The 51180-nt window shown below is 42.8% G+C and carries 46 protein-coding genes and 3 pseudogenes; 24 read left to right on the top strand and 25 right to left on the bottom strand.

Annotated elements, in window-relative coordinates:
- Nucleotides 1–501 precede the first annotated feature (501 nt).
- Together ACS72_RS00885 and tyrS are read right to left on the bottom strand one after the other, a co-directional pair.
- Entirely contained in the window at nt 502–804 is a 303-nt protein-coding gene (locus ACS72_RS00885; protein WP_048880955.1) for a hypothetical protein, read from the bottom strand.
- A 534-nt stretch (nt 805–1338) separates the two neighbouring features.
- Entirely contained in the window at nt 1339–2571 is a 1233-nt protein-coding gene (tyrS, locus tag ACS72_RS00880) for a tyrosine--tRNA ligase (protein WP_163172613.1), read from the bottom strand.
- A 63-nt stretch (nt 2572–2634) separates the two neighbouring features.
- Between tyrS and ACS72_RS00875 the strand changes: the two genes are divergently transcribed.
- The gene (locus tag ACS72_RS00875) at nt 2635–3762 is read left to right on the top strand and encodes an anhydro-N-acetylmuramic acid kinase (RefSeq protein WP_004813956.1); all 1128 of its coding nucleotides are present in this window, start codon (nt 2635–2637) and stop codon (nt 3760–3762) included.
- A 75-nt stretch (nt 3763–3837) separates the two neighbouring features.
- Here ACS72_RS00875 and ACS72_RS00870 read toward each other — a convergent pair whose 3' ends face one another.
- The 4 genes and pseudogenes from ACS72_RS00870 to ACS72_RS00855 all read right to left on the bottom strand — a co-directional run bounded on the left by ACS72_RS00870 (nt 3838) and on the right by ACS72_RS00855 (nt 8011).
- A complete protein-coding gene (locus ACS72_RS00870) occupies nt 3838–5127 on the bottom strand; it encodes a lytic murein transglycosylase (RefSeq protein WP_048880954.1) in 1290 nt (429 codons plus the stop codon).
- 694 nt (nt 5128–5821) lie between these two features.
- A complete protein-coding gene (locus ACS72_RS00865; protein ID WP_048880953.1) occupies nt 5822–6943 on the bottom strand; it encodes a 5-(carboxyamino)imidazole ribonucleotide synthase in 1122 nt (373 codons plus the stop codon).
- Between the two features lie 16 nt (nt 6944–6959).
- Nucleotides 6960–7472 (bottom strand): 5-(carboxyamino)imidazole ribonucleotide mutase, encoded by a 513-nt coding sequence (purE, locus tag ACS72_RS00860; RefSeq protein WP_004813961.1) that lies wholly within the window; start codon nt 7470–7472, stop codon nt 6960–6962.
- A 197-nt stretch (nt 7473–7669) separates the two neighbouring features.
- Nucleotides 7670–8011: pseudogene (locus ACS72_RS00855) on the bottom strand (DMT family protein).
- Between the two features lie 5 nt (nt 8012–8016).
- Between ACS72_RS00855 and ACS72_RS17880 the strand changes: the two are divergent.
- The 4 genes and pseudogenes from ACS72_RS17880 to ACS72_RS00845 all read left to right on the top strand — a co-directional run bounded on the left by ACS72_RS17880 (nt 8017) and on the right by ACS72_RS00845 (nt 10934).
- The gene (locus ACS72_RS17880) at nt 8017–8190 is read left to right on the top strand and encodes a hypothetical protein (protein ID WP_155858004.1); all 174 of its coding nucleotides are present in this window, start codon (nt 8017–8019) and stop codon (nt 8188–8190) included.
- A 51-nt stretch (nt 8191–8241) separates the two neighbouring features.
- A complete protein-coding gene (gene mpl, locus ACS72_RS00850; protein ID WP_048880952.1) occupies nt 8242–9603 on the top strand; it encodes a UDP-N-acetylmuramate:L-alanyl-gamma-D-glutamyl-meso-diaminopimelate ligase in 1362 nt (453 codons plus the stop codon).
- A gap of 244 nt (nt 9604–9847) precedes the next feature.
- A pseudogene (locus ACS72_RS18575) lies at nt 9848–10223 on the top strand (alcohol dehydrogenase catalytic domain-containing protein); the annotation flags it as partial.
- Nucleotides 10224–10934: a zinc-binding dehydrogenase gene (locus ACS72_RS00845; RefSeq protein ID WP_368677443.1), complete on the top strand. Its 711-nt coding sequence runs from the start codon at nt 10224–10226 to the stop codon at nt 10932–10934.
- Between the two features lie 62 nt (nt 10935–10996).
- Here ACS72_RS00845 and ACS72_RS00840 read toward each other — a convergent pair whose 3' ends face one another.
- A complete protein-coding gene (locus ACS72_RS00840) occupies nt 10997–11467 on the bottom strand; it encodes a BLUF domain-containing protein (protein ID WP_048880951.1) in 471 nt (156 codons plus the stop codon).
- Between the two features lie 190 nt (nt 11468–11657).
- Between ACS72_RS00840 and ACS72_RS17195 the strand changes: the two genes are divergently transcribed.
- Nucleotides 11658–12041, top strand: a complete 384-nt coding sequence (locus ACS72_RS17195; protein WP_005220468.1) for a hypothetical protein — start codon at nt 11658–11660, stop codon at nt 12039–12041.
- On the opposite strand, the gene ACS72_RS00835 is transcribed toward ACS72_RS17195, so the two are convergent.
- Entirely contained in the window at nt 11995–12288 is a 294-nt protein-coding gene (locus ACS72_RS00835; RefSeq protein ID WP_008306938.1) for a GNAT family N-acetyltransferase, read from the bottom strand. The genes ACS72_RS17195 and ACS72_RS00835 overlap by 47 nt on opposite strands.
- Before the next feature lie 106 nt (nt 12289–12394).
- Nucleotides 12395–12676 (bottom strand): GNAT family N-acetyltransferase, encoded by a 282-nt coding sequence (locus ACS72_RS00830; RefSeq protein ID WP_004813975.1) that lies wholly within the window; start codon nt 12674–12676, stop codon nt 12395–12397.
- A 154-nt stretch (nt 12677–12830) separates the two neighbouring features.
- Here ACS72_RS00830 and ACS72_RS00825 point away from each other — a divergent pair, with 154 nt between their 5' ends.
- From ACS72_RS00825 to ACS72_RS00805, 5 genes are all read left to right on the top strand, one after another.
- Nucleotides 12831–14015, top strand: a complete 1185-nt coding sequence (locus tag ACS72_RS00825; RefSeq protein ID WP_048880950.1) for a sugar transporter — start codon at nt 12831–12833, stop codon at nt 14013–14015.
- Nucleotides 14016–14346: 331 nt separating this feature from the next.
- Nucleotides 14347–15312 carry a TerC family protein gene (locus tag ACS72_RS00820; RefSeq protein WP_048880949.1) on the top strand — a complete coding sequence of 322 codons (966 nt, stop codon included), beginning with the start codon at nt 14347–14349 and terminating at the stop codon, nt 15310–15312.
- A 199-nt stretch (nt 15313–15511) separates the two neighbouring features.
- Nucleotides 15512–16846 carry a guanine deaminase gene (gene guaD, locus ACS72_RS00815; protein ID WP_048880948.1) on the top strand — a complete coding sequence of 445 codons (1335 nt, stop codon included), beginning with the start codon at nt 15512–15514 and terminating at the stop codon, nt 16844–16846.
- A 218-nt stretch (nt 16847–17064) separates the two neighbouring features.
- Nucleotides 17065–17592 (top strand): hypoxanthine phosphoribosyltransferase, encoded by a 528-nt coding sequence (gene hpt / locus ACS72_RS00810; RefSeq protein WP_048880947.1) that lies wholly within the window; start codon nt 17065–17067, stop codon nt 17590–17592.
- A gap of 170 nt (nt 17593–17762) precedes the next feature.
- On the top strand, nt 17763–18020 hold the full coding sequence (locus ACS72_RS00805) for a GlsB/YeaQ/YmgE family stress response membrane protein (protein ID WP_004813984.1): 258 nt from the start codon (nt 17763–17765) through the stop codon (nt 18018–18020).
- A gap of 135 nt (nt 18021–18155) precedes the next feature.
- On the opposite strand, the gene ACS72_RS00800 is transcribed toward ACS72_RS00805, so the two are convergent.
- Nucleotides 18156–18857: a DsbC family protein gene (locus ACS72_RS00800; protein ID WP_048880946.1), complete on the bottom strand. Its 702-nt coding sequence runs from the start codon at nt 18855–18857 to the stop codon at nt 18156–18158.
- Between the two features lie 123 nt (nt 18858–18980).
- Nucleotides 18981–19928 carry a CDF family Co(II)/Ni(II) efflux transporter DmeF gene (gene dmeF / locus ACS72_RS00795; protein ID WP_048880945.1) on the bottom strand — a complete coding sequence of 316 codons (948 nt, stop codon included), beginning with the start codon at nt 19926–19928 and terminating at the stop codon, nt 18981–18983.
- Between the two features lie 56 nt (nt 19929–19984).
- Between dmeF and ACS72_RS00790 the strand changes: the two genes are divergently transcribed.
- Together ACS72_RS00790 and ACS72_RS00785 are read left to right on the top strand one after the other, a co-directional pair.
- Nucleotides 19985–20251 (top strand): metal/formaldehyde-sensitive transcriptional repressor, encoded by a 267-nt coding sequence (locus tag ACS72_RS00790; protein WP_004813991.1) that lies wholly within the window; start codon nt 19985–19987, stop codon nt 20249–20251.
- Between the two features lie 176 nt (nt 20252–20427).
- A complete protein-coding gene (locus ACS72_RS00785; protein WP_048880944.1) occupies nt 20428–21573 on the top strand; it encodes an MFS transporter in 1146 nt (381 codons plus the stop codon).
- 43 nt (nt 21574–21616) lie between these two features.
- Here the strand turns inward: ACS72_RS00785 and mnmE are convergent, their stop codons facing one another.
- The 5 genes from mnmE to rpmH all read right to left on the bottom strand — a co-directional run bounded on the left by mnmE (nt 21617) and on the right by rpmH (nt 25724).
- Nucleotides 21617–22975: a tRNA uridine-5-carboxymethylaminomethyl(34) synthesis GTPase MnmE gene (gene mnmE / locus ACS72_RS00780; protein WP_048880956.1), complete on the bottom strand. Its 1359-nt coding sequence runs from the start codon at nt 22973–22975 to the stop codon at nt 21617–21619.
- Between the two features lie 93 nt (nt 22976–23068).
- On the bottom strand, nt 23069–24832 hold the full coding sequence (yidC, locus tag ACS72_RS00775) for a membrane protein insertase YidC (protein WP_048880943.1): 1764 nt from the start codon (nt 24830–24832) through the stop codon (nt 23069–23071).
- A 5-nt stretch (nt 24833–24837) separates the two neighbouring features.
- A complete protein-coding gene (gene yidD, locus ACS72_RS00770; protein WP_004814012.1) occupies nt 24838–25158 on the bottom strand; it encodes a membrane protein insertion efficiency factor YidD in 321 nt (106 codons plus the stop codon).
- A 9-nt stretch (nt 25159–25167) separates the two neighbouring features.
- Entirely contained in the window at nt 25168–25560 is a 393-nt protein-coding gene (gene rnpA / locus ACS72_RS00765) for a ribonuclease P protein component (RefSeq protein ID WP_004814013.1), read from the bottom strand.
- Nucleotides 25561–25589: 29 nt separating this feature from the next.
- The gene (gene rpmH, locus ACS72_RS00760) at nt 25590–25724 is read right to left on the bottom strand and encodes a 50S ribosomal protein L34 (RefSeq protein ID WP_000831329.1); all 135 of its coding nucleotides are present in this window, start codon (nt 25722–25724) and stop codon (nt 25590–25592) included.
- Between the two features lie 661 nt (nt 25725–26385).
- Between rpmH and dnaA the strand changes: the two genes are divergently transcribed.
- The 5 genes from dnaA to ACS72_RS00735 all read left to right on the top strand — a co-directional run bounded on the left by dnaA (nt 26386) and on the right by ACS72_RS00735 (nt 33197).
- The gene (dnaA, locus tag ACS72_RS00755; protein ID WP_004897458.1) at nt 26386–27768 is read left to right on the top strand and encodes a chromosomal replication initiator protein DnaA; all 1383 of its coding nucleotides are present in this window, start codon (nt 26386–26388) and stop codon (nt 27766–27768) included.
- 109 nt (nt 27769–27877) lie between these two features.
- A complete protein-coding gene (gene dnaN / locus ACS72_RS00750; RefSeq protein WP_048880942.1) occupies nt 27878–29026 on the top strand; it encodes a DNA polymerase III subunit beta in 1149 nt (382 codons plus the stop codon).
- Between the two features lie 27 nt (nt 29027–29053).
- Complete coding sequence (gene recF / locus ACS72_RS00745; RefSeq protein ID WP_048880941.1) at nt 29054–30136, top strand: DNA replication/repair protein RecF; 1083 nt, start codon at nt 29054–29056, stop codon at nt 30134–30136.
- 55 nt (nt 30137–30191) lie between these two features.
- Nucleotides 30192–32660, top strand: a complete 2469-nt coding sequence (gyrB, locus tag ACS72_RS00740) for a DNA topoisomerase (ATP-hydrolyzing) subunit B (RefSeq protein ID WP_048880940.1) — start codon at nt 30192–30194, stop codon at nt 32658–32660.
- A 189-nt stretch (nt 32661–32849) separates the two neighbouring features.
- The gene (locus ACS72_RS00735) at nt 32850–33197 is read left to right on the top strand and encodes a hypothetical protein (protein ID WP_048880939.1); all 348 of its coding nucleotides are present in this window, start codon (nt 32850–32852) and stop codon (nt 33195–33197) included.
- Between the two features lie 736 nt (nt 33198–33933).
- On the opposite strand, the gene ACS72_RS00730 is transcribed toward ACS72_RS00735, so the two are convergent.
- Together ACS72_RS00730 and ACS72_RS00725 are read right to left on the bottom strand one after the other, a co-directional pair.
- Nucleotides 33934–35097, bottom strand: coding sequence for a zinc-dependent alcohol dehydrogenase (locus tag ACS72_RS00730; protein ID WP_048880938.1), 1164 nt, complete (start codon nt 35095–35097; stop codon nt 33934–33936).
- Between the two features lie 331 nt (nt 35098–35428).
- Nucleotides 35429–37372: an ATP-binding cassette domain-containing protein gene (locus ACS72_RS00725; RefSeq protein ID WP_048880937.1), complete on the bottom strand. Its 1944-nt coding sequence runs from the start codon at nt 37370–37372 to the stop codon at nt 35429–35431.
- A 229-nt stretch (nt 37373–37601) separates the two neighbouring features.
- On the opposite strand from ACS72_RS00725, the pseudogene ACS72_RS00720 reads away from it, so the two are divergent.
- The 4 genes and pseudogenes from ACS72_RS00720 (at nt 37602) to erpA (ending at nt 41525) form a co-directional block, all read left to right on the top strand.
- Nucleotides 37602–38607, top strand: a pseudogene (locus ACS72_RS00720) (putative solute-binding protein).
- A gap of 254 nt (nt 38608–38861) precedes the next feature.
- Nucleotides 38862–39872 (top strand): putative solute-binding protein, encoded by a 1011-nt coding sequence (locus ACS72_RS00715; protein ID WP_004814025.1) that lies wholly within the window; start codon nt 38862–38864, stop codon nt 39870–39872.
- A 226-nt stretch (nt 39873–40098) separates the two neighbouring features.
- Complete coding sequence (locus ACS72_RS00710; protein WP_171249827.1) at nt 40099–41073, top strand: putative solute-binding protein; 975 nt, start codon at nt 40099–40101, stop codon at nt 41071–41073.
- 116 nt (nt 41074–41189) lie between these two features.
- Nucleotides 41190–41525 carry an iron-sulfur cluster insertion protein ErpA gene (gene erpA, locus ACS72_RS00705; protein WP_004814030.1) on the top strand — a complete coding sequence of 112 codons (336 nt, stop codon included), beginning with the start codon at nt 41190–41192 and terminating at the stop codon, nt 41523–41525.
- 75 nt (nt 41526–41600) lie between these two features.
- On the opposite strand, the gene ACS72_RS00700 is transcribed toward erpA, so the two are convergent.
- The 6 genes from ACS72_RS00700 to ACS72_RS00675 all read right to left on the bottom strand — a co-directional run bounded on the left by ACS72_RS00700 (nt 41601) and on the right by ACS72_RS00675 (nt 48280).
- Nucleotides 41601–41978: a hypothetical protein gene (locus ACS72_RS00700; protein WP_171058635.1), complete on the bottom strand. Its 378-nt coding sequence runs from the start codon at nt 41976–41978 to the stop codon at nt 41601–41603.
- Nucleotides 41979–42082: 104 nt separating this feature from the next.
- On the bottom strand, nt 42083–42997 hold the full coding sequence (locus ACS72_RS00695) for a matrixin family metalloprotease (RefSeq protein ID WP_048880935.1): 915 nt from the start codon (nt 42995–42997) through the stop codon (nt 42083–42085).
- 69 nt (nt 42998–43066) lie between these two features.
- Nucleotides 43067–43897 (bottom strand): OXA-134 family carbapenem-hydrolyzing class D beta-lactamase OXA-360, encoded by an 831-nt coding sequence (locus ACS72_RS00690; RefSeq protein WP_048880934.1) that lies wholly within the window; start codon nt 43895–43897, stop codon nt 43067–43069.
- A gap of 151 nt (nt 43898–44048) precedes the next feature.
- Nucleotides 44049–45989 carry a molecular chaperone DnaK gene (gene dnaK, locus ACS72_RS00685; RefSeq protein ID WP_048880933.1) on the bottom strand — a complete coding sequence of 647 codons (1941 nt, stop codon included), beginning with the start codon at nt 45987–45989 and terminating at the stop codon, nt 44049–44051.
- 155 nt (nt 45990–46144) lie between these two features.
- On the bottom strand, nt 46145–46687 hold the full coding sequence (gene grpE / locus ACS72_RS00680; protein ID WP_004780371.1) for a nucleotide exchange factor GrpE: 543 nt from the start codon (nt 46685–46687) through the stop codon (nt 46145–46147).
- A gap of 1110 nt (nt 46688–47797) precedes the next feature.
- Nucleotides 47798–48280: a hypothetical protein gene (locus ACS72_RS00675; protein ID WP_008305938.1), complete on the bottom strand. Its 483-nt coding sequence runs from the start codon at nt 48278–48280 to the stop codon at nt 47798–47800.
- 206 nt (nt 48281–48486) lie between these two features.
- Between ACS72_RS00675 and ACS72_RS00670 the strand changes: the two genes are divergently transcribed.
- Complete coding sequence (locus tag ACS72_RS00670; RefSeq protein ID WP_048880932.1) at nt 48487–49557, top strand: alpha/beta hydrolase; 1071 nt, start codon at nt 48487–48489, stop codon at nt 49555–49557.
- A gap of 69 nt (nt 49558–49626) precedes the next feature.
- On the opposite strand, the gene ACS72_RS00665 is transcribed toward ACS72_RS00670, so the two are convergent.
- Nucleotides 49627–50298, bottom strand: coding sequence for an acetoacetate decarboxylase family protein (locus ACS72_RS00665; RefSeq protein ID WP_048880931.1), 672 nt, complete (start codon nt 50296–50298; stop codon nt 49627–49629).
- A 104-nt stretch (nt 50299–50402) separates the two neighbouring features.
- Here ACS72_RS00665 and ACS72_RS00660 point away from each other — a divergent pair, with 104 nt between their 5' ends.
- Complete coding sequence (locus ACS72_RS00660; protein ID WP_048880930.1) at nt 50403–50975, top strand: peptidylprolyl isomerase; 573 nt, start codon at nt 50403–50405, stop codon at nt 50973–50975.
- Nucleotides 50976–51180 lie beyond the last annotated feature (205 nt).

Genomic DNA, 51180 nt, shown 5'->3' with positions numbered 1-51180 from the left:
GTCTCGCTTCGTTCATCACCGTGTATCTCGTCGGTATGGGTGCATTCTAGAGGATTTCAGAATCATTGCAACCCCCAATTCACTATATTTTTCACGTATGTATCTTTTTTCTACGAAAATCACTAAAAAATCGCTTTTTTATCTAAAATTTAACCGCTTCTTTGAAATAAAACCTGTATTCAGTGCAATTCATTTTAAAACGGTTATTTTTATTAAGACCTAATAGCTCTCAAAAAAGTACTAAATCTTAATAAGACTGTGAAATTTCAGCTCTGTATTCAGAATTTTTCAAAACTTGCTTATATCAGCTTACATATTTTGCTATTTTCTATCCGACTAATAGATATAGGTCCTATCAGGAAAGTCAGTTTGCTGCTTTCATAGCGACTTCTTTTTCTAATCTCAGGTTTTAAAAAGTAAAAATAGTCAAATCAGCCGTATTCAGCTTTATATAAGTTACGAAACCTGACTTTTAATATCTATATAAAGCCAAAGAGAATATTAAGATAGCGAAGCTACGTATTGGCGATACTTATGTCCCACCCAGTGATGCATGACTTCTTCAATCACTTCTTTCTTACCTTTATAGTCCTCAGCAGCAAATAACAATTTAGCCCGACGAGGTAACCGCTCTTTGACTAAGGAAAAGAGAAGATAGTGTGATGCGAGATCGAGTTGCTGTAATAAAGTATATGCCTGTTTAAAAGATTTCTGTTTCTGCTCAGGCGTATCGTATTCAAATAGAAAACGTAAAATAAAATCAATTTCCTGATCAAAAATATCCTGAGTCCGATAGTGATACATAAACACTGCTTACCCTCTTATTTTAAATTTCTAGATCTTCTTTGAGACCTGATGTGATCAGCATACTGATAACTTTCTGGATGTCAGTATCTATCCGGCGATCTGTAGTGGATTTAAAGCAAATAAAAAAATTGATTTTTAAAAGACAATATAAAAAGGAAAAGTGGAGTTTTTCAAATAAAAAAGGAAGAGATCTCTCCCAAAATCTCTCCCTCGCAATTGAATCTTTACCCGATCCAGTATGTCATTATTATAGTTATTTGCTTCAGTATCTTAAAAAAAGTCTCTTGGGGAAGAGACTATAAGTTGTGGAGTTATTTATTATTACCACTACCCTCTAGATGTGCTTAAAGCGAATTCTCTAGATGAATAAATCTTATACATAATAATAGGGAAACGCAAGGAATTTGGCAAAATTTAACTCTTGTTTTTATAAGGTTTTTTTTGAATTTGCTTATTTGATTTTTGAATATAGAGTCATATAAAAAAAAGCAGGCCGAAGCCTGCTTTTAATTCAATAACTTAGAAAGTGTCTTAATCAACAAAGGTCACTTTTGCAATCGCTTTTTTGCTCGCCTGAACAATCAAAGTCACGTTTTCTTTCACAGAAAAAGACGTATCAACTGGTTGCCAGTCTACTTTTACTGCACCACGACCCAGCGCATCTTTGGCTTGTGCCGAGTTTTTAGTCAGACCCGCTTCACGCAGGATTGAAGTAATAAAGATTTCACCACCGAACTCGCTTAATGAAATGGTTACTTCCGGTGTGCCTTCAGGAAGTTCACCCTCAGTAATGATATTACCCGCGCCTTTATGTGCATGCTCAGCAGCCTCGCTTCCATGGAAACGCTCAACCAGTTCCAGTGCAAGAATGCGTTTCACTTCCTGTGGATTACGACCTTCTTCAATCTCTTTCAACAATACCTGAATTTCTTCTACAGATTTGAAGCTAAGCAGATCAAAGTAACGTTCGATCAGTGAATCCGGCATTGACAGTACTTTCTGGTACATCGCACCCGGCGCATCAAAGACGCCAATATAGTTACCTAAAGATTTAGACATTTTGTTAACGCCATCTAAACCTTCAAGAATTGGTACTGTAATACAGACTTGTGCTTCCTGGTCATAACGCCCTTGAAGGGTACGACCCATTAACAGGTTAAAGGTCTGGTCTGTGCCACCCAGCTCTACGTCTGCTTCTAGTGCTACTGAGTCATAACCTTGTACCAATGGATACAGGAATTCATGAATCGCAATCGGTTGCTGGTTGTTATAACGTTTTGTGAAGTCATCACGCTCAAGCATACGGGCAACAGTTTGCTGTGATGCCAGTTGAATCAGATCAGCAGCAGTTTTTTGTGCAAACCATTCCGAGTTAAACACAACTTTAGTTTTATTCGGATCTAAGATCTTAAATACTTGTTCTTGATAAGTTTTAGCATTTTCTAAAACTTGTTCACGTGATAATGGTGGACGTGTTGCACTCTTGCCGGTTGGATCACCGATCATCGCAGTATAGTCACCAATCAGGAAGAAAACCTCGTGACCCAGGTCTTGGAACACTTTTAGCTTATTGATCAGTACAGTATGACCTAAGTGCAAGTCAGGTGCAGTAGGGTCAAAACCCGCTTTAATTTTTAGTGGACGATTCTGCTTTAATTTCTTTAGAAGATCTTCTTCAGAAATAATTTCGTGGGTGCCTCGTTGGATGAGGGCAAGTTGTTCTTCAGCCGGCAGGAAATTTGACATCACAAAACCCAAATACATCAGTTATTCAATTTGTGCGATATACTAACACTTTTTCAGCATATTGCAGGCTTAAGAATAACCATGACAGCGATCTATATTGGGGTAATGACCGGCACAAGCATGGATGGTGTCGATATTGTTGCTGCTTCTTTTGATCCACTCCAGCTTCATGCCACCCTCACCCTACCTTTTGATCATGATCTTCGTGATGAATTGATGGCGCTTACACTGCCAGGCGATAATGAAATTGACCGCATGGGTAAAGCAGATGTTGCGCTGGCACAGATGATTGGTCATGGTATTAATGCGCTGATTGAAAAAAATAAGCTGGATCGCACACAAATCAAAGCTATTGGCTCACATGGACAGACTATTCGCCACCGTCCTGAACATGGCTTTACCCTGCAGATCGGTGATCCAAACATTATTACTGAAATTACCCAGATTCCGGTGATTTCCGATTTCCGTCGCCGTGACCTGGCGGCTGGTGGCCAGGGTGCACCGCTAGTTCCGGCTTTCCATCAGGATATTTTTCAGCATGACAGCATTCACCGGGTGATTCTAAACCTGGGCGGTATTGCCAATGTCAGTATTCTGCCTGCCGGTCAGCCAGATCAAGTCTACGGCTTTGATACCGGCCCAGCCAATATTCTGATGGATGCCTGGTGTGAGCGTTATACCGGCCAGCCTTTTGATGAAAATGGCAACTGGGCAGCCTATGGTACACCCATCCGTAGCCTGTTAGATCGTTTGCAGGAACATGCATTTTTCTCCAAAGAACCTCCCAAAAGTACTGGCCGTGAAGACTTTAATCTGGAATGGCTGGATGAACAAATTGCCGACTGGCGCAGTGCTTTAGAATATGATGAGCTGGAAGATACCCCGGAAAATGTTCAGGCGACGCTCATGAAGCTCACCACACGTGCCATTAAAAAAGCGATTTATCGCTCTGGTCTGGATACGGGTGAAGTCTATGTTTGTGGAGGTGGTGCTTATAATTCACATCTACTGGAACAGCTGCGCTGGCGTTTGCGTAAACATCACTGGAGTGTGCAAACCACAGCTGATTTAGGCTTAAATCCAACATGGGTCGAAGGCACTGCCTTTGCCTGGCTGGCGATGCGCTTTATGAATCAGCTGAGTGGCAATCTGCCAGCTGTGACTGGGGCTTCAGGCTATCGTGTGCTCGGTACGATTACAGCAGTTTAATCTCATGAACTCTTATAACTATATATAGGTATAAAAAAGGTCTGCATTATTGCAGACCTTTTTTTTCAATCTCTGTTATTGCATCATCAGTTTGGCATTTTCATTCCGAAACGCACGTAAAATCTGCTGACCTGCCCGTCCGGTTGGAGTTAAGCCTAAACGGATCTGCTCTTGGCGGATCGCCTGACGGGTTTTATCCCCAATCAAACCATCCACTGCACCAATGTCATAACCTTTATTGAGCAAAAATTGTTGAATCTCTCGACGTTCTTCACGTGATGTGCCAGCATCATCGGTTGGCCATGTTTGCACCAAGCCACCTTTACCTTGCAAACGATCTGACAGATGTGCAATGGCTAAAGCATAGCTTTCGGCTGCATTATAACTATAGATGGCGTCAAAGTTTTTAAAGACCAGGAACACCGGCCCATTGGCACCGGCAGGCGCCAATAAACCAGCTTGAGAGGATTCCGATAAATTCCCTTGAACTAATGCCGAACCATCGGCACGAACCAGACCTTGATTGATCCAACTACTCAAGGATTTTTTATTACGACGACCTTCACCCGAAACTGACATACCTTGAGGAATTTTGACTTCAAAACCCCATGGCTGCCCGGTTTGCCAGCCGCGTTTTTTCAAGAAGTTGGCTGTTGAAGCCAAGGCATCCGGGATGCTGCTGACGAGATCACGACGCCCATCACCATCAAAATCGACCGCCAGTTCATCATAAGTGGATGGCATAAACTGGGTATGACCAAAAGCTCCTGCCCATGAACCTTTAAGCTGGTTTTCATAGACATCACCACGTTGCAACAGCTTCATGGTAGTAAAGAACTCACCACGGAAATAACTTTGACGACGACCTTCACAACTCAAAGTACCGAGCGCCTGCAATAAAGGATATTTACCAGAAATATCACCATAATTACTTTCCACGCCCCAGACTGCCACCACAGTTTCAGCCGGAATGCCATAAGCAGCACTAACTCGATTTAATACGTCGCGATGCTGCTGTAATTTCTGACGACCCTGCTGTACGCGCTCCTCATCGACCAGACCAGACAGATAGTCCCAAATTGGCGTTGAAAATTCTGGCTGATAGTTGAGTCTTTCAATTACAGAATAATCCGGGGTCAAATTTTGAGTATATCGGTCATAGGTCGCTGCATGGACACCTTTAGTGAGTGCCTGAGGTTTTAATCTAGCCAGACAGCTTTGAAATGAACTGGAACTTGGCGTATAGATGCCAGGACTCGAGGTCAGCTCTGATGTACTTACGCGCTGTCCATTAATGATCAGTTCAGCCTGTGCCTGAGAGGCAGCCAGAACGATTGAGCCAAGAAAAAGTGCAAGTCGTTGCATAATACCCTTGAATACTTATATTTCGAATTATGTTCCTATTCACCTTATCAGCTTGTGGATAAAATTAAAGCGCAAATACGTAAAATTTAAATTCATATTTTCTTCACTTTTAAATTTATTTGTAAGTTTTGAATTTAAAAACTTATCCACAAGATGCTTTAAATTCAAATTTGAACTAATTTTTAAATTTAAATTCAAAGCCATGTTATCAGCCTTTTAAATTCAAAATTGACTGTGTGGATAACCAACATCACATAAGCTTAATAACAAGTAATTGCAGACAATTAGGATTTAAATTCATTTATAAAATACAAGAAGGATTTTTAAATTTAAAACTTTGAATTCATTCTCTGGCTTTTAAATTTATTGTTTTGAATTTAAATTCAAAATAGAAAATCTAAATTCAAATGACCTCTTTTTAAATTTGAATTTATTTTTATGAATTTAAATTCAAAGCACACTTTGCAAGTTTTAAATTCATTTTAAATTTAAATCTGCATAGCCGAACTGATGCAGCAACAGATTAAATTTTCATCAATTATTTATAAATTATTGTCTGTTTTATAAGCAATTGATTTTGAAAATAATCCGATAAATGGCAGGGTATTTTCAAAGAGGCGCAATCATGCCTGAAAGCCGACAAATAAAAAAGCGACCACAGGTGTGATCGCTTTTTTTATCAGCAAGTTAAAGCTTAGATGCTCATATCTTCGCTCAATGCCAATGGATTCGGTAAAATCTTCGCCAATTGACGACATAGCTTAGTCAATTGTGCACTGTCGGTTGGCATTAGGGTGATGTGACCAATCTTACGGCCTTCACGTTCTGACTTATTGTATAAGTGCAAATGCACGCCTTCCAAGGCTAGAACATCTTCAGATTTTGGATGTTGACCGATGATATTCACCAGCACGGTTGGACGGATCACTTCAGTTGAACCTAATGGCAAGCCAGCCACTGCACGCACATGGTTTTCAAACTGAGAACACACTGCACCTTCAATCGACCAGTGCCCTGAGTTATGCACACGTGGTGCCATCTCGTTGGCGTATAGCCCCTTATCTGTCACAAACAGCTCAAGAGTTAATACACCCACATAGTTCAGATGATTCAGCAGGCGAGTGATGTAATCTTGTGCGACTGGCTGCAAGTCTGCACTATTGGGTGCAGGTACAATCGAATGAGACAGAATGCCATTATGATGATGATTTTCAGCCAATGGCCAGGTCTTCACATCACCATCTTGACCACGTACCGCAATAATTGAGACTTCACGTGAGAAAGTGACAAAACTTTCTGCAATCAGTTCACCGGCAGGACCCAGTTCTGCCCAAGCCTGATCAACTTGATCTGCTGAACGTAGAACGAATTGGCCTTTACCGTCATAACCACCACGAGAAGTTTTAAGTACAATCGGCAGACCGAGTTCTGCAACAGCAGTTTTTAAGCTCTCTAGAGAGGTGACTGCTTTATACGGCGCAACCGGAATCTCAAGTTCATCAAACAGGGCTTTTTCAGACAGACGATGCTGTGCAATTGCCAAAGCCTGACGCGGCGGATGCAGGTCTTTGTTTTTCGTTAAAACATCTACATCAGCCAATGGTGTATTTTCAAACTCAAGGCTGAACACATCTGCACTATTGATAAAGTCTTGCAGACCATTTTCAGCCTTGGTCGAAAATACTGGACCTAATGCAGCCGAAGGGCAGTCTATAGTGGCTTCAAAGAAAGTACATTGAATGTTTAAAGGTAATGCCGCTTGTGCCATCATTCGACCGAGCTGACCGCCACCAAAAATACCGATGGTTTTATCCATTGCGTTTGATCCCGTATTAAGCTTGGCCTGGAATATTGTTACTAGCGACTTTATCCGTTTGTGCAGCGCGGAAATCTGCAACATTTTTCGCGATGTCTGGACGGGTCAGACCTAAAATTTGTGCTGCCATAATGGCTGCATTGGTCGCACCTGCAGGCCCAATTGCCAAGGTACCCACGGCAATACCTGCTGGCATTTGTACAATTGAAAGCAATGAATCGACACCATTTAAGATAGAAGATTTTACTGGCACACCCAATACTGGCAGATCGGTTTTTGCGGCACACATACCTGGTAAATGCGCTGCACCACCAGCACCGGCAATAATCACCTGGATGCCACGATCACGTGCTTGTTCTGCATATTCAAACAGACGGTCAGGGGTACGGTGTGCAGAAACGACTTCGGCTTCAAATGGGACACCAAGCTGCTTAAGCATATTGGCAGTGTGTTCGAGAGTTGCCCAGTCTGATTGAGAACCCATGATAATACCTACTAGAGGAGCATCTTGTGCAGCAGCCGCATTCATTGCAATGTTTCCAGAGATTAAAGTAAGAGAAGATAAATCTCGACGAGAGAGCCAAGCTTTAATGGGAGTGCGTATTATAGACTGAAAATTCAGCTTCATAAAATTTAACGGTCAAAGCAAGGCTCGATTTTTCTTATTTTTTTAATGAAATCTCAAAATCTGGAATAAAAATAGGGAAGTACACCACTTGAATGATATTAGGGGCTACGGAACACGAAATAGACACAGCCACACAGGCATAATCCTGCCCAGAGATAATCCAGTTTAAATGGCTGTTTAAACATAAACAGCATAAAGGGCACAAAGACCAGTAGCGTCACTACTTCCTGTGTGATCTTCATCTGACCGACTGCGAGTCCGTGTTGCGCCATCAGCCGTGTTGCAGGAATCATCAGGCTATATTCAAATAAAGCAATGACCCAGCTAAATAAAATGATCTTCCACATTGGGGCATCATGTGGCAAAAATTTCAGATGACCATACTAGGCCAATGTCATAAAGCAGTTTGCACAAACAAGCAGGAGCAAGGGCCAGAACATAGTGGATGCCGGTAGAAAATTTACAGGATATTTTACGGATTATTGCAGCAAAAGATAATCGTGAACCTTGGTTTTTTATCACATCTAGCATCGTTTCTTCACATAAAAAATCACGCCAGAATGCCTATCTTTTCCCGCAAAGCCTTGCTATCGTTGCCGGTAAATCGAATAAATCATGACAACAGCACAGAAAACAAAGTGATGTGTCAGTACAAAATGGAGTGAAGTAGATGCATCTGCATATCTTGGGCATTTGTGGCACCTTTATGGGCTCGCTGGCCTTACTCGCGCGAGACCTCGGACATAAGGTGACAGGTTCAGACCAGAACGTGTATCCACCGATGTCGACCCAACTGGAAAATGCAGGCATTACTTTAATGCAGGGCTATGACCGTAGCCACCTACAACCACATCCTGATCTGGTCATTGTTGGCAATGCCATGAAGCGTGGTATTGATGCTGTGGAATACATGCTGAATGAAAGCCTGCCTTATATTTCAGGTCCACAATTTCTTGCAGATCACGTACTGCAAGGTAAACACGTGTTGGGGGTAGCTGGTACGCACGGTAAAACCACGACGACGACAATGCTGGCGTGGGTATTGGACCAGGCAGGGTTAGAGCCAGGCTTCCTGATTGGCGGTGTACCACTGGGCTTTTCTGAAAGTGCACGTTTAGGTGGCGGCAAATACTTCTGTGTAGAAGCCGATGAATACGATTCTGCTTTCTTCGACAAGCGCTCCAAGTTCGTACATTACCATCCTAAGACTGCGATTCTGAATAATCTGGAATTTGATCATGCCGATATCTTTGATGATCTGGCCGCAATTCAAAAACAGTTCCATCATCTGGTACGCACTATTCCGTCTGAAGGTCGCATCATTGCACCGATTATGGAAACCAATATTGATGAAGTACTAAAGCAGGGCTGCTGGACACCGGTAGTTCGCACTTCACTGGATGCCAATGAAAAAGCTGAACTCTCTGCACAACAGTTGTCTGCTGATGGTTCACATTTTAAAGTGCTTCAGCATGGCGTAGTAAAAGGCGAAGTCAAATGGAATATGACGGGTCAGCACTCTGTTGCCAATGCTCTGGCAACTATTGCTGCGGCTGAGCATGTCGGTGTATCCATTGAAACTGCCTGTGAAGCACTCTCCAATTTTGGCGGTGTAAAACGCCGTATGGAGCTGCTCGGTACGGTACGTGGTATTGAAGTCTATGATGATTTTGCCCATCATCCGACTGCAATTGATACTACCCTCGACGGCGCACGCAAGCGTCTGGGTGAACGTAAGCTTTGGGCGATTATTGAACCGCGTTCCAATACCATGCGTATGGGCAGTCACAAAGAGGGTTTGGCTTATTCAGCACGTCTGGCGGATGAAGTGATCTGGTATCAGCCAGAAGGTCTGGATTGGGATCTGCAACCTGTGATTGAGGCTGCACCAAATAAAGCTGTGGTAGCACGTACTTTGGATGAGATCATTCAAACTGTTGTTACTGAAGCAGGCGAAGGCGATGCTGTGGTGATCATGTCCAATGGCGGTTTTGGTGGCTTGCATCAGAAACTGATTAGCGCCTTACAGTAAATTATCTAAATCAATACTTGTAGCCTTTATTCCATAAAATTTCTCAAGGATCGTAGACACATGTCTACGATCCTTTTTTAATGTTAAAAAATACTTAATTTTTTAAGGAATTAACTATTTTACCAATGATCTAATCCTAAAAGTTCTGCTAGCTTAAAGCCATTACGTGTTTCTCAGCTGACAGTCGTCATAGCTAAATATGACTGCCAATCCTCTACAATAATCACTAAGAAGGATAGTGGCCATGTCAAATACAATGAAAGCAATGGTTTACTATGGCGCCAATGACATCCGTTTTGAAGAACGTCCCATCCCGAAAATCTTGCAGCCCGATGATGCCGTGATCAAACTGACTAAGGTCACGATCTGCGGGACCGACCTCGGCATCTGGAAAGGTAAAAATCCGGAAATTGAACAGGTGGCAAAAGAAAAAACCGGCGACTTTAATGGCCGGATTCTCGGTCATGAAGGCATTGGCATCATTGAAGAAGTCGGTTCAGCAGTCAAAAACTTTTAAAAAGGGTGATCGGGTCATTATTTCCTGCGTCAGCCGCTGCGGTACCTGTGAAAATTGCCAGAAACAGCTGTATGCACACTGTCGTAATGAAGGTGGCTGGATTATGGGTTATATGATTGATGGTACCCATGCCGAATATGTCCGCACACCTTTTGCTGACACCTCTCTTTACCATTTACCTGAAGACTTAAATGAAGACGTCGCCGTCTTCCTGTCCGATATCCTGCCAACCTCACATGAAATTGGTGTGCAATATGGTGATGTCAAATCGGGTGACAATATCGCGATCGTAGGTGCAGGACCAATCGGGATGAGTGCCTTGCTCACTGCTCAATTTTATTCTCCAGCCAATATTATTATGGTAGATATGGATGATAACCGGCTGGAATTTGCCAAAACAGTAGGTGCAACTCATACCGTTAACTCTGGTAAAGAAGATGCCATTCAAAAGATTTTAGAAATTACCGATGGACGCGGTGTCGACTGTGCCATTGAGGCGGTAGGGGTGGAACCGACCTGGAATATTTGCCAACATGTTGTGAAAGAGGGTGGACATATCGCCAACGTCGGCGTACATGGTAAAGCAGTGAATTTTGAACTGAACAAACTGTGGATTAAGAACCTGAACATTACTACCGGTCTGGTCAATGCCAATACCACTGGCATGCTGCTCAAGGCCTGCTGTTCCGGCAAAATATCACTAGAAAAACTGGCCACGCATCACTTTAAATTTAACGAGTTTGAAAAGGCCTATAATGTGTTTAAACACGCGGCTGATGGAAAAGCCCTAAAAGTGATGATTGACATGAACTAATGCAAATCAGACAAAAAAGTCCGCCATGCGGACTTTTTTATTTTTAGTCTGGATTCACCAGATCAGAAATAGGGGACATAACCACGTTGTTTATAACCCTGAGGTGAAACCAGCTGTTGATGATTTTCGTCAACACGATACAAGATCTCGAGCAAGCCATCCAGATCTTGCTGGTTCAGATAATGCGGCTGAAAAGTGCTATGACCTAGCTTGGAAAAGAACGAAGCAATCTCGCTATGCTTATGTACATATTTCATCGACCACTCAGCAAAGCTTGACGCTTCCACGGTTGTATCAGCGAAACGATACACCTGCTGATGCCGACGGTCTTTCGAAATACTTTGAAAAAGCTGCTCTACAATCTCAGGTTCACCTTGCAAACACTGGAAAAACTTTCCTTGTGCATAATACAGTGCTCCATAGATCTGATGCTCATAATTGAACTTTCGTGCAATTGCTAAAATATCACTCAGGTCTTGTAATAGATCTTGTTCTGTTTCGATGCGCGTACTGGCATAACAGAGTTGTAGCATGAATGATTCCTTTAAATTTCAAGTATTGATTTTATAGTCAATATATTGGGTTTAGGTTATTTTTTAATCAAATATCAGCTATTTCTTACACTGTTTTCAGTTTGCATTTTGTAGCTAAATTATTAAAAATTAAAGAGACATCATTGAAAAATAATTACTCGAATGATAATGCTTTTAATGAGGGTGAAACATGCTAAAAGATCTTTTCATCACGTTAAGCTTGTTATGTCTGTGTTTCGCGCTAGTCATCGTGTTGCATAGCTGGGGCTTGCAACGTGAGATTAACATGCTGATCAGCAGCATGCTATTAACTTGGGCACTATTGATTTGTGTGGATCATCGCGCCTTTTTTCAGACCAGCATCTCCCTGATCATCGTTATTTTGATCATGCTGCAACAGTATGAACAGATTGTCTGGATGGGATTAGGACTCTTCAGTGGCACTCTGCTTTATAGATTGCCACAAGCCCATAAACAGGGCTTATCGTCTTTTATCCATTTGAATCTTTTTATTCCAACGGGGTGGTTTAAAAGGCTAAAGTCGCTACGTCATGTAAATTCCGATCACGCTTAAACATGACATGCACATAAGAGCATTGTGGAATAATTTTCAGCTGTTTCTGACGTGCAAATTCGACCAGAATATCCAGCATTTTACGGGCCACACCTTTACCACGCAGTGCATGTGAGACCCAGGTATGGTCAGCGACAATGGTGTCCGGTTCACGCCATTGATAAGTAATTTCTGCTACGCGCTGACCATTGTCTTCCATGTAAAATACACCGCCGCGCTTTGAGTCCTGATGTTTGATGTCGCTCATTTTCTTACCTGTTGTACTAATCCAGGATCAACCTGTTATATCGTCATATCCTCATCCATTAAACATCTTATAGATGTTTAGTCCCATCTTTGAGTTAGATGAAGTCCTACTGAAGTACATCCCGTATGCTTTCATTTTTGTCAAACACCGACTTGGCAAAAGGGCAGAGTGGAATAATTTTCAGAGCATGCATTCTGGCAAAACCGACCGCAGCTTCGACCAGCTGCTGTCCAACACGCTGTCCGCGTAGGCTGTCATCCACCCAGGTATGATCAATAATGAACTTATCATCACCTGCCCGGGAATATGTCATCTCTGCCAGGCGCTGGTCTTTCTGCGCCACATACCATTCACCTTTAGTTCCTTGTTCCTGGTGTTCAATCTGCATAGGTTTACCTCAAGATTTTATCTCAGACTGCCATAGTCCTCAGCTTTACAATGTTGCAATTTTTTTAATTCCGCTGAGTAAAATTACAGTCTGCCTCATGTGAAATTTTCTGGCAAAAGCATAGAATGTGCCGATCCTGTATTGATCCTCCCTCATGTCTGCTTCTGCTCAACCCCTTTCTGTTACACGCCAATGGATCTGTGTGATTGCCTTGGCCTGTGCCGCTTTTATTTTTAATACGACCGAGTTTATTCCAGTAGCACTACTGAGCGATATAGGAAAGAGCTTTGCCATGACTCCAAGAGAAGTCGGGCTGATGCTGACCATTTATGCCTGGGTAGTCGCATTACTGTCTTTACCAATCATGCTGCTCACTAGAAATATTGAACGCCGTTTCCTGCTTACACTGCTATTTATGGTCTTTATTGCCAGTCATGTGCTGTCTTATTTTGCCTGGAGTTTCATTGTCCTGGTTATCAGTCGGATCGGAATTGCAGTTGCTCATGCACTGTTCTGGTCAATCACGGCGTCACTGGCAGTACGTGTAGCACCGAAAGGAAAAGAATTTCAGGCCTTAGGCCTACTATCTACCGGTACTGCGATGGCAATGGTACTCGGAATTCCTTTTGGCCGGATGATTGGCGAAGCGTATGGCTGGCGTAACAGTTTTGGATTAATTGCGGTGATTGCCACGTTAGTCTGCTTTATTCTGGTTAAAACTTTGCCACATTTACCGAGTATTAATTCAGGCTCCTTTAGCAGTTTAAAAGGCTTGATCAAACGGCCCAGCCTGATGCTACTTTTTGCACTGACTGTATTGGTGATCAGCGCCCAGTTCACAGCCTATAGTTATATCGAACCTTTTGCGTTGAATGTGGCACATTTCAGTTCTGCACAGACCACAACATTGCTGCTGATCTACGGCGGAGCAGGCTTCCTAGGTTCCTACTTGTTTGGTAAATTTGCACCACAGTTTCCACGACTGACGATTCCATTTTTCACTTTAGGGCTGGGTATATCGATGCTCTTGCTATTGCCAATGTCAGTGAGCCTTTTTGGCTTAAATAGCCTGAGTCTTATGTGGGGAGTCAGTATTATTGGTTTTAGTCTGGCTTTACAGGCAAAGACTTTAAACCTCGCCTCAGATGCCACCGATGTGGCCATGGCAATCTTTTCAGGTTTATACAATGTCGGGATTGGTGGGGGTGCATTACTCGGTGGGATCGTGACCGCGCAAATTGGCTTGGGCAGTATCGGCTGGATGGGAGGATTATTGGCATTTTTTGGATTTGCGCTTAGTGTGTTTCTGGTACGCCGTCCTGATTTTCTTAAAGCTTAGTGAATGATTTTTGTAAATAAAATTGTATCCCTAATTAAAATCTGTCATGCTTAATTTATATTGAGCTATCGCTCAGACAAAATTTAGTTTGAACAAGGGGAGTAGCCTCCTCCAAACGTTTAAGAATGAAATTTCAGTTTTTGAACGTGTCAGAATATCGTCATTACACTTTGCAAAAAGTCGGTATCTGAGCATCTTTAGGTTACACTTGATATAAAAAAGTGAAACACTAAGATGTAGGCAAGACCTTGATCATGTTGTTATAGATGTTTTTCATCTGGCAGCTGGTCAAGGTTTTTTTATGGCCAGTCGTCCGATGTGGAGAATTCACATGGAAACAATTGGTACGCTCTGGCTGTATCTTGTCTTTTTCGCAATTGTCGCCGTCATGCTGGTGATCGATTTTGTCGGCTTTAAACATCAGCATGGTCAGGAAGTCAAAGTCCGTACCGCTGCCTACTGGAGTATTGCCTGGGTCAGTGTCGCGACTTTATTTGGTGGTGGATTATGGCTGTATCTGGAGCAGACTGCAGGTGCGGCAATTGCCAATACCAAGGTTATGGAATACTTTGCCGGTTATCTGCTGGAAAAATCCCTGGCAATTGATAATGTCTTTGTCTGGCTGATGATCTTTGCCGCCTTTGCCATTCCACCAGCGCAACAACGTAAATTGCTGTTATATGGTGTACTGGGTGCGATTGTGCTCAGAACAATCTTTATTTTTATTGGTGCCTGGTTTGTACAGGAATTCTCCTGGATTCTGTATGTCTTCGGTGCGTTCCTGGTGTATACCGGCTTCAAATTCCTGCGTGGTCAGCATGAAGAAGACAGCAATATTGAAGATATGGCCATTCTGAAATGGCTACGTAAACATATGCGTATCACCCCGCAACTTCAGGGCGATAAATTCTTTGTCCGTCAAAATGGTTTGCTTTGGGCAACGCCGTTATTCTTGGTGCTGATTCTGGTCGAAGCCTCTGATGTCATCTTCGCAGTCGATTCTATTCCGGCTATTTTTGCTGTCACCACCGACCCCTTCATTGTGCTTACTGCGAACCTGATGGCAATTTTAGGCCTGCGTGCAATGTTCTTCCTGCTCTCAGGTGCAGCCTCAAAAATGCATTATCTGCCTTATGGCCTAGGTTTGATTCTGGTCTTTATCGGCTTTAAGATGCTGATGCTGGATGTATTCCATATGCCGATCTGGATTTCACTGAGCTTTATTGTGATTGTCTTGACGGTAACTGCGATCTTGTCGATTCGTCATAGCAAGAAATATAACGAAACTACGCTGTAAGATTAAGCATCAAAAAAGCCTGCATCAGCAGGCTTTTTTATTTGTCTACAAGCTTGGCTGCACACGCACGCTCTGTTGAAATTACGCGTGATTATTTGATCTCATAAAAAATACGTATGGTTAAATATGAATGTTCATATAAACATGCTAATTTTTTCAGCTACAATCAATCGAAAAAATCAAAAAGCGCAGGTTTTAAATGTCTTCTATCATTGCAACGACGGCAATACGCGGTCGCTTCCTGGATATCAAGAATACGGTTGCCCAAGCGCGTGAAATTCACGACCAAGTGCGATATGTAGAAGATGGCTTGCTCATCAGCCAGAATGGTGAGATTCAATGGTTTGGCAGCTGGGAAGAGGGGCAGCAGCATCTGCCTGAAGGAGTGCAGGTAGCTCATTATCCTGAGCAGCTGATCGTGCCAGGTTTTATTGATACCCATATCCATTTCCCGCAAACCGAAATGGTCGGTGCTTATGGTGAACAACTTCTAGAATGGTTAAATACCTATACTTTTCCGACTGAAATCCAGTTCCAGGATCCAGCTTATTCAGAAAAAATTGCCGAATTTTTTGTAGAAGAATTACTTAAAAACGGCACCACGACCGCATTGGTCTTTTGTACCGTCCATCCTGAATCAGTCAATGCTTTATTTAATGCAGCGACGACGCGTAATATGCGTCTGATTGCGGGTAAAGTGCTAATGGACCGTCATGCACCGGAAGCACTGACGGACACCGCAGAAACAGCGTATACCGATTCTAAAAAGTTGATTGAAAAGTGGCATGGCAAGGGCCGTAACCTGTATGCGATCACGCCACGCTTTGCTCCAACTTCAACAGCTGAACAGCTAGAAAAAGCAGGACAACTTAAAGCGGAATATCCGGATGTGTATGTGCATACTCATTTAAGTGAAAACAAGAATGAGATTGCCTGGGTCAAGGAATTGTTCCCGGAACATCAAAGTTATTTAGATGTTTACCATCACTATGGTCTGACCGGTTCTAAATCGGTATTTGCTCATTGTGTACATCTGGAAGAGCAGGAGTGGGATTGCATGCATCAGACCGACTCGGCTATTGCCTTCTGTCCGACCTCAAATCTGTTCCTGGGCAGTGGCTTATTCCCTTTGAAAAAGGCCTGGGACAAAGGTGTTAAAGTGGGACTGGGCACCGATATCGGGGCAGGGACCTCATTTAATCAGCTGCAAACCCTGAATGAAGCCTATAAGGTGCAGCAATTGCAAGGCGATAAACTGTCTGCCTTTGAATCGCTATATCATGCGACACTGGGTGGAGCCAAAGCCTTGAGTCTGGAGGATCAACTCGGTAACTTTAATATCGGTAAAGAAGCCGACTTTGTTGTATTAGATCTGAATGCGACGGCGTTACAACAGCTGCGTCAAAGCAAAGCCAAAAATATTGAAGATGCATTTTTTGCACTGATTATGCTGGGTGATGACCGTAATATTGCAGTGACTTATGTTTCTGGAGAAGCGGTTTATGCCAAAACAACAGCTCAGGAAAAAGCCTGAAAAATCACGCCGTCGCATATGGTTCATGCTATCAGCAATAGCCATTGGCTGCGCTTTTTTACTCCAGCGCGATTCACAATTGCCGAAAAAATGATTACATTAACACAGGGCAAAACAGGTGCATCTGCCTGCTGAATGTATTAAAATTGCTGATATATCAGGTGTTGCAGGTCAACACCTTTTTTATTTTGCTATTTTTACTTTTTAGGTATCTACCCATGACCGTTCAAATGAGCGTAATGATTTCCGCTGAAGAAATTCAAGCTAAAGTCAAAGAGCTTGGTGCTCAAATCGATGCACACTATGCCAATAGTGACAAAGAACTTGTGCTCATCGGTTTGTTACGCGGTTCAGTGATTTTTATGGCCGATTTATGTCGTGTAATTTCAAAACCACATGAATTGGATTTCATGACGGTATCCAGTTATGGCGGTGGCACGGTATCGTCACGTGATGTAAAAATCCTGAAAGATCTAGATGGCGAAATCCGTGGTAAAGATGTACTGGTGGTAGAAGACATCATCGATTCCGGCAACACCCTGAGCAAAGTTCTGGAAATTCTGCACACCCGTAACCCAAACTCGATTCAGCTCTGTACCTTGGTCAGCAAACCTTCACGCCGTGAAATTAATCTGGATGTGCAGTTCCTTGGCTTTGAAGTTGAAGACAAGTTTATTGTCGGTTACGGTCTGGACTATGACCAGAAGTATCGCCATTTGCCTTTTATTGGTGAAATTGGTCTTTAAGAGATCCAACTTTCAAAAGTGGCGACAGCCACTTTTTTTATGTCTGCTTCACATGAACAAAAAGCTAACATTCCGTTTCAGGACTTCGCTAGATTGAAGACTTGACTTATCCGATGATGATTTCTGAACATGACTTAAAAACAAAGACATGATAAGAAAGGAGCATACATATGTGGTCACTTATAGTTGCAATTGTTATTGGTTTTATCGCAGGTTTAATTGCGCGTGCAATCCATCCTGGAGATGACAAGGCAGGCTTTATTATGACAACCCTACTGGGGATTGCCGGTTCATTACTTGCGACCTATGGCGGTCGGATGCTAGGTCTTTATGAGGAAGGTTCAGCAGCAGGCTTTATTGCTTCGGTGATTGGTGCCATTATCATTCTGTTTATCTACAACATGGTCACCAAACGCAGAACTGTCTAAATATTTAATTGAATAATTTCTGTTTTGCATTGAAAAAAGCACCCTGTCGGGTGCTTTTTTATTGCTGGGTTTTTAAAGATTCAATTCAAAGCTTCTGCTCTCGATATACTTCAGATGACCAAGCGAAAGTTAAGATTAAAGACCAAGTTCTATCAGAATCTTTTCAATCTGTTCAGCTGGATAGGCACCCATGACTTTAAAACCATTCGAGAAAATAATTGCTGGGGTACCCTGAATATTTAGGGATTTAGCCAAGGCCAAGTTGCGTTCTACCGGATTGGCGCAGCGTTTGCCAGATTTAGGCTGAATACCTTTACTAATCAGATCATCCCAGGCTTGAGCCGGATTTTTTTCACAATAAATCTGTCGTGAAGGAGCTATAGATTGCGCTTTCAGTGGCAGAACAAAAGTGTAAATAGTTACGTCATTGAGCTTTTTAAGTTCTAGTTCAAGCTGTTTGCAATAGGGGCAATTGGGGTCAGAAAAAATCGCCAGCTGACGCTTGCCAGTGCCTCTTACTGTTTTCAATGCATCCTGTAAAGGCAGCTTTTTCCAGTCGATACTGTTCTGTTTCAGCACCAGATCCCGGGTAAGATTTTGCTTATCGGCAAGGCGAATCATAGACCCACCGATGAGATGCTTGGCATCCTCGTTCAGGTAAACCACTTGTCCATCCATAGAACCACTATAGATCCCTTTCATTTCAGTAGTCTGAAGATTTTCAATCTTCAGGTCTGGGCTATGTTTGGCCAGGTTAGCTTTGACTGTATTGATATCGGCAAAGCTAAGGCTCGTAGCCAATACCGTCATGGCCAGCAGTAGGATAGGTTTCAGCATGAATCTCCTGCTCATGTCAGAGTAAAGTAGTGCTGATTCTATGCGTTTTATGCAGAAAAATCAGATGATTTATGTACTGTCATGTTTTAGTATTTTTAATGTTTCACGTGGAACATAAACTACTTATGAAATAGAAGTAACCGGATTAATCTCTACAGAAATATGCACGATTTCTTCATGAATAGAAATAGCGTCGCGTACCTGATCAGGACTTAGATCTAGCGCAGTCTCCAGCGCCACAAAACAGGCAAACTTGCCTTTCCCAACGCGGGAAACATGCAGGTCAGACAGTTTTACTAAAGGACCAAATTCCGCAATAACTTCCCGGATTTCATCTACCACCGGTGCATCCATATCGGCATCCAGCAGGGTTTTGGCAGTCTGTTTCAATAAACCAATAGACCAGCGTGCGACCAGGACCGAGCCAACAATTCCGAGCACAGCATCCAGAATATCCCAGCCAAAATACTTACCGGCAAGCAGGGCTATGATGGCAAAAACTGAAGTCAGGGCATCTGCTACTACATGCATAAATGCTGCCTGATGATTCAGGTCATGCTGATGGTCAGAATGGCTAGGATGATGCTCATGATCGTAGTGATGCCCATGAGCATGTTCATGTCCACCATTACGCAGCAACCAGGCACAGACCAGATTAATAAATAAACCTAAAATCGCAATAGGAATAGCTTCACTATAGTGAATCTCTACCGGAGCAAACAGGCGTTCAATCGAATGGAAAGCCATAAAGCCCGCAATCACCAATAGCATGATGGCACTACTATAACCTGCCAGAATTTCAATGCGCCAGGTCCCCATATTAAAACGAGGATCATCGGCATAATGACGTGCTGCTTTGTAGGCGGCAAAGGCAAGTCCCAAGGCCAGGACATGGGAACTCATATGCCAGCCATCTGCCAGCAAGGCCATGGATTGAAAGACCCAGCCACCCATAATCTCAAATACCATCATCACGGCAGTCAGGATTGTGGCGAGCAGTATTTTCTTCTGTGCCAGTGGATTGCCTTGATCAAACTGATGGTTGTGCTGTGGAGCGGTATTGTTTTGCATTCGAGTGGTCTTGTTTATATACTCCCCCTTAGTATATTTATTTTTGGAGACTTGGGGTGAGTCATTTGCATGAAGATAAAAAAATATTAAATCGTGTACGGCGTTTAAAAGGTCAGATTCATGCGGTGGAAGCCTCACTGACACAGCAAGAACCCAGCTGTATTGATGTGCTACAACAGGTCGCTGCCATTAAGGGGGCGGTGAATGGTCTGATGAATGAACTGATTGAGGAGCACCTTAGAGAGCATGTAATCAAAGATCCAGAAGCTGTCAATGAACAGGATCTTCAGGAATTTTTAAAATTGCTCAAGCGTTATGGCTGATTTTTTTCTGCTGAATATTTTCGTTTTGTTTACAGCAAGATAATTGACCGCTTTTTCATCTAACCGATACACTGCTTTCCATTCAAATTTTTATTCAACATCATTTTTCTGGAAGCGTGATGTTGAACTTCTATGGCAGCAGCATGACAATAAATACCACATGGCGACCATTCGCCATGGTCAGCCTTACATTGATTATGGGGACTATCGGCACGGCACTGGCCAGTCCGCTTTACCCTATTTATCAACAGGTTTGGCATCTATCTCCAAGCCAGATTACTTATATTTTTGTCGCCTACATGTTTGGCTGTCTAGGCACTCTGTTGTTTCTGGGACGAACCAGTAACAGTATTGGTTTTTTAAGAACCTTACAAATCGGCTTGGTATTTATCAATATAGGCTTAATCATTTCCGTCTTTGCAGACAATGCAGTGATTTTATCAGTGGGGCGTTTCATTATCGGCATTGCCTCAGGTCTCATGACCACTTCTGCCATGATTGGCATGATACAAACCATTCCAGAGAGTCATAAGCAGTTTGCGCCGCAACTGGTATCAATCCTGACTGCGGTTGGCTTTGGTTTGGGTCCTTTGGTCGGCGGAATCATTGCGCAGTTTTCTCAGATGCCACTGATCACTCCATATCTGCCTATTATTTGGGGGGCAGTACTGTGTTTTATTGGCTTGTTCTGGTTAAAAGTGCCAGCATTTGAACGTCAGCCCTTTAGTATTGCACCGAAATTACTGCGTCCTGAGCCTCAATATCATGCTTTGTTTATGATCGTGGGTTTGACCGCATTTTGTGCCTTTGCTGCCTTTAGTTTATTTGCCTCACTGTCGCCCTCTTTTCTGCAGGATATTCTGCCTTGGCATGGGCCTCTAGTCAGTGGTACCGCCATCACCTGCATTTTGCTGATTTCTGCCATGGTGCAGTTCTTTGCTAAAGCGGTTGCTGCAAAGAAATGTCTGAATATTGGTTTGATCATTATGTTTGCGAGTCTGATAAGTCTTGCACTGTGTATGCTCCTCAAAACGAGCATCTTATTTTTTGTCAGTGATATTCTGTTTGGAATTGGACATGGTTTTGCCTTGATGGGCGCATTTGGTGTGATTCATGCGATCACAACCTTACAGAATCGGGCCGCAGTCATGTCGACCTATCTGTTTGTGGGTTATTTAGGCACAATTGTGCCAATTATTGCAGTGGGTTATCTGGCCGATCATTTTGGCTTGGGTTTTGCTGTTATCAGCTTCTGTGCGGTGATTAGTATTTTATGTGTAGTTCTCTGGGTATCACATCAGAAACTGTGTGTAAAAGGCTGATATAAAAAACCCTCTATGGAGGGCTTTTTATATATCTTGAAGATTATTTTCCAATACAGAACGACCCAAAGATCTTGCCCAACAGGTCATCCGCACTAAAGTCACCGGTGATCTCACCTAGAGCATTCTGTGCCAGACGCAAGGATTCTGCCACTAACTCACCTGCGTTATATACTACCAGTTGTTCACGAGCTTCAGCCAGATACACCTGGGTACGCTTGATTGCGTCTAAATGACGAGTACGGGCAATAAAGGTATCTTCTTCAGGCTGGAAGCCTGCATGCGCTGTAATCGCCTCTATGAGCGCTTGTACACCGGTTTCCTGCTTGGCTGAGACAGTGATATGACGGAAACCCTGAAAATCATCGATGATAGCTTCGGCACCGGTCAAATCTGCTTTATTACCAATCAGCATCAGGCGTTTCGGTTCAATATGTTCAGCAAAATATTCCTGTGCCAGTTGTAATGGATCATCACCCTGACTCAGGTCATAGACTAGCAACAGCAGATCTGCCTGTTCAATTTCCTTGATTGCACGACGAATCCCTTCTTTTTCCACGATATCACCCGTTTCACGCAGACCGGCAGTATCAGTCAGGGTAATTGGCAAACCATTTAAGGTAATTTTCTCATGCAAAACGTCACGTGTCGTACCCGCAATATCGGTCACAATGGCGCGTTCAATCCCGGCCAAAGCATTCAATAAGGACGATTTACCGGCATTGGGTTTACCGGCAATGACCACCTGCAAACCTTCACGTAACAACTGACCTTGACGTGCGGATTGCTGGACTTGAGTGACTGCATTGGATACGCCATCCAGCAGATTTAAAATCTTGCCATCTGCCAGAAAGTCGATTTCTTCTTCCGGGAAATCAATTGCCGCTTCTACATGCAGACGCAAATGAATCAGCTGCTCAAGTACGGCATTCACCTTGGTCGAAAATGCGCCTTGCAGAGAACGTACTGCCGAACGTGCAGCCGCTTGCGATGTCGCATCAATCAGGTCAGCAATGGCTTCAGCCTGGACCAGATCCAGCTTGCCATTTTCAAAGGCACGCATGGAGAATTCACCTGCTTTGGCTGCTGTTGCCCCAAGTTCCAACAAACGTGCCAGCAGAGCATTCTGGATGACCGGACCGCCATGGCCTTGCAGTTCAACCACATCTTCGCCCGTGAAAGAATTTGGATTCGGGAAGCAGATCGCTAAACCTTCATCCATGACTTCACCTGCCGCATCATAAAACTGGCGAAAACCGGCAAATCGGGCTTTTGGCAGGTCTTTGCGAGTCAGGGCCTGAGCAATCTCATAAGATTTTGGACCAGACAGACGAATCACCCCAACGCCGCCACGTCCCGGTGGTGTCGCAATCGCAGCAATCGTAGTGGTTGGGTTGAGCATAAAATTCACCTGCAGAAGAACAAAAAGTACAGCCAAAAAAAATCCGCCTAAGATTACCATCTTAAGCGGATTTATTCAGCCCGTCAGTTCAACTTAGTTGACTGGCTTTGCCTCATCACGTTGTGCACGATCTTTGGCAACAGACTTGTTGATCAAGCTTTGCTGCAGGATGGTAATCAGGTTGTTGACAATCCAGTACAGCACCAGACCAGCCGGGAAGAACAGTAAGAATACTGTAAAAATCACTGGCATGATCTTGAACACTTTCGCCTGCATTGGATCAGTCGGTTGTGGGTTCAACGACTGCTGGATATACATGGTTGCACCCATCAGCAATGGCAGGATGAACCAAGGATCCATTGAAGATAAATCCTGAATCCACAGCATCCATGGTGCATGACGCAGTTCCACAGATTCCATCAGTACCCAGTACAATGCCAGGAAGATTGGCATTTGCAGCAAGAGCGGTAAACAGCCGGCAAGTGGATTTACCTGCTCGCGTTTGTACAGTGCCATCATCTCTTGAGAGAAGCGCATACGGTCTTCACCGAACTCTTCTTTCATACGCTGCATTTCTGGCGCAATCACACGCATTTTCGCCATAGAGCGGTAACTCTTCGACGACAATGGCCACAGGATCAGTTTTACCAGAATAGTCAACAGAATGATCGCCCAGCCCCAGTTACCTACCAGGCCATGGAAAAATTCCAGACCAACAAATAGTAGTTTGGCAATCGGCCATAACCAGCCATAATCTACAGTCTGGTTCAGACCTGTTGCCAGATCTTTGAGCTCTGACTGGATTTTTGGACCAGAATAGAAGGTCGCATCAATTTCAGCCACAGTACCGGCAGGTACATTGAAGGTCGGAGAGGTAAAGCCAATGATATTCATGTTATCAGTTGACTTACGTGATTCCAGCTTCGCCGTATAGGCCTCGCCATTGCCCTGTGTCAGTTTCAGGTTACCTGGTACCCATGCACTGACAAAGTAGTGCTGCACCATCGCAACCCAGCCGCCTTTGGCTTCAGTGCTGAGTTTTTCTTCAACAAAGTTGTCAAATTTCAACTTGTTGTAATGCTCATCCGGGGTACCCCAAGCGCCACCCAAGAAAGTACCTAAAGTAAAGATACCTTGATCAGATTTGCCTGGATCCTCAGAATTGTCACGCTTGATCTGGCCAAACATTTGACCTTGCCAAGCCTGTCCACTGCGGTTGATAACCTTGTGGTTCACGACAACTGGATATTCACCTTCAGTAAAATTGAAGGTTTTGATGATTTCTACACCATCTGCCGTCTTGAATACCATTGGCACAGACAGAACTTTTACATTCTCGCCATCTTTATTTTTGACTGCCTTAGCATCTGCCAGGGTATAAGCAGTTTTTTCCAGCTCATAGCTTGGACGGCCATTACGGCTGCTGTCCGGTCCATTTAGACCAATTAAACCTGACTGCGCGACATAAGTACGTTTCGCATCGCTTTCCAGCATGACGAAAGGTTCATCGCTGTCTTTGTTTTTGTCATGATTGAGTAATTCAACACGAACAATATCACCACCTTTAGGATTAATCCAAAGATGATAAAGGTCAGTTTGTACTGAAATAAGCTGCTGACTTACAGGTGCTGTAGCATCCGTGGCTTGCTGCGCTGGAACATTTGCTTGTGGCACATCAGAAGCGGCGGTAGCCGTCTGAGCATTTGGCAAATCTGCTGACACTTCTTGCGACACAACTGCAGTTTCCTGCTGAGGTTGAGCTTCCGCATTTCCATAATCTTTTTGCCACGCCAAAATGAGCAAATATGCGACAACAAACATAGCCCCGAGAATTGCAATCCTGGCCCATTGTTGCATATGTATTACCCCAAGTGGTGAGAGTGATTTTGGTTCAATAAACGATCACGAAAGGGTACAGCAACGTGAAGCGTTTGAGAATCTATTTGCTGAAATGAAATAAAACGAATCGCTTTCGGAGGAACAGGATCGTATCCTGAGCCACCCCACGGATGACAACGGCAAATACGTTTAGTAGCCAGCCACACACCACGCACAGCTCCATGTGTATGGACTGCTTCCAAGGAATATTGAGAACATGTTGGAAGATAACGACAGCGTGGTCCAAGTAAAGGACTAATCGCAATCTGATAGAAACGGATCAACCAATGCAGTAAACGTACCATTGGCCATCTCTACTTTTGTGGGGAGGGAGCTATTTTTATATGCTTTTTGGCAAGACGGTTGAGTTTCTGCCAAGCAAATTGTAGTTGCTGGTGCAATTCTGCATTCGGGACTGTATCAATACCAGCTTTTGGCATCACCACAATATCCAGATCGCTGAGCTGCTGTTGATGCAGGCGAAAACTTTCGCGAGCAAGACGTTTTACTCGATTTCGTTCATGCGCACGGCGCACTTTTTTCTTGGCAACAACTAAACCCAAACGGCTATTTGGCAGTTCGGACGGTTTTGCAAGAAATAAGAAATGGGGTTGATGCACTTTTAAAAGCGCACCATCAAAGACACCTTTATAATCGGCAGCACAGCGTAATCGTAACTCTGTGCCAAAACCATAAAGTGTTGTCATATCACCCAAAGTCGGCGAAGCCTAACTGATTAAACAGTTAAGCTGTGACGACCTTTTGCACGACGGCGAGCTAGAACTTGACGACCAGCTTTAGTAGCCATACGAGCACGGAAACCATGAACGCGTTTACGCTTTAATTCAGATGGTTGGAATGTACGTTTCATGTCGAAACTCCAAAAATGATCTTTCTATGAAGGTCCGCGATTTTAGTGCTCATTGCTTGAGCTGTCAATGCAAAAGCATATTTCTTTTCAAATTAGTCTAGGAATTGGCTTGTCTGATACTTTTCAAATTGTGTAGTCAAAGAGTGAATAAAATAGTTAACCACAATATAAATAATTGTTTTAATATTATATTTTAGTTATTAACATCTATATCAACAGATTTATCCACAATACTATACACAATTCAAATTTAGATTCTCGTTTTGAATTTAAATTTAAACCATGTGTTGGTTATCCACAGAAAGTCTGGATCTTATAAATAAATTCAAATTTATAAATTTAAATTTATTACTATTAGGGAACTGTTTTTCTGTGGAAAATGCATTTTTGATTTTAATAAACATAATCTTATATTGTGGATAAAACTGTTTCTATAATTTTTATACTTTGTGGATAACTTTATGTTATATTTTATCCACAGCTTGCGGATAAACTTATCCACACCAGGTTTTAAATTTAAATTTATGCATGAAAAGCGCTTTTTTGAACGATTTATGCTGAATATTTCATGACAGATGTGGATAACTTGGTTAGAATGGCGACCCGCTTTCAGGTGCGGCAATGGCTTTTGAATAAACAATGGAATGAATAGGGGATTCACATGCTTTGGACAGACTGCTTAAATCGCTTGCGACAAGAGCTCTCTGGAAATGTCTTTACAATGTGGATACGCCCACTGGTTGCAGAGGAACTGGACGATACTCTTCGTCTTTATGCACCGAACCCTTACTGGACGCGCTACATTCAAGAACATCATCTGGAGCTGATCTCGATTCTGGCGGAACAGTTATCTGAAGGCCGGATCCGTAAAGTCGAAATTCTGGTGGATTCCCGTCCTGGTGCGATTTTATCTGCCAGTGAACAGCCAGCGACCACCACGGCTGCTTTAGAAACACAGCCAGTGAGTACGCCTGCGCCTCGCCCACGTAAAGAAAAAGAAGAATCAGTTAAAAATAGCCGCAAGCGTCAGCTAAATCCCTTATTCACTTTTTCTCTATTTGTGGAAGGCCGCTCGAATCAGATGGCCGCAGAAACCTGCCGTAAGGTTTTGACCCAGCTCGGTGCATCTCAACATAACCCGTTATTTTTGTATGGCCCGACCGGTCTGGGTAAAACCCACTTAATGCAGGCAGTAGGGAATGCATTATTGCAAGCCAAGCCGAATGCCCGCGTGATGTATATGACCGCAGAAAGCTTTGTGCAGGACTTTGTCAGCTCGCTGCAGCAGGGCAAGGTTGAAGAATTCAAGAAAAACTGTCGTTCTCTGGATTTATTACTGGTCGATGATATTCATTTATTGGCGGGTAAAGAGGCCAGTCTGGTTGAGTTCTTCTATACTTTTAACGCACTGTTGGACGAATCGAAACAGATCATTCTGACCTCGGATCGTTATCCGAAAGAACTGACGGAGCTGGATCCTCGTCTGGTTTCACGTTTCTCCTGGGGCTTGTCGGTAGGGGTTGAGCCGCCCGATATTGAAACCCGTATTGAAATTTTACTTAAAAAAGCTGAAAGCAATGAAGTTGACCTGCCACGTAACTGCGCACTGTTTATTGCACAACAAGTGGTTGCGAATGTGCGTGAGCTTGAAGGTGCACTAAACAAAGTGGTGGCGATTTCCCGCTTTAAAGGCACACCGATTGATCTGGATGTAGTGCGTGAATCCTTAAAAGATGTTTTGGCGATTCGCGCCCGCACCATCAGTACTGAAAATATTCAGCGTGTGGTCAGTGAATATTTCCGTATTCCACTGAAAGAACTGGTCGGTCCGAAACGTACCCGTATTTATGCACGTCCGCGTCAGCTTGCAATGGGTCTGGCACGTGAATTGACCGGAGACAGTTTCCCGGAAATTGGCATGGCATTTGGTGGTCGTGACCACAGTACCGTGATGCACGCCTGTGAAAAAGTATTGAGTCTGCGTGAGGAAGATCCGATCTTCAACGAGGACTATAAAAACCTGCAGCGCCTGCTGCAAAGCTAAGCCAAAACGCTCAAATTCTGCGCTTGCTATGCGGCTTTTTTTGCCGCATAGTACAGTGCTAAATAATTAACTTTTCCATATTAATCTTCAGTTTTCAGAGGAATGTACCGTGCGTTTAAAAATCGCGAAAGAGAGCTTACTGAATGTTCTATCACATGTCGTAGGAGCGGTTGAACGTCGCCATACCCTAAACATTCTGTCTAACCTGAAAATTCAAGTGACAGCTCAAGTATTAACGGTGACTGGTTCAGATCTTGAGGTAGAACTGGTAGCAAGTATGCCTCTGAATGAAGGTGCATGTTTGCAAGCCGGTGAAACCACGGTTCCTGCACGTAAGCTGATTGATATCTGTAAATCTTTGCCATCAGCTGCGTTGGTAGATCTGCAAATTACTGAAGATCAGCGCTGTATTTTAAAGTCTGGAAACAGCCGTTTTGTGCTCGGTACCTTGCCTGCTGAAGACTATCCATTGCTGTCGACTGAAAACAGTCAGGGCACCCAGGTAACTGTGACCCAGCGTGAACTAAAACGCCTGTTTGAAAAAACTGCGTTTGCGATGGCGGTACAGGATGTACGTTTCTACCTGACCGGTACATTACTGGAAATTGATGCTAACCAATTGCGTGCAGTGACTACGGATGGTCACCGTCTGGCGCTGTGTGAAACAGCTGCGCAATCGACTGCAGCTCAGCCAATTCAGGCGATTGTGCCACGTAAGGCAGTAGGTGAATTACAGCGTTTACTTAGTGTTGAAGATGATCAGTTATCATTGCTGATTGGTCGTGAATTGCTAAATATAACTATCACTGTTGCAAACCGTGATAAGGAGCAGGGGGATACTACAGTACGTTTCACCACCAAATTGATTGATGGTAAATTCCCTGACTATCGCCGTGTGATTCCACGTGGTGGTGACAAGCACGTGATCATCGCACATGACGTATTCAAGCAATCTCTGCAACGTGTTGCGATTTTGAGTAATGAGAAACTTCGTGGTGTATTCCTGAACTTTAATGCGGATTCACTGCAACTGCGTGCCAATAACCCGGAGCAGGATGAAGCGATTGAAGATCTGGCCATTCAGTATGCGGATGCACCAATGGAAATGTCTTTCAATGCGCAATATTTGCTAGAAGTCTTGGGTGTGCTGGACGGTGATGATGTCTCCATGAGCATGACCGAAGCAAACCAGTCGGTGTTGGTTCAGGATCCTGCACATACTGATCAAACTTATGTGGTCATGCCGATGCGCGTTTAAGCGGCAGCATCCAGGCACAAGCTAATCATGCATATTACGCGTTTGCATATAGAGCGTGTACGAAACTTAAAAACGGTTGCACTCCAGGGATTGCAGCCGTTTAACGTTTTTTATGGCCAGAATGGTTCAGGCAAGACCTCTATTCTGGAAGCCATTCACCTGTTGGCCACAGGGCGTTCTTTTCGTACCCATATTCCTAAAAATTACATTCAGCACAGCGCTTCGGATGCGATCGTGTTTGCCCAGTCTGATACCGAAAAAATCGGTATGCAGAAAATGGCCAGTGGTGAGCAGTTGATCAAGGTAAATGGTGATCTGGTGGCGACTCAGGGGCAGCTGGCCAAGCTGCTACCTTTGCAGCTGATTGATCCACAAAGCACCGATATTATCGATCATGGTGCCAAGCCACGCCGACAGTTATTGGACTGGTTAATGTTCCACGTGGAACCAAAATTCTATCATGCCTGGCAATATTATTCGCGTGCCTTGAAACAGCGCAACAGCTTGCTAAAGTCCAGGCGCTACCTCAGTCTTTCAGAGCTAGAGCCGTGGAACCAAATGCTCAGTCAATATGGTGAGATTCTGCATTCACAACGGATCGGTATTGTCGAGCAATGGAAAGTTTTCTTTGAGGAAGACCTGAAACATTTGCTGCCAGATCTCACGATTAGCCTGGATTATAGTCCCGGTTTTCATGCTGAAACTGGCCTGCTCAATGACCTGACCAATCATCATGAGCGGGACGTTGAAAGACGCTATACAGAATACGGCCCACATCGCGCAGATTTGCGTCTGAAGACCCCTCTAGGAGATGCAGATGTGATCCTGTCTCGTGGACAGAAAAAGCTGCTGCTGATGGCGTTAAAACTGTCTCAAATTGCAATGCTACATTCTTGTAATAAGGAAACTGTGGTATTATTAGATGATCTGACAGCAGAATTAGATTTAACCGCCCAACAACGTTTAATTGAGCGATTGAGCCAACTTGGTAGTCAAGTTTTTATTACCACTTTAGACCACGAATCAGTACAAAAGCATTTACATGATTTGTCTATCTCATATCAGTTATTCAATGTTGAAAACGGTATCGTTCAGGTTGTTGTGCAATAGTATTTTAAAGTTTTACCCATCTTTGGATAGACCTATTTTTCACTAGGGAGAAACCATGAGTTCAGAAGATCAAGCTGCTTCTCAACCAGAACAAACCATTGAAAAGGCTTATGATTCCTCTAGCATCAAGGTATTACGTGGTTTAGACGCTGTGCGTAAGCGTCCGGGCATGTACATTGGTGATACAGACGACGGTACAGGCTTACACCACATGGTTTTCGAGGTGGTCGACAACTCGATTGACGAGGCACTGGCAGGTCACTGTGATGAAATTTTAGTGACTATTCATGAAGATGAATCGGTGTCAGTATCAGATAACGGCCGTGGTATTCCAACTGATATTCATCCTGAAGAAGGTGTGTCTGCAGCAGAAGTAATTCTGACTATTCTACATGCCGGCGGTAAGTTTGATGACAACAGCTATAAGGTCTCTGGTGGTCTGCACGGGGTAGGTGTTTCGGTTGTAAATGCCCTGTCAGAAAAACTGGAACTGACCATTCATCGTGCTGGTCATATTCATCAGCAGGAATACCGCCATGGCGATTCACAGTACCCGTTAAAAGTCATTGGTGATACAGACCGAACCGGTACCCGTGTACGTTTCTGGCCAAGTGCTGAAACCTTTAGTCAGACCATTTTCAATGTCGATATTCTGGCGCGCCGTTTACGTGAATTGTCATTCCTAAATGCCGGTGTGCGTATCGTACTGCGTGATGAACGCATTAATGCCGAGCACATCTTTGATTATGAAGGTGGTCTGTCCGAATTTGTAAAATATATCAATGAGGGCAAAACTCACCTGAATGATATCTTCCATTTTACTACGATGGCGGAGAACGGGATCGGGGTAGAAGTGGCATTGCAATGGAATGATTCTTATCAGGAAAATGTACGCTGCTTTACCAACAACATCCCGCAAAAGGATGGTGGTACGCATTTAGCCGGTTTCCGTGCTGCACTGACCCGTGGTTTAAATAACTATATGGACAGTGAAAATATTCTGAAAAAAGAAAAAGTTGCAGTATCTGGTGATGATGCACGTGAAGGCTTGACTGCGATTGTATCGGTGAAAGTACCGGATCCGAAATTCTCATCACAGACCAAAGAAAAGCTGGTGTCGAGCGAAGTAAAAACTGCGGTCGAACAGGCCATGAATAAGTCATTCTCAGAGTACTTGTTAGAGAATCCGCAAGCAGCGAAATCAATCGCGGGTAAAATCATAGATGCCGCACGTGCCCGGGATGCAGCGCGTAAAGCACGTGAAATGACACGTCGTAAGAGTGCGTTAGACATTGCCGGTCTTCCAGGTAAACTGGCAGACTGTCAGGAAAAAGATCCAGCATTGTCTGAACTGTACCTGGTCGAGGGTGACTCGGCGGGTGGTTCTGCGAAACAGGGTCGTAACCGTAAGATGCAGGCAATCTTGCCACTGAAAGGTAAAATCCTGAACGTGGAACGTGCACGTTTCGACCGTATGATTTCATCGGCTGAAGTGGGGACACTGATTACTGCACTGGGCTGTGGTATTGGTCGTGAGGAATATAATCCGGACAAGTTGCGTTATCACAAAATCATCATCATGACCGATGCTGACGTGGATGGTTCGCACATCCGTACCTTGCTGTTGACCTTCTTCTTCCGTCAAATGCCGGAACTGGTTGAACGTGGTCATATTTATATTGCACAGCCACCGCTGTACAAGCTGAAAAAAGGTAAGCAGGAACAGTACATTAAGGATAATGATGCGCTGGAAACTTACCTGATTTCGAATGCGATTGATGAACTTGAACTGCACATCAGTGCGGATGCACCTGCTATTCGTGGTGATGCACTGGCAAATGTGATTGCAGATTACCAGACCTCGCAAAAAAGCTTGAATCGTTTGACGCTACGTTATCCTGCAACATTGCTGGATGGTCTGTTGGCGCTTGAAGCATTTAAACTGGATCAGGCAAATGATCTGGATTATGTGGAAAACTGGGCAATGCAGTTGCGTCAACACATCGAAGACAAGCAACCAAGCTTGCGTCCTGAGCTGGGTATTGAAACTTTCGAGAAGGAAGATGCAGAAGGCAACAAGTCTGTGACTTATCTGCCACGTATCACGATTTATATCCATAACTTGCCACATGTTTATCTGCTTGATTCAGGTCTGTTGGGTTCAAGTGAATATGCACGTTTATTGAAGAACTCGAAGAGCTGGTTCACGTTACTCGAAGAGGGTGCTTACCTACAAAAAGGTGAGCGCAAGATTCTGGTGAATAGCTTCCATGAAGTATGGCAGCACATCCTGCAAGACTCACGTCGCGGCATGATGATCCAGCGTTATAAAGGTCTGGGTGAGATGAATGCGGATCAGCTGTGGGAAACCACCATGGATCCAGAAAACCGTAACATGCTACAGGTAACGGTACAGGATGCGATTGAAGCAGATCGTATGTTCTCTTGCTTGATGGGTGACGACGTAGAACCACGCCGTGCCTTCATTGAAGAGAATGCTCTAAACGCAGATATCGATGCATAACTGATACACAATACACTTAAAAAAGCACCTTTCGGGGTGCTTTTTTTGTGATCAATTTATGCTAATGTCATTTTAACTGGTTAGTATATTCAGCAGCTGATCAGTGATTCTGGCACCCTATCTGGTGATTTTTTTATTCGCAGTATTTGTCTGATCTGGGCCAGCCTATAGCAATAAAGAGGTTTATCCATGGATAGCCAGCTTGAAGAAGTTCGTAAAATTTGGGCCAATGCATTCTATACCGGTCATTATGAGGTTCTGCGTCAGTATGAGCATGAAGACTTTAAGGTGGTGTTTGAGCAGAAAAACCGTGTAGAAACCAGTTATGTCCGTTATGACAGAATTGCGCATGCGGTCAAGAATGGGGTCTGGAAACCGCATAAGCCTGAAGTAGAATATGAAGATTACGAATATAATGCGAATCAGACGGAATGTTGTGTGGTGACTGGTTTAGCTAAAGATAAACATCGTATTCAGGAATTATGGCGCTATGAAAACGAATGGAAAATCATTGAACTTCGATTTCTAAAATCCTAGATTTTCAACCGCTTAACAAAGTTATAAAAATAAAGTAATTAATAAATCAAAATATGTGTGAATAGTCCCATTCCTAAATAAGTTCAAAGCTTGAGCAATAGTGTGGATAACTCCAAAGTTATCCATATTTATTTATGTGAATAAGATAGTATTTATCCACAATAGATTTACTTTAAATCAGCTCTTATTTTAAATTCAAATTTATTCTCTGGTGACTTGTGGGTAAATATTTTTAAATTTAAAATAACGTTTTAAATTTAAATTAGCAGCTTATGCAGGATTTCTGCGTTTAAGCCAAAACTGTCCAAAATAGATTAGTTTGCCTGCTCTTTTTATAGAAAATTAAAATAGATATTATATAAAATAACCGCTTATATGGTTAATGTAGTTTTATTTAATAGTTGGCGTGGAACATATTTTTACTTGGAAAATCTAGGTGTAGTTAAACTACATAATTATTTTAATAATCAAGTTAAATTTAATTTTATTTTTAAAATCATTGGGTTAAATATGGTTGTTACTGGTTTATTCTTTGGGTTGCTTTTCTAGATCAGTATTTATGTTCGGACTTGTCTGAGCTATTTTCTACAAGTTAAAAAGAGAAGTAAAAATTAAATAACTTCTGTTAAACAGAGTTTTTGATGAAGAAAATTGAAAAATAAAAACAGGTGATTTGATCTGTCTTGATTAAAGAATAAAAAGCGCCTAGAAGGCGCTTTTTATTTTTTTAGTACATTTACGGTGTCAGAATGACTTTACGACAGTCTTCTTCCTTCTTATCAAAAATACGGTAACCTTCCGCAGCATCTTCCAGTTTCATGCGATGGGTAATAATCACATCTGGAGACAGATCTCCATTTTCAATATGTTCGAGCAACTGCGGCAAGTATTTATGCACATGGGTTTGTCCCATTTTAAAAGTCAAACCTTTGTCAAAGGCATCACCAAACAGGAAGCCATGAATTGGACCGGCATAAACCCCCGGTACACTCACCACACCGCCGCGTCGGACTGCTGCAATACATTGTCTGAGCGCTGAACCACTCGAACCTTCTAATTTCAGGTTGGTCATTACGGTTTCCAGAACACTACCTTTGGCTTCGAAACCAACGGCATCAATAACCGCGTCAACACCACGATAACCTGCTGTATTTTGAATAATAAATTCAGCTGCATCGACTTCATCAAAGTTGACCGGAATGACCCCATAGGTTTGATGAGCAAATCGCAAGCGATAAGGGTGATGGTCTACCATGAAGATCTGTTCGGCACCGAGCATTCGTGCACAAGCTGCAGATAACAGACCGACTGGACCTGCACCATAAATCGCCACTGTAGAACCATGGGTGACTTGAGCATTGGTTACCGCCTGCCAAGCTGTTGGCAAAATATCGGTCAGGAATAATACCTTTTCATCAGGTAGGGACCCGGGAACCTTAAACGGTCCGACATTGCCTTTGGGAATTCGCACATATTCAGCCTGACCACCCGGAACACCACCATACAGATGGCTAAAGCCAAACAAGGCCGCTCCTGGTGGAATCTGTTTTTTATTCAGGATCGCACCACGACCCGTATTGGTATTTTCACAGGCAGCCATGAGTTCATGTTCACAGAAAAAACAGTGACCGCATGCAATGACAAAGGGAATGATCACCCGGTCACCTTTTTTGACTTCTGTCACTGCAGGGCCGACTTCTTCTACAACTCCCATAAATTCATGGCCGAAAATATCACCGTCTTCAGTGGCCGGGATTTTACCCCGGTATAGATGTAGATCTGAGCCACAGATAGCGGTGGCTGTCACCCTTAAAATAACGTCATCTGGTTCCTGAATCACTGGATCTGGAACAGATTCAACTCGTACATCCCGAGCACCATGATAGGTAAGAGCACGCATGCGGATTTCCTCTCTAGTTCAACATAAATAGTCTCAAATAAGGCTGCTGATTATTAAAAAGCCTTTTTATTAGAGCCTTATAACCTGACCTAAAGCTGTAAATTAATGTATGAAATAAGGAAGCCGAGTGTTTAAAAAATAAACTTATATAGTACTTGCGTAATTCACTACAAAATATGTCAAAAATCGAGTAAATGATTAACAAAGCTGAGAAGTGTAGGAAAATAGGTAAGAGAAAAGATTTACTAATAGCAGAGAAAATATAAACCCATAAAAAAAAGGATCAGTAACTGTAGTTACTGATCCTTGAAGCTTTAAATGAATATTAAAATTAACTTTCCTGGAAAGACTGTTCCAGTTCTTCTAATTCCATCATCAGTTCCAGCATCTGTTCTTCAGCAGTTTCCAGTTGTGCTTTCAGTTCAGTCTGCTCATTCATGAGCTTAAGCAATTCATCCTTACGCGCTGCATCATACAGACCAGTATCTGCCAGCTTTTCTTCAATTGCAGCGAGTTTTGGCTGCAACTTTCCGATCTGGCTTTCACATTTTTCAATATTTTTGCGAATCGGCCGAGTCTGCTCACGTTGGCGAGCAGCTTCCTTGCGTTGGGCTTCTTTATCCATTTTACTTGGTACAGGTTTCGCTTCAGCTTGCTGTGTTTTCACCACTTCAGCAGTTTTAGGCGCATTTTTTAATAATTCTGCACGTGCCTGACGTAACCACTCGGCATAAGCCACCAGATCGCCATCAAATTCAGTACATTTGCCGTTATGAACTAACAGCAGCTCATCACAGACACTGGCGATCAGCTGACGTTCATGCGAAACCAGCACGACAGCACCCTCGAAATCTTGTAGTGCCATCGTTAAAGCATGACGCATATCCAGGTCCAGATGGTTGGTTGGTTCATCCAGAATCAGCACGTTTGGACGTTGCCATACGATTAATGCAAGTGCTAAACGGGCGCGTTCACCGCCCGAGAAACTTTCACTTGGTGTATCCATGCGTTCGCCGCTAAAGCCGAAGCTGCCGAGGAAAGAACGCAAGCTGGCCTCACTGATTTTAGGGTCAGCAATACGTGCCAGCTGCAACATCGGACTGGCGCTGCCATCCAGTGCATCCATCTGGTGCTGGGCAAAGTAGCCAATATTTAACAATTCAGAGTCTTTACGAAGACCTTTAATTAAAGCTAAATCACCGACAAGAGATTTAATCAAAGTCGATTTACCAGCACCATTCATCCCCAGCAGACCAATACGGCTATTGGGAGTAATTTGCAGGGTAACATTACGCACAATCAGCTTGTCGCCATAACCGATATCGGCATTTTCCAGCTGTAGTAATGGTGAACTCATTTTGGTGGGTTCACGGAAGCTGAAAGTAAACGGCGTATCTACATGCGCAACGGAGAGTTCCTGCATACGCTCCAGCTGCTTGATTCGGCTCTGGGCCTGTTTTGCCTTGGTGGCTTTAGCCTTAAAACGGTCAATAAATTTTTGCAGATGGGCACGCACTTCAAGCTGCTTTTCATAGGCTTGTTGCTGCTGTGCCAGACGTTCGCTACGGGTACGCTCAAAAGTCGAGTAATTACCGGTATAAAGTGTCAGTTCCTGATTTTCGATATGTAAAATATGATCGGTAATGGCATCCAGGAAATCGCGGTCATGTGAAATCAGGACCAAGGTGCCTTCATAGGCTTTGAGCCAATCTTCTAGCCAAAGAATCGCATCTAAATCTAAATGGTTGGTCGGTTCATCCAGTAATAACAGATCAGAACGGCTCATCAAGGTACGCGCCAGATTCAGACGCATACGCCATCCCCCCGAAAAACTGGCAACATCCAGCTCGGATTGATAATCCATAAAGCCCAAACCTGCCATCAGCTGTGAAGCCTTAGAGGGTGCCACATAACCGGAAATTTCGTCAAAGCGGCCATATAGGCGTGCCAGTTCAGCATCATCCAGCTGTTCAGGATGATTCAGCTTTTGTTGGATATCCCAGTATTCCTCATCACCGGACAGGACAAAATCAATCGCCTTCATATTCAAGGCTTTGATTTCCTGGGCCATATGCGCCACAGTCCAGACTGCAGGACGGGTCAGGGAACCACTGTCAGACTCAATCCCACCCAAGAGTGCTGAAAATAGGGTCGACTTGCCGGCTCCATTGACACCGGTCAGGCCAATTTTCCATCCAGGATGCAATTGCATGGAGGCTTTCTGGAAAAGGATGCGTCCACCGCGGCGTATGGTTAACTGATCTAACTGAATCATGGAACTGTACTGACATTCGACAAGAAGAATGGCGCTATTCTAAAGGAAAGCCCATCAAAATAAAAAAATCTTGCTGGAGAATTCACAGGATCCTGCACTTCATCCATAACATAGATTCATATTTTTGAATCTATGTTTAAATAGAACAGGTATTTTTAATGACAAACAAGATGATATTGAAATATAAATTTCAGTAAAAAATAACCAAGAATAAATAGAGTAGAGCAAAATGAAAAAAGGATCTTTGATTTTAGCAGCCTTGACTGTACTTGCCTCAAATATGAGTTTTGCCGAGGTAGATATCTGCGTCTTTGATTTATTGGGCAAATCTGGTGAATCTTACAAGTTACTAGAAGAATGGCAGTTAGTGAGCAAGCAATGGGGGACTGAAGTACAACTGCTTGCTTATCAGGATGAAGCCAAAGTCGATCAGGACTTTAAAGCAGGCAAATGTGATGGACTGTTTATGACCTCCATGCGTGCCCGGGCCTATAACAAATTTGCCGGTTCAATTGATGCTATTGGTGGTGTGCCTAGCAATGATATCGCCATGAAAGCCATTAGCTATGTACTAGATCAGCGTAATGCCAAACGTCTGGTGTCTACCCATTGGCAAAGACAAGTATGAAGTTGCCGGAATTGTGCAAATTGGTACGGCATATATTTTTGTACGGGATCGTGCCATAAACAAGATTGAACAGGTTAAAGATAAGAAATTTGCAGTTTTGCATTATGACTATGCACAAAAAGTCATGGTAAACAGGATTGAAGCTGTGCCAGTTATGTCGGAAATTTCTAATTTTATTCGCCGTTTTAATCAGGGCGAAGTCGATATTGTGGCTGCCCCTGCTTATGCTTTTAAGCCGCTAGAACTGTCTAAGGGCTTGGGGAGTAAAGGTGCAATGATCAAGTTTCCTGTAGTAAATGTGACGGCAGATTTAATTATTCGGCCAAATAAATTTCCGGACAAGTTTGCAGCACAATCACGTGCCTGGTTCATTAAACAGTTACCGAAAACCATTGCTACTGTTAAACGTATGGAAGCAGAAATTCCAGCTAAATATACGCTAAATTTAAGTCGTGAGGACTATACCAGTTACCAGAAAATTCTCCGAGATGGCCGGATTGATCTGACTAATCAGGGCATCTATGACCCAAATATGATGCGGGTATTGAAACGTGCGCGTTGTACGGTAGAACGTACCAATTTTGAATGCTCATTAGGCGGAGAATAGTGCTCTAATGTATTTGTTTGTAAATTGAATTAAAAAAATGTAAGTTTTTAGGATTTTAAATAAATTGCTAAAAAATTGATATCTATGGACTTCCTTATATCTAAAATGTGAATACGGGACACATTTTGATAATAGGGGACAAACTCCCTAAATATAATGGAGTAAATACTCTATTTTTTTTAAAGAAACTTGCTAATATTTGTCACAAGTATGGAAACTCCATCGAAGAACAAGATTTTGCAAGGATTATTAGAATGAAAAAAACACTTCTAGCATTGGCGGCGTTTTCTGCCGTTAGTTTCGCAGGTACAGCACAAGCGAAAAAAGTCGATATCTGTGTTTTCGACTTACTGGGCAAATCTGGTGAGTCTTTCCAGATGGCTCAGGAATGGGCACTGGCAGCAAAATCATGGGGGGCAGAAATTAATCTGATTGCCCGTCAGGATGAAGCAGTTGCAGATAATGATTTTAAAGCAGGTAAATGTGACGGCGTATTTATGACGGCGATGCGTGCACGTCAATACAATAAATTTGCTGGCTCTATTGATGCGCTAGGCGGCGTGCCAAGCAATGCGATTGCACAGCGTGCCATTACCTTTGCTTTGGATAAACGTAATGCTGCCAAGATGGTCAGTAATTTAGGCGGCAAAAAATATGAAATTGCCGGTATTGCACCACTGGGCTCGGCTTTTATCTTTGTGCGTGACAAAAACATCAACTCGATTGAAAAAGCCGCCGGTAAAAAGTTTGCTGTACTGGGCTATGACGATGCACAAAAAATCATGGTGCAGCGTGTAGGTGCCCAGGCAGTCGTGTCTGATGTATCCAACTTTGTGGCCAAGTTTAATAATGGTCAGGTAGATATGGTAGGTGCACCTGCTTATGCTTATAAGCCGCTAGAAATCTATAAAGGCTTGGGCAATAGTGGCGCGATGTTTAACTTCCCGGTGCTGCATGTCACTTCAGACTTTGTGATCCGTCCTGAAAGCTTCCCGGCAGGTTTTGGACAGAAATCACGTGATTGGTTTGTTAAGAACTTGCCAAAGAGCATGGCGATGATTAACCGTTTAGAAGCCGGTATTCCAGCCAAATATAAAATGAACCTGAGTGCAGAAGACAAGACCAAATATCAAAAAATGCTTCGTGACGGCCGTATGGATATGACCAAGCGGGGAATTTATGATGCTTCTATGATGAGTGTACTGAAACGTGCCCGTTGTTCTGTCGATAAGGCAAACTTCGAATGTTCACTGCCGGGTGAATAAACTGATTTTAAAAGGAAAAAAGCCTGGAAAATTCCAGGCTTTCTTTATGTTAAGGCAGGCAACTTTGCCATTGCCTGCGACTTGAAAATGATTAGAATGAATATCAGTCATGCTGTCATCTTTCTCATAAAAACAATGATATGCAGCAGTCCTGAGAAAACAAAAACAATTTTTTAAGGAATAAAATATGAAAACTTGGTTGAAGGTGTTCGCACTTGGTACAGGCATGGTCGCAGCGTCCGGTACAGTACAGGCGAAGCAAATCATCTGTGTATTTGATTTGGTCGGTAAGAATGGCGATGTGTACGCTGTGATGAAAGATTATCAGCTGGCTGCAAAAAACTGGGGTGCAAATATTGAGCTGCGGGTAAATACTAATGAAGCTGTGGTTGCAGAAGACTTTAAAGCCGGAAAATGTGATGGTATTAGCGTCACGGGGATGCGCGGACGCCAGTTCAATAATTTTACCGGTTCACTGGATGCTATTGGTGCGATCCCAGATCTGAATCTGGCGGTTAAAGTAATGCAAGGACTGGCAAGCAAGACTTTTGCCAAACATATGTTACAAGGCAAATATGAAGTCGCCGGAGTCATTCCAGTGGGTGATGCTTTCCTGCTGGTCAATGACCGCAGTATTAATACCGTAGCTAAAGCAGCAGGCAAAAAAATTGCTGTGCTGGATTATGACGAAGCGCAAAAAATCATGGTGCAACAGGTAGGTGCACAGGCGGTCAGCGCTGATGTCACCAACTTCGGTGCCAAGTTTAACAATGGTCAGGTTGATATCATTGGCGCACCTGCTGCCGTATTCAAACCCTTAGAATTGCATAAAGGTCTAGGTAGCAAAGGTGCGATTGTGAATTATCCGATTTTACAGGTGACAGGTAATATCATTATCCGTCCAGATAAATTCCCGGCAGGTTTTGGGCAAAAATCACGTGAATGGGTGAAAGGGGAGTTGCCACGCGCTTTCGGAATTTTAGGTAAAATGAAAGCTGATATTCCCTCTAAATACTGGATGGATATTCCAGCAGCAGACAAACCCGGTTATCAGAAAATGATGCGTGAAGCGCGGATTGATCTGACGAAGCGCGGTATTTATGACAAACGTATGATGAAGCTGTTATGGCAGTTCCGCTGTAAGCAGGACCCGAAAAACTTTGAGTGTGCACTACAGGATGAAAATTATAAACAATCCTGATAAATTTACTCTGATTAAGCTTTAATTTACAAAGACTGACCATATATTGAGTATGCTATACTTGAAATATGGTCTTTTCTTTTTAAAGATGTCCGAACCGAACAGAGGAATCCATCATGAATGCTCAAGCACTTGTGCTGACTGACAATGCTGCCAATAAAGTACGCCAATTGCGTGACAGTGAAGGTAACCAAGATCTTATGCTGCGTGTCTATGTGACTGGTGGCGGCTGTTCAGGTTTCTCTTATGGCTTCAACTTTGCTGAAAGCCAGAATGAAGATGATGCAGAATTTATTAACGGCGATGTGAAGATGCTGGTCGACTCACTTAGCTACCAGTATTTAGTAGGTTCAGTCGTTGACTATATTGAAGGGCTGGAAGGTTCACGCTTTGTGGTACAAAACCCGAATGCTACGACTACATGTGGCTGTGGTTCATCTTTCTCGATCTAAACATGATTTGAGATTTAGGCCATAGAAATCAAAAAGTCCTCATCATGAGGACTTTTTTATACGCTATTTTTATAGTTAAGCCTCAAGTTTCACCGCCTCAAGCAGGTCAAAGATCACGGTTGTCACATCCTGACTCAGCTCACGATTATTAAAAATCTCATAAGCTGTGATAGTAATGTCGGTATCACTTGGTAACAGCTTTTGTTCTTCTTCAATCAGGTCATTGATCGGCAATAGAGTCTGTTTTACTTGCAAATGTAGAATGTCTTGATAGGCAATATTTTCATCCTCAAGTTCAATCAGCTGCTCATTGAAATAAGGGAGCAAAATCGCATGTAAATAAGGCTGAAGTTCTACAATATCAAAGATTTCGATATCACGAGTTTCATCAATTGTGCTGATATGATCATTAGCTTCAATCAGGATATGGTAATAACTCATGCCGATCTCCACAGAGGGCTTTAGTGAATGATAGATGCTCACAATAACATGAAATCATCAACTATGGTCGTTCAAAAAGATAATAAAGACATAAAAATTATAAGGGATTAGATCGCTTAAGATTTGCGTGTATACAGCAAAGTCTTGTCTGCCGGGCGCAGTTCAAAATTTTCCAGCTTCTGTTCACCCAGTACCGGATACATCAGTGCTTCAGGATCGCCATGATGCAATAAACCCAAGGCATGACCCAGCTCATGTGCCAGTGTTAGACGCAAGTCATCTTGCGCATCAAACTGATAGATATGGATTTCATCACCTTTAAAAATCCCTTTATGGAACTGGCGTGGCGGAAAGCGCTGCTGTGCCTGATTAATATTATTGTGGTGAGACTGAACACTGCTTTGGTAGGCAGAAACCTGAGTATTAAAAGATAATTGTTGTTGCTGCAGATATTCCGCTTCACGCTGGAAACGTTCTGACCTGAATTGAAGCTCGTTAAATTCCTGTTGCAACTGCTGACGTTGATGAGCAGAAAGTCCTGGCTGATTGCGCCGTAGCATGAGTTGCTCGAACTGGAGTTGTAGCAGATTGCGCTGCTCTAACAGCTGACGCTGTTGCTGATCCAGATGATTTCGGGAAGCAGTCAGGTTTTCTGCCTGACGTTGATATTGGGCTTCATCGCGAAGTAATTTCTGTGTGGTTTTTTTCAGCGCGTCATATTCCTGCTGGCGGTGATCATAAATCAGCTTAATGCTGAGCTGCGCATTTTCATCATAGACCATCAGGTCATCACGGCCAGTACCACGATGCCAGATTTCAATAGCTTCTTGTGCCAGTTGAATCACTTCTTCACGAGTTAGTCCAAAACCCGGGTTGACCTGATCCACCTTAAAGCGTAAGCGCGTATCAAAAGGATGGGTGAGTCGGTCAGTCAGAGAGTTGAATTTTAGCTGCGGATGAGACTGGGTCTGTAGATGCAGAAAACCTGCAACTAGTAATACCACTACGACTAGACAGAGCAAAAGACGCATATTTTTTATTTAAATATTTATTTTTAAAAATATAGCTTAAATTTGGTATTTTTCCCATGCCTATTTACGTTACCCTTCAGCTTTGGGATAAAGCCCTAATTCGGCCAAGGCCTGCTGCAAAATTTTAAGGCGGATCGCCGGATCCATATTACTTTGCATCTGCATATTCAGTGAAAATGCCACAATTTCGTCCTGAGGTGTTTCGATCCAGCCGGTGAGCCAGCCGACTTGCGGCTCCACATCCATACCCCAACCAGATTTGGCATATAGTCGATAAGCTTGTCGCTCCTGTAACAGTAACATGGTTTTAACTTGCTGCTGAAACCGAGGATCAAAGGCAAGTTGCTCTTGAGCAAGCGCAGAGGCAAATTTGACTTCCTGTTTTGGAGTAACTTTCAAAGGTCCGACCAACCAGAAGTTGTCGATATGCTGACCAATCTGCTGATTACCAAATTGGATGCGTTGCACTTCCTGTTGCATTAATTCCAGACCAATGCGACGTGCCAGTTCCTGATAGACCGGTACAGCAGAAGCTTGCATGGCTTGGCCGAGAGTCATGTCTTTTTCCCAGGCTGCAAAACTGCGCTTCTTGCGATCCCATTTAAAAATTTCATTGGTCGTAGCTTTACCATGTTGCAGGCCAATCAGAGCATTAAGCATTTTAAAGGTTGAAGCAGGAACATATTCGGTATGTGCACGACTCAACTCATTGCCATAGACTTGTAGATGTGGACCCCGTTGAATTACTAAAACGCCAGAGCTTTGTGCCTGATCAAATAACTTTACAATAGCTTGAATAGATTGAGTTGAAGTGATTTGAGAGGGCGAATTTGAAACAGCGAAGCTACAGGCTGTCAGGCTCAAGCAACTGAGTAAAGGCAACAAAATAAGAATTTTCATAAGTTCAGGATATTTTAATATTTGATTTAACTTAAACAGCTTTGCCTGAAAATATGATCCAATTTTGGTAATTTTCCATTTATTCCTTCAAGTCTAGGCATAAAAAAAACCGCGCTTTCGCGCGGTCTTTTTTTAAGTTTAAGCTGACAAATTATTTTTTATCATCTTTCACTTCAGTGAACTCAGCATCTACAACGCCGTCATCCGCTTTTTGTTGTTGACCTTCACCACTCTGGAAAGCATTTGGATCAAAACCTTGCGCACCGCCTTGGCCTTGAGCTGCTTCATAAGCACGTTGCGTGATCGGCATGATGATGTTTTGCAGCGCTTCAGTTTTCGCTTTGATCGCTTCTACATCATTTTCTTTAGTTGATGCTTCTAACTCAGACACTGCAGTTTCGATTGCAGTTTTTTCGTCAGCAGTCACTTGTTCACCAAGATCTTTCACTGCTTTTTGAGCAGAAGAAACCAGGGCATCCGCTTCGTTACGTGCTTTAGCCAGCTCTTCAAACTTACGGTCTTCTTCAGCATTCGCTTCAGCATCTTTGATCATTGCTTCGATTTCAGCATCAGACAAACCTGAGTTTGCTTTGATCTGGATAGATTGCTCTTTACCAGTGCTCTTGTCTTTCGCAGATACTTTCAAGATACCATCGGCGTTGATGTCGAACGATACTTCAATTTGTGGCACACCACGTGGAGCTGGTGGGATGTCACCTAACTGGAAATTACCCAACAGTTTGTTTTGCTGCGCCATTTTACGTTCACCTTGGTAAACCGAAATGTCTACAGCAGGCTGGTTGTCCGCAGCAGTTGAGAACACTTGCGATTTTTTCGCAGGAATCGTGGTGTTTTTCTCGATGATTGGAGTCAACACGCCGCCCATGGTTTCAATACCAAGTGTTAAAGGCGTTACATCCAGCAGAAGTACGTCAGTTTTGTCGCCAGACAATACCGCACCTTGAATCGCAGCACCTATTGCGACTGCTTCGTCCGGGTTCACGTCTTTACGTGGCTCACGACCGAAGAATTCTTGTACTTTTTGTTGTACAAGTGGCATACGAGACTGACCACCTACCAAAATTACGTCAGAGATGTCAGAAGTCGAAAGACCAGCATCTTTAAGTGCAATACGGCAAGGCTCAATCGTACGCGCAACCAGGTCAGCAACCAAACCTTCAAGTTTTGCACGAGTAACATTGATCACTAAGTGTTTAGGACCAGTCGCATCTGCAGTGATGTATGGAAGGTTGATTTCAGTTGCGTTAGAAGAAGAAAGCTCGATTTTTGCTTTTTCAGCAGCTTCTTTCAGACGTTGTAACGCAAGTGGATCGTTTTTCAGATTCACATTTTGTTCTTTCTTGAACTCTTCAACCAGATAGTCGATCAATGCGTTATCGAAGTCTTCACCACCCAGGAATGTATCACCGTTGGTAGATAACACTTCGATTTGCTGGTCGCCATCAAGGTCAGCAATTTCAATGATTGATACGTCGAAAGTACCACCACCCAAGTCGTATACAGCAACTTTACGGTCGCCTTCTTTCTTGTCCATACCGAACGCAAGTGCAGCAGCAGTTGGTTCGTTGATGATACGTTTAACTTCTAAGCCTGCAATTCGGCCTGCATCTTTAGTAGCCTGACGTTGCGCATCATTGAAGTAAGCAGGAACAGTAATCACCGCTTCAGTCACTGTTTCACCCAGATAGTCTTCTGCAGTTTTCTTCATTTTTTTCAGAACTTCTGCAGAGATCTGTTGTGGTGCAAGTTTCTTGTCGTTTACTTCAACCCAAGCATCGCCATTGTCAGCTTTCAGGATTTTGTAAGGAACCAGACCGATATCTTTTTGTACTGCCTGGTCTTCATAACGACGACCGATCAGACGTTTGATCGCGAATAATGTATTTTTAGGATTCGTTACCGCTTGGCGTTTAGCTGATTGACCCACCAGAATTTCACCATCTTTGTACGCAATAATAGATGGAGTTGTACGTGCGCCTTCAGCGTTTTCGATAACTTTAACTTTGTCGCCTTCAAGTACTGCAACACATGAGTTTGTAGTACCTAAGTCAATACCAATGATTTTAGCCATTTGGATGTTTCCTCAAAAATTCTTTTATTCCCAAATTGTTTCCCTTATCAAAGGGAAATTAAAAGGGATTTACTTGTTATCGGATATGAGAGCCGTTCAATTTTTTTCAAGTAAATTTTTAGAAAAAATTTCACAAACTCCCGAATTTATTTAGCTTAAGCGCCAACCATAACCATTGCAGGACGTAATAAACGGCCGTTCAGGGCATAGCCTTTTTGCAAGACTGTACCGATCTCATTGGCTTTGGCATCTGGTGCAATACCAACTGCCTGATGTAACTCGGCATTAAAACCATTCTCGGTATCAACTACGACCACACCAAATTTTTCTAATGTTGTCAGTAAACCTTTTAAAGTTAGTTCTACGCCTTCCCGTAACGGGCCTTGTTCTTCACCCGCAGCGAGAATTGCACGTTCCAGGTTATCTACAGTTTCTAACAGCTCTTTAGAGAACTTTTCCAAAACAGTATCTTTATGCTTTTCTGATTCGCGCTGAATGCGTTCTACACTTTTTTGTGCCTCATATACGGCATTTGCAGTACGTGCTTTTTCCAGTTTTAAATCGCCTTCAAGCTGGGCGATTTGTTCCTGTAAAGACTCAACGGTAACTTCAGCTTGTTCAGGTTCAGCTTGAGCTGTTTGTTGTTCCGTTTGCTCTTGCTCAAGTTCTTGAGCTTGATCGTTTTGCTCAGTCGCCATTGATTTACTCCGTTTAAATGGGTTCTTAAACATGTACAGTCCTTCGGTATCAGTGCTAACTGTGTGAATGCTGAACTGCCATGATTTGGGAAGTTCTTAATTACATAAAGAAGTCGGGGCTGGGCTTCAAAATTCAAGCGAAATGAGTGATTAATTTTAAGATTTATTGCAAAAGTCCGTATTTCTGTTGTTCCAAACTGGATTGAAATGAGAAAAAGCAGACAATTTCTCTGTTTTGAAGATAAAAACCTCAGAATTTTTAGTTAGTTTTGATCTTAGTAATTAGATGAGAGATGAATGTATAAGTACTTAAATTAGTTTTTAGAAAATAAATCATTCATTAAAATAATGTTTTTAATCAGAAAAATTTTTAATCGTATTTTTAGATATAAATAATAATATTTATCTGTTTTAAAAATTAAATCAAAAGCACCATCATAGCTTTATCAACAGTGACCTGGTTCAGAAGGAGAGAGCCGAACTAGGTTACTGTTCCTGATTCGTTTTACCCTTTTATAGCTGAATACCCCAAGACTCAGCTATTTTTTTGCCTGAATGTTTATGTTGACTGTTTTTTAGACATAAAAGCGATTAATAACTAAGCAATAAAGTATTTCACAAAAAATGATCAACTTCGTATTATTCGTTTCAGATTCTATCGCTGTAGTTTCTTCTTATTTTGAAATGTGTTTTTCAAGCTTATCCTCTCTAGATAAGCTTTTTTTTTGCGTAAAATTTATTAATTTTCTTCTCACATTCTAGTGATCAGTCACTTATAGAAAAGCTGTAAATTAAAGCCTACAAGGATTCAGGACAATATCTACTTTGTTAGATACTCGAATCAGCCTAATATTGATTTATCGAGAACAGGAAGTTCTTAAAAATTTGCTGAGAAGCATATAAACGAGAGGATGTTCGTTTAAACACAACCCTATAAAACCCCTGAAGAAATACGCTTCAGGGGTTTTATTCTATAATAGCTATCTAACATCTATTTCTGTTCATAAAGACATTAAAAAAAGCCCGAGATCGGGCTTTTTTATAGATGAAACTTATCTGGATCAGTGGCCGTTTAAGTCGCTTTCAACTTTTTAGATTAATCTTACTATTCTAGCGACGTGATTCCTGCCAGCGTTTGACACGTTCATTTCGGTTCTGTTCAGCTTTACGTCGTTGCTGCTGTTCAGCTGCTCGGCGACGTGTATCTGTCTGCTGTCCACGCTTTTTACGCTCTGCCTCGGCTCGGTTTCTAGCCGCTTGGCTGCTACTGATTTTTTTGCGTTGCTGTTCAATACGCTGGCGTTCCTGCTGACGTCTGTGATCCAACTCAATCTGTTTTCTACGTTGATCATTTAACTGGCGTCGCTGTTGCTCTAGTCGCTGACGTTCCAGTTCAGTTCGGCGACGTTCCTGCTGTAAACGTCGTTGCTGTTCATATTCCCAACGCTGCCGATCATAACGGTAATCGCGGTCATAGCGATAGTCATAAGCTCTATTATAACGTCCGTCATAATAGTCATCTTCAGGGAATGCGACACAACCTACAGCCAATAAGCTCGTCGCAATTGATACGAATATCAGTTTTCTAGCCATAGGTGAGCACTCCTTGTTAAGGTCAATCCTACAATTTATGCCTCAACAGCAGCTTAAATTGTCAATGACAGGGGGATAAAATGAGATTAGCTTATTGATCTGCCTAAATTTGTATGTCGATGTGGGCACTTATATAAGAATATGGTCAAAATACACCCTGATCATGTAGAAAATATGAAGAATTAAGCGAATAAGGATGGGAAGCTATGGTGATATCGAGTCAGCAATTACAAGCCATGATGGAGAAGGGTCAAGGGGTGGCAGCGCGTCTGCTGGACCGATTACCTAAAATTGCTCAGGAAAGAATAGTCAGAAGTCTGGATTATCCTTACCACTATCCTGAACTGGATCCCTTTATAAAATGTCTGATGGCTGTGCAGTTAAAACAGGGCAAAACTGGAATAGTCAGAGAAGATATCGCGCAGTCACGTATTTTCTTTGAACAGAGCATGCAATTGCTAAAATCCAAACCGACTGCTATTCGCCAGGTTGAAGATATCCAGTTACCCTTGCATAGTGGCATTGTACAAGCACGTCACTATCACCCGGCTCCAGCTAAAAAGTTGCCTTTAATTATATTTTATCATGGCGGAGGCTTCCTGATTGGCAGTTTGGATACACATGATGAATATTGTCGTTTGTTGGCCCAACACGCGCATGCCCAAGTATTAAGTGTCGCTTATCCTTTGGCGCCAGAACATCATCCTTCACAAATTGTTCAAGTTTGCGAAGATGCATTGGCATGGGCGCATCAACACAGCCAGCAGCTCAGAATTCTAAAAAAACGCATTGCAGTCGCAGGAGACAGTGCGGGTGGCAATCTGGCAGCAGTCGTAGCTCAGCGCAGTGCAGACAAGGTTTATGTACCTCAGGCTCAGTTATTACTTTATCCAGCCATGGACTTTAAAAGCCGTCATCCTTCCTATTTTGCTTATAAAGATGGTCTGGTACTCACTGATGGTGATATCGAACTGGTGACTTATCATTATGTGGAACGACATGAAATTGCATTGGATGATCCACTCATTTCACCGACCTATGGCAACCTGAAAAATTTACCGCCGGCTTATCTGATTACTGCTGGTCATGATGTGTTGCATGATGAAGGGGCTATTTATGCACATAAGCTGCGTCAGCATGGAACGAAAGTGCATTATCATGATTATACCGATCAGACGCATGGCTTTATTAATCTGACCAGTATTTCAAGACGCGCCAAAAAGAATGTAATTGAAATGAGTAAACACTTCCGTAAGTTCTGGGATAAGCATAGTTAAAAATAGCTCTCTGTATAGAGAGTAATAAATCAAATCTCAATTAAGGTGTTTCACGTGAAACACCAGTTTTTACTTTTTATGTACCTTGGCTTCAGGAAAGACCAGATTGAATTTAGGTACATAAAAGCTTTGTATATATTTAGCGCGGGAAAAATCCGGGAAAATTGATTGAGTATTTTGCCACTCTACCTGAGCGAGTTTGGATAGATAGCCTCGGAATTGCGGGCTAAACTGATAATGTGACGATTTCCAGGTTTGTCGAATCTTTAACATGGATGTTGGAAGATGATGACTATTTAAATAGAAGGAACGTGATGATTTAGATTTCTTCAGACGAACAGTCATGTTTTGCCCTTGATGAGTGATTCGGCAAATTACTTCCTGTCCTTGTTCCTGCCATTCAAATTCTGCGTATTCCTTCGGTATCCCCCATAAGTGTTGACCGTGAACAATAGATTCATGCGTAGAAACATAAATCTTTGGAATAGTAGACAGACGTCTTCGACTTATTAAAGGATGGTCCATAATCAGTAGCTCGTCATAAGGACCTACAGGAGAATGGTGATAACGTACCAGCATAACTTGTACAACACGACCCAGCGGAGAAGGGGCAATTCCAAAATTCCGAGATTCACGGATAAAGTGCGGTGTAATCCAATAATTCAAAATAAAACCCTCTCCCTGTAAATGCCAGGGAGGAAACTGATGAATATTTTTCTCCTGCAAACGGTGCACGTTCATTCTTATTCTCTTGTAATTGGTCGGTTAGGGTAATGCATTAATGGGTATCAAAGATTAATATAGCTTGATTCTCAACCCTTACTTCTGAGTAGATGAGTTAAAAAATGTTAAAAAAACCATTATATGCAATAGCTTTAACAGCTTTAGCTTTACCAGCACTGGCGGCCAATTCCATAATTGAAATGAAAACTTCTATGGGGAATATCGAAATTGAGCTTTATAATGATAAAGCACCGATCTCTGCCAAAAACTTTGAAGACTATGTAAAAGACAACTTCTATAAAGGCACCATTTTTCACCGGGTTATTCCAGGTTTTATGGTACAGGGGGGCGGCTTTGATGCGAATATGGTGGAAAAGCCAAATAATAAGTCAACTATTAAGAATGAATCTTATAATGGTTTAAGCAATACACGTGGCACTTTAGCTATGGCCCGTATGAATCAGCCAGATTCAGCCCGTTCCCAGTTCTTTGTGAACCTGGTCGATAATAACTTTTTGAACCGTTCTCCTATGAATGCGGGTTATGCAGTATTTGGTAAAGTAACTAAAGGCATGGATGTGGTTGATAAAATTGCTGGTGTTACGACTGCCAACTATGGAATGCATCAAAATGTGCCACTAAAACCAGTTATTATTAATAGTGTGAGCATTAAAACAGCAAGCCCGCAAAAATAAGTAAAAAATGATGTAGAAATATTTTAAGGTTATTTTTATTTTATAATCATGTGGTTATGTGAATAATAGAATAAAAATGATCCATATTGGTGCATAAAAATAGTACACTCGTGATTTGTGTCAGTGAAAAGCACTTGCACGTGTAGGAAATTGCCCTATAATGCACCCATACCGACGAGATACACGGTGATGAACGAAGCGAGAT

It is taken from the genome of Acinetobacter sp. VT 511 (genome assembly GCF_001077515.1).
GTDB lineage: Bacteria > Pseudomonadota > Gammaproteobacteria > Pseudomonadales > Moraxellaceae > Acinetobacter > Acinetobacter schindleri.
Note: the sequence above shows the minus strand (reverse complement) of the source record. Positions and strands in the feature narration are given on the sequence as shown.

Excerpts from the sequence above, each read along its gene's own strand:
- ACS72_RS00885 (WP_048880955.1), bottom strand. The coding sequence starts at position 804 with ATGTATCACTATCGGACTCAGGATATTTTTGATCAGGAAATTGATTTT.
- tyrS (WP_163172613.1), bottom strand. The coding sequence starts at position 2,571 with ATGTATTTGGGTTTTGTGATGTCAAATTTCCTGCCGGCTGAAGAACAA.
- ACS72_RS00875 (WP_004813956.1), top strand. The coding sequence starts at position 2,635 with ATGACAGCGATCTATATTGGGGTAATGACCGGCACAAGCATGGATGGT.
- ACS72_RS00870 (WP_048880954.1), bottom strand. The coding sequence starts at position 5,127 with ATGCAACGACTTGCACTTTTTCTTGGCTCAATCGTTCTGGCTGCCTCT.
- ACS72_RS00865 (WP_048880953.1), bottom strand. The coding sequence starts at position 6,943 with ATGGATAAAACCATCGGTATTTTTGGTGGCGGTCAGCTCGGTCGAATG.
- purE (WP_004813961.1), bottom strand. The coding sequence starts at position 7,472 with ATGAATGCGGCTGCTGCACAAGATGCTCCTCTAGTAGGTATTATCATG.
- ACS72_RS17880 (WP_155858004.1), top strand. The coding sequence starts at position 8,017 with ATGCCGGTAGAAAATTTACAGGATATTTTACGGATTATTGCAGCAAAA.
- mpl (WP_048880952.1), top strand. The coding sequence starts at position 8,242 with ATGCATCTGCATATCTTGGGCATTTGTGGCACCTTTATGGGCTCGCTG.
- ACS72_RS00845 (WP_368677443.1), top strand. The coding sequence starts at position 10,224 with ATGGGTTATATGATTGATGGTACCCATGCCGAATATGTCCGCACACCT.
- ACS72_RS00840 (WP_048880951.1), bottom strand. The coding sequence starts at position 11,467 with ATGCTACAACTCTGTTATGCCAGTACGCGCATCGAAACAGAACAAGAT.
- ACS72_RS17195 (WP_005220468.1), top strand. The coding sequence starts at position 11,658 with ATGCTAAAAGATCTTTTCATCACGTTAAGCTTGTTATGTCTGTGTTTC.
- ACS72_RS00835 (WP_008306938.1), bottom strand. The coding sequence starts at position 12,288 with ATGAGCGACATCAAACATCAGGACTCAAAGCGCGGCGGTGTATTTTAC.
- ACS72_RS00830 (WP_004813975.1), bottom strand. The coding sequence starts at position 12,676 with ATGCAGATTGAACACCAGGAACAAGGAACTAAAGGTGAATGGTATGTG.
- ACS72_RS00825 (WP_048880950.1), top strand. The coding sequence starts at position 12,831 with ATGTCTGCTTCTGCTCAACCCCTTTCTGTTACACGCCAATGGATCTGT.
- ACS72_RS00820 (WP_048880949.1), top strand. The coding sequence starts at position 14,347 with ATGGAAACAATTGGTACGCTCTGGCTGTATCTTGTCTTTTTCGCAATT.
- guaD (WP_048880948.1), top strand. The coding sequence starts at position 15,512 with ATGTCTTCTATCATTGCAACGACGGCAATACGCGGTCGCTTCCTGGAT.
- hpt (WP_048880947.1), top strand. The coding sequence starts at position 17,065 with ATGACCGTTCAAATGAGCGTAATGATTTCCGCTGAAGAAATTCAAGCT.
- ACS72_RS00805 (WP_004813984.1), top strand. The coding sequence starts at position 17,763 with ATGTGGTCACTTATAGTTGCAATTGTTATTGGTTTTATCGCAGGTTTA.
- ACS72_RS00800 (WP_048880946.1), bottom strand. The coding sequence starts at position 18,857 with ATGCTGAAACCTATCCTACTGCTGGCCATGACGGTATTGGCTACGAGC.
- dmeF (WP_048880945.1), bottom strand. The coding sequence starts at position 19,928 with ATGCAAAACAATACCGCTCCACAGCACAACCATCAGTTTGATCAAGGC.
- ACS72_RS00785 (WP_048880944.1), top strand. The coding sequence starts at position 20,428 with ATGGTCAGCCTTACATTGATTATGGGGACTATCGGCACGGCACTGGCC.
- mnmE (WP_048880956.1), bottom strand. The coding sequence starts at position 22,975 with ATGCTCAACCCAACCACTACGATTGCTGCGATTGCGACACCACCGGGA.
- yidC (WP_048880943.1), bottom strand. The coding sequence starts at position 24,832 with ATGCAACAATGGGCCAGGATTGCAATTCTCGGGGCTATGTTTGTTGTC.
- yidD (WP_004814012.1), bottom strand. The coding sequence starts at position 25,158 with ATGGTACGTTTACTGCATTGGTTGATCCGTTTCTATCAGATTGCGATT.
- rnpA (WP_004814013.1), bottom strand. The coding sequence starts at position 25,560 with ATGACAACACTTTATGGTTTTGGCACAGAGTTACGATTACGCTGTGCT.
- rpmH (WP_000831329.1), bottom strand. The coding sequence starts at position 25,724 with ATGAAACGTACATTCCAACCATCTGAATTAAAGCGTAAACGCGTTCAT.
- dnaA (WP_004897458.1), top strand. The coding sequence starts at position 26,386 with ATGCTTTGGACAGACTGCTTAAATCGCTTGCGACAAGAGCTCTCTGGA.
- recF (WP_048880941.1), top strand. The coding sequence starts at position 29,054 with ATGCATATTACGCGTTTGCATATAGAGCGTGTACGAAACTTAAAAACG.
- gyrB (WP_048880940.1), top strand. The coding sequence starts at position 30,192 with ATGAGTTCAGAAGATCAAGCTGCTTCTCAACCAGAACAAACCATTGAA.
- ACS72_RS00735 (WP_048880939.1), top strand. The coding sequence starts at position 32,850 with ATGGATAGCCAGCTTGAAGAAGTTCGTAAAATTTGGGCCAATGCATTC.
- ACS72_RS00730 (WP_048880938.1), bottom strand. The coding sequence starts at position 35,097 with ATGCGTGCTCTTACCTATCATGGTGCTCGGGATGTACGAGTTGAATCT.
- ACS72_RS00725 (WP_048880937.1), bottom strand. The coding sequence starts at position 37,372 with ATGATTCAGTTAGATCAGTTAACCATACGCCGCGGTGGACGCATCCTT.
- ACS72_RS00715 (WP_004814025.1), top strand. The coding sequence starts at position 38,862 with ATGAAAAAAACACTTCTAGCATTGGCGGCGTTTTCTGCCGTTAGTTTC.
- ACS72_RS00710 (WP_171249827.1), top strand. The coding sequence starts at position 40,099 with ATGGTCGCAGCGTCCGGTACAGTACAGGCGAAGCAAATCATCTGTGTA.
- erpA (WP_004814030.1), top strand. The coding sequence starts at position 41,190 with ATGAATGCTCAAGCACTTGTGCTGACTGACAATGCTGCCAATAAAGTA.
- ACS72_RS00695 (WP_048880935.1), bottom strand. The coding sequence starts at position 42,997 with ATGCGTCTTTTGCTCTGTCTAGTCGTAGTGGTATTACTAGTTGCAGGT.
- ACS72_RS00690 (WP_048880934.1), bottom strand. The coding sequence starts at position 43,897 with ATGAAAATTCTTATTTTGTTGCCTTTACTCAGTTGCTTGAGCCTGACA.
- dnaK (WP_048880933.1), bottom strand. The coding sequence starts at position 45,989 with ATGGCTAAAATCATTGGTATTGACTTAGGTACTACAAACTCATGTGTT.
- grpE (WP_004780371.1), bottom strand. The coding sequence starts at position 46,687 with ATGGCGACTGAGCAAAACGATCAAGCTCAAGAACTTGAGCAAGAGCAA.
- ACS72_RS00675 (WP_008305938.1), bottom strand. The coding sequence starts at position 48,280 with ATGGCTAGAAAACTGATATTCGTATCAATTGCGACGAGCTTATTGGCT.
- ACS72_RS00670 (WP_048880932.1), top strand. The coding sequence starts at position 48,487 with ATGGTGATATCGAGTCAGCAATTACAAGCCATGATGGAGAAGGGTCAA.
- ACS72_RS00665 (WP_048880931.1), bottom strand. The coding sequence starts at position 50,298 with ATGAACGTGCACCGTTTGCAGGAGAAAAATATTCATCAGTTTCCTCCC.
- ACS72_RS00660 (WP_048880930.1), top strand. The coding sequence starts at position 50,403 with ATGTTAAAAAAACCATTATATGCAATAGCTTTAACAGCTTTAGCTTTA.